51 protein-coding genes and 1 pseudogene (2 of these 52 only partly in view) are annotated in these 49,498 nt (G+C 67.3%); 27 read left to right on the forward strand and 25 right to left on the reverse strand.

Annotation, left to right across the window (positions count from 1 at the left end; all coding sequences use genetic code 11):
- The 11 genes from flgK to flgB all read right to left on the reverse strand — a co-directional run.
- Positions 1–1,444: the 5' portion of a flagellar hook-associated protein FlgK gene (flgK, locus tag BA022_RS17185; RefSeq protein ID WP_088888265.1), read on the reverse strand. The gene continues 551 nt to the left of window position 1, outside the view; 1,444 of the gene's 1,995 nt are visible here — the first part of the coding sequence; the start codon lies at positions 1,442–1,444; the stop codon falls past the left edge of the window.
- A gap of 26 nt (positions 1,445–1,470) precedes the next feature.
- Complete coding sequence (gene flgJ / locus BA022_RS17190) at positions 1,471–2,415, reverse strand: flagellar assembly peptidoglycan hydrolase FlgJ (RefSeq protein ID WP_088888657.1); 945 nt, start codon at positions 2,413–2,415, stop codon at positions 1,471–1,473.
- A gap of 82 nt (positions 2,416–2,497) precedes the next feature.
- Positions 2,498–3,622, reverse strand: a complete 1,125-nt coding sequence (locus BA022_RS17195) for a flagellar basal body P-ring protein FlgI (protein ID WP_011806922.1) — start codon at positions 3,620–3,622, stop codon at positions 2,498–2,500.
- 177 nt (positions 3,623–3,799) lie between these two features.
- Positions 3,800–4,780, reverse strand: coding sequence for a hypothetical protein (locus tag BA022_RS17200; RefSeq protein ID WP_088888266.1), 981 nt, complete (start codon positions 4,778–4,780; stop codon positions 3,800–3,802).
- Positions 4,781–5,497, reverse strand: coding sequence for a flagellar basal body L-ring protein FlgH (locus tag BA022_RS17205; protein WP_015914367.1), 717 nt, complete (start codon positions 5,495–5,497; stop codon positions 4,781–4,783). It abuts the gene before it with no gap.
- Positions 5,498–5,520: 23 nt separating this feature from the next.
- Positions 5,521–6,303, reverse strand: coding sequence for a flagellar basal-body rod protein FlgG (gene flgG, locus BA022_RS17210; RefSeq protein ID WP_011806919.1), 783 nt, complete (start codon positions 6,301–6,303; stop codon positions 5,521–5,523).
- A gap of 18 nt (positions 6,304–6,321) precedes the next feature.
- On the reverse strand, positions 6,322–7,062 hold the full coding sequence (gene flgF, locus BA022_RS17215) for a flagellar basal-body rod protein FlgF (RefSeq protein WP_088888267.1): 741 nt from the start codon (positions 7,060–7,062) through the stop codon (positions 6,322–6,324).
- A gap of 26 nt (positions 7,063–7,088) precedes the next feature.
- The gene (locus BA022_RS17220) at positions 7,089–8,684 is read right to left on the reverse strand and encodes a flagellar hook protein FlgE (protein ID WP_088888268.1); all 1,596 of its coding nucleotides are present in this window, start codon (positions 8,682–8,684) and stop codon (positions 7,089–7,091) included.
- A gap of 28 nt (positions 8,685–8,712) precedes the next feature.
- Positions 8,713–9,363 carry a flagellar hook assembly protein FlgD gene (locus BA022_RS17225; protein ID WP_015914365.1) on the reverse strand — a complete coding sequence of 217 codons (651 nt, stop codon included), beginning with the start codon at positions 9,361–9,363 and terminating at the stop codon, positions 8,713–8,715.
- Positions 9,364–9,384: 21 nt separating this feature from the next.
- A complete protein-coding gene (gene flgC / locus BA022_RS17230) occupies positions 9,385–9,789 on the reverse strand; it encodes a flagellar basal body rod protein FlgC (RefSeq protein ID WP_011806915.1) in 405 nt (134 codons plus the stop codon).
- A 21-nt stretch (positions 9,790–9,810) separates the two neighbouring features.
- Positions 9,811–10,227 carry a flagellar basal body rod protein FlgB gene (gene flgB / locus BA022_RS17235; RefSeq protein ID WP_088888269.1) on the reverse strand — a complete coding sequence of 139 codons (417 nt, stop codon included), beginning with the start codon at positions 10,225–10,227 and terminating at the stop codon, positions 9,811–9,813.
- Between the two features lie 225 nt (positions 10,228–10,452).
- On the opposite strand from flgB, the gene flgA reads away from it, so the two are divergent.
- The 3 genes from flgA to BA022_RS17250 all read left to right on the forward strand — a co-directional run bounded on the left by flgA (position 10,453) and on the right by BA022_RS17250 (position 12,026).
- Positions 10,453–11,205: a flagellar basal body P-ring formation chaperone FlgA gene (gene flgA, locus BA022_RS17240; RefSeq protein ID WP_088888270.1), complete on the forward strand. Its 753-nt coding sequence runs from the start codon at positions 10,453–10,455 to the stop codon at positions 11,203–11,205.
- A 93-nt stretch (positions 11,206–11,298) separates the two neighbouring features.
- On the forward strand, positions 11,299–11,622 hold the full coding sequence (gene flgM / locus BA022_RS17245; protein WP_011806912.1) for a flagellar biosynthesis anti-sigma factor FlgM: 324 nt from the start codon (positions 11,299–11,301) through the stop codon (positions 11,620–11,622).
- Between the two features lie 56 nt (positions 11,623–11,678).
- Positions 11,679–12,026, forward strand: coding sequence for a hypothetical protein (locus BA022_RS17250; protein WP_041836109.1), 348 nt, complete (start codon positions 11,679–11,681; stop codon positions 12,024–12,026).
- A 260-nt stretch (positions 12,027–12,286) separates the two neighbouring features.
- Here BA022_RS17250 and BA022_RS17255 read toward each other — a convergent pair whose 3' ends face one another.
- The 10 genes from BA022_RS17255 to BA022_RS17300 all read right to left on the reverse strand — a co-directional run bounded on the left by BA022_RS17255 (position 12,287) and on the right by BA022_RS17300 (position 23,447).
- On the reverse strand, positions 12,287–13,000 hold the full coding sequence (locus BA022_RS17255; RefSeq protein ID WP_011806910.1) for an RNA polymerase sigma factor FliA: 714 nt from the start codon (positions 12,998–13,000) through the stop codon (positions 12,287–12,289).
- A 4-nt stretch (positions 13,001–13,004) separates the two neighbouring features.
- Positions 13,005–13,802, reverse strand: a complete 798-nt coding sequence (locus BA022_RS17260; RefSeq protein ID WP_011806909.1) for a hypothetical protein — start codon at positions 13,800–13,802, stop codon at positions 13,005–13,007.
- Entirely contained in the window at positions 13,792–15,384 is a 1,593-nt protein-coding gene (gene flhF, locus BA022_RS17265; protein WP_088888271.1) for a flagellar biosynthesis protein FlhF, read from the reverse strand. Before flhF ends, BA022_RS17260 begins: the two co-directional genes overlap by 11 nt.
- On the reverse strand, positions 15,381–17,465 hold the full coding sequence (gene flhA, locus BA022_RS17270; RefSeq protein WP_088888272.1) for a flagellar biosynthesis protein FlhA: 2,085 nt from the start codon (positions 17,463–17,465) through the stop codon (positions 15,381–15,383). The genes flhF and flhA overlap by 4 nt, the downstream gene beginning before the upstream one ends.
- Entirely contained in the window at positions 17,462–18,634 is a 1,173-nt protein-coding gene (locus BA022_RS17275; protein WP_088888273.1) for an EscU/YscU/HrcU family type III secretion system export apparatus switch protein, read from the reverse strand. Before BA022_RS17275 ends, flhA begins: the two co-directional genes overlap by 4 nt.
- A gap of 222 nt (positions 18,635–18,856) precedes the next feature.
- Positions 18,857–19,486 (reverse strand): protein phosphatase CheZ, encoded by a 630-nt coding sequence (locus BA022_RS17280; RefSeq protein ID WP_088888274.1) that lies wholly within the window; start codon positions 19,484–19,486, stop codon positions 18,857–18,859.
- 2 nt (positions 19,487–19,488) lie between these two features.
- On the reverse strand, positions 19,489–19,875 hold the full coding sequence (cheY, locus tag BA022_RS17285) for a chemotaxis response regulator CheY (protein WP_011806904.1): 387 nt from the start codon (positions 19,873–19,875) through the stop codon (positions 19,489–19,491).
- Between the two features lie 61 nt (positions 19,876–19,936).
- Entirely contained in the window at positions 19,937–20,878 is a 942-nt protein-coding gene (gene motB / locus BA022_RS17290; RefSeq protein WP_088888275.1) for a flagellar motor protein MotB, read from the reverse strand.
- Between the two features lie 26 nt (positions 20,879–20,904).
- Positions 20,905–21,765, reverse strand: coding sequence for a flagellar motor stator protein MotA (motA, locus tag BA022_RS17295; protein ID WP_015914356.1), 861 nt, complete (start codon positions 21,763–21,765; stop codon positions 20,905–20,907).
- A gap of 206 nt (positions 21,766–21,971) precedes the next feature.
- On the reverse strand, positions 21,972–23,447 hold the full coding sequence (locus BA022_RS17300; RefSeq protein ID WP_088888276.1) for a flagellin N-terminal helical domain-containing protein: 1,476 nt from the start codon (positions 23,445–23,447) through the stop codon (positions 21,972–21,974).
- 333 nt (positions 23,448–23,780) lie between these two features.
- On the opposite strand from BA022_RS17300, the gene BA022_RS17305 reads away from it, so the two are divergent.
- The 4 genes from BA022_RS17305 to BA022_RS17320 all read left to right on the forward strand — a co-directional run bounded on the left by BA022_RS17305 (position 23,781) and on the right by BA022_RS17320 (position 27,705).
- The gene (locus tag BA022_RS17305; RefSeq protein ID WP_088888277.1) at positions 23,781–25,217 is read left to right on the forward strand and encodes a flagellin N-terminal helical domain-containing protein; all 1,437 of its coding nucleotides are present in this window, start codon (positions 23,781–23,783) and stop codon (positions 25,215–25,217) included.
- Positions 25,218–25,447: 230 nt separating this feature from the next.
- On the forward strand, positions 25,448–26,896 hold the full coding sequence (fliD, locus tag BA022_RS17310) for a flagellar filament capping protein FliD (RefSeq protein WP_088888658.1): 1,449 nt from the start codon (positions 25,448–25,450) through the stop codon (positions 26,894–26,896).
- Between the two features lie 65 nt (positions 26,897–26,961).
- Positions 26,962–27,402: a flagellar export chaperone FliS gene (fliS, locus tag BA022_RS17315; RefSeq protein ID WP_088888278.1), complete on the forward strand. Its 441-nt coding sequence runs from the start codon at positions 26,962–26,964 to the stop codon at positions 27,400–27,402.
- A 3-nt stretch (positions 27,403–27,405) separates the two neighbouring features.
- The gene (locus BA022_RS17320; RefSeq protein ID WP_015914351.1) at positions 27,406–27,705 is read left to right on the forward strand and encodes a flagellar protein FliT; all 300 of its coding nucleotides are present in this window, start codon (positions 27,406–27,408) and stop codon (positions 27,703–27,705) included.
- Positions 27,706–27,885: 180 nt separating this feature from the next.
- Here BA022_RS17320 and fliE read toward each other — a convergent pair whose 3' ends face one another.
- The gene (fliE, locus tag BA022_RS17325; RefSeq protein WP_015914350.1) at positions 27,886–28,197 is read right to left on the reverse strand and encodes a flagellar hook-basal body complex protein FliE; all 312 of its coding nucleotides are present in this window, start codon (positions 28,195–28,197) and stop codon (positions 27,886–27,888) included.
- Positions 28,198–28,370: 173 nt separating this feature from the next.
- On the opposite strand from fliE, the gene fliF reads away from it, so the two are divergent.
- From fliF to fliR, 13 genes are all read left to right on the forward strand, one after another.
- The gene (gene fliF / locus BA022_RS17330; protein ID WP_088888279.1) at positions 28,371–30,065 is read left to right on the forward strand and encodes a flagellar basal-body MS-ring/collar protein FliF; all 1,695 of its coding nucleotides are present in this window, start codon (positions 28,371–28,373) and stop codon (positions 30,063–30,065) included.
- 33 nt (positions 30,066–30,098) lie between these two features.
- A complete protein-coding gene (fliG, locus tag BA022_RS17335) occupies positions 30,099–31,094 on the forward strand; it encodes a flagellar motor switch protein FliG (RefSeq protein ID WP_011806893.1) in 996 nt (331 codons plus the stop codon).
- Between the two features lie 9 nt (positions 31,095–31,103).
- Positions 31,104–31,838: a FliH/SctL family protein gene (locus tag BA022_RS17340; RefSeq protein ID WP_011806892.1), complete on the forward strand. Its 735-nt coding sequence runs from the start codon at positions 31,104–31,106 to the stop codon at positions 31,836–31,838.
- A complete protein-coding gene (gene fliI, locus BA022_RS17345; RefSeq protein ID WP_088888280.1) occupies positions 31,828–33,231 on the forward strand; it encodes a flagellar protein export ATPase FliI in 1,404 nt (467 codons plus the stop codon). Before BA022_RS17340 ends, fliI begins: the two co-directional genes overlap by 11 nt.
- 27 nt (positions 33,232–33,258) lie before the next feature.
- Entirely contained in the window at positions 33,259–33,723 is a 465-nt protein-coding gene (gene fliJ / locus BA022_RS17350; protein WP_011806890.1) for a flagellar export protein FliJ, read from the forward strand.
- A 2-nt stretch (positions 33,724–33,725) separates the two neighbouring features.
- Positions 33,726–35,036 (forward strand): flagellar hook-length control protein FliK, encoded by a 1,311-nt coding sequence (locus BA022_RS17355; RefSeq protein WP_088888281.1) that lies wholly within the window; start codon positions 33,726–33,728, stop codon positions 35,034–35,036.
- A gap of 208 nt (positions 35,037–35,244) precedes the next feature.
- Positions 35,245–35,817, forward strand: coding sequence for a flagellar basal body-associated FliL family protein (locus BA022_RS17360; RefSeq protein WP_088888282.1), 573 nt, complete (start codon positions 35,245–35,247; stop codon positions 35,815–35,817).
- Between the two features lie 15 nt (positions 35,818–35,832).
- On the forward strand, positions 35,833–36,837 hold the full coding sequence (fliM, locus tag BA022_RS17365) for a flagellar motor switch protein FliM (RefSeq protein WP_011806887.1): 1,005 nt from the start codon (positions 35,833–35,835) through the stop codon (positions 36,835–36,837).
- Entirely contained in the window at positions 36,827–37,276 is a 450-nt protein-coding gene (fliN, locus tag BA022_RS17370) for a flagellar motor switch protein FliN (protein ID WP_011806886.1), read from the forward strand. The genes fliM and fliN overlap by 11 nt, the downstream gene beginning before the upstream one ends.
- A gap of 7 nt (positions 37,277–37,283) precedes the next feature.
- Positions 37,284–37,646, forward strand: coding sequence for a FliO/MopB family protein (locus tag BA022_RS17375; protein WP_088888283.1), 363 nt, complete (start codon positions 37,284–37,286; stop codon positions 37,644–37,646).
- Entirely contained in the window at positions 37,639–38,394 is a 756-nt protein-coding gene (gene fliP, locus BA022_RS17380) for a flagellar type III secretion system pore protein FliP (protein ID WP_011806884.1), read from the forward strand. Before BA022_RS17375 ends, fliP begins: the two co-directional genes overlap by 8 nt.
- Positions 38,395–38,404: 10 nt before the next feature.
- The gene (gene fliQ, locus BA022_RS17385; RefSeq protein WP_011806883.1) at positions 38,405–38,674 is read left to right on the forward strand and encodes a flagellar biosynthesis protein FliQ; all 270 of its coding nucleotides are present in this window, start codon (positions 38,405–38,407) and stop codon (positions 38,672–38,674) included.
- Between the two features lie 5 nt (positions 38,675–38,679).
- Positions 38,680–39,450, forward strand: coding sequence for a flagellar biosynthetic protein FliR (gene fliR, locus BA022_RS17390; RefSeq protein WP_011806882.1), 771 nt, complete (start codon positions 38,680–38,682; stop codon positions 39,448–39,450).
- Positions 39,451–39,547: 97 nt separating this feature from the next.
- Here the strand turns inward: fliR and BA022_RS17395 are convergent, their stop codons facing one another.
- Together BA022_RS17395 and BA022_RS17400 are read right to left on the reverse strand one after the other, a co-directional pair.
- Entirely contained in the window at positions 39,548–40,177 is a 630-nt protein-coding gene (locus tag BA022_RS17395; RefSeq protein ID WP_011806881.1) for a response regulator, read from the reverse strand.
- A complete protein-coding gene (locus tag BA022_RS17400) occupies positions 40,174–41,295 on the reverse strand; it encodes a hybrid sensor histidine kinase/response regulator (protein ID WP_088888284.1) in 1,122 nt (373 codons plus the stop codon). Before BA022_RS17400 ends, BA022_RS17395 begins: the two co-directional genes overlap by 4 nt.
- Before the next feature lie 149 nt (positions 41,296–41,444).
- Here BA022_RS17400 and BA022_RS17405 point away from each other — a divergent pair, with 149 nt between their 5' ends.
- From BA022_RS17405 to BA022_RS17435, 7 genes are all read left to right on the forward strand, one after another.
- On the forward strand, positions 41,445–41,891 hold the full coding sequence (locus BA022_RS17405) for a hypothetical protein (RefSeq protein WP_015914337.1): 447 nt from the start codon (positions 41,445–41,447) through the stop codon (positions 41,889–41,891).
- Between the two features lie 68 nt (positions 41,892–41,959).
- Positions 41,960–42,322: a response regulator gene (locus BA022_RS17410; RefSeq protein ID WP_011806878.1), complete on the forward strand. Its 363-nt coding sequence runs from the start codon at positions 41,960–41,962 to the stop codon at positions 42,320–42,322.
- 51 nt (positions 42,323–42,373) lie between these two features.
- Positions 42,374–44,506, forward strand: a complete 2,133-nt coding sequence (locus BA022_RS17415; protein ID WP_088888285.1) for a chemotaxis protein CheA — start codon at positions 42,374–42,376, stop codon at positions 44,504–44,506.
- 33 nt (positions 44,507–44,539) lie between these two features.
- A complete protein-coding gene (locus tag BA022_RS17420; RefSeq protein WP_011806876.1) occupies positions 44,540–45,028 on the forward strand; it encodes a chemotaxis protein CheW in 489 nt (162 codons plus the stop codon).
- A 48-nt stretch (positions 45,029–45,076) separates the two neighbouring features.
- Positions 45,077–45,970, forward strand: coding sequence for a CheR family methyltransferase (locus BA022_RS17425; protein ID WP_015914335.1), 894 nt, complete (start codon positions 45,077–45,079; stop codon positions 45,968–45,970).
- Positions 45,971–46,010: 40 nt separating this feature from the next.
- Complete coding sequence (gene cheD / locus BA022_RS17430; protein ID WP_041838896.1) at positions 46,011–46,748, forward strand: chemoreceptor glutamine deamidase CheD; 738 nt, start codon at positions 46,011–46,013, stop codon at positions 46,746–46,748.
- A gap of 37 nt (positions 46,749–46,785) precedes the next feature.
- Positions 46,786–47,898: a protein-glutamate methylesterase/protein-glutamine glutaminase gene (locus BA022_RS17435; protein ID WP_088888286.1), complete on the forward strand. Its 1,113-nt coding sequence runs from the start codon at positions 46,786–46,788 to the stop codon at positions 47,896–47,898.
- 9 nt (positions 47,899–47,907) lie between these two features.
- Here BA022_RS17435 and abc-f read toward each other — a convergent pair.
- Positions 47,908–49,498, reverse strand: a pseudogene (gene abc-f, locus BA022_RS17440) (ribosomal protection-like ABC-F family protein); it runs 295 nt beyond the window's last position.

Below are 49,498 nucleotides of genomic sequence, written 5' to 3' on the forward strand. Positions count from 1 at the left end.
GCGTGGCTGTGTCGCCGTTGGGCGGCAGCACCAGGCCTGGGGGATTGGGCTGGCCCGTGGCCTTGAGTTCCGCCAGTTGCAGCGTCCCCGCGTTGGAGGTTCCCATGGCCGCATTGATGGGGTTGGCGGCGGCCAGGTCGCGCGGGGAATACACCAGCGACTGGATGTTGGCCGCCGCGCTGGCGAAGGGCTTGAACAGCACGCGTTCGTTCACGGCGCCCGCGGTGGTGAACTTGAAGGTCAGTCCGTCCACCATCGTGCCCGCCGGGTCGGTCAGGTCGGCGACGGCCGTGGTCTTGCCGTCGGACAGGCGAATGATCTGGCCTGCGGGGGCCGGGCCCGTGAAGCGCACTTCGTAGTCCGACGCGGCGAACTCGGTGGGCGAGAACTGCGTGCTGTCGCTCAGGTCGATGCTGCCCACCGCGGTGCCGCTGGTGTGGCCCGCGACCGATGCGGGCGTGGAGAACAGCGGCTTGCCGGGCTGGCCCTCCAGCGTCAGGCCCAGCGTCTGCTGGTGGTTCAAGGTGGTGCCGATGGCCAGCGCCATGCGCCCCAGCAGGTTGCGGCCCTCGGCCAGGTCCTGGTTGGCAAAGCGCAGCAGGCCGGCCACTTCGCCGCCGCCCAGCATGCCCTCGTTCAACTCCACGGGCGCGCCGCCCGCGGGCTTGAAGAACAGCTGCGTGAGCTGGCTTCCCGGGAACTGCTGGGATTCCGCCACCAGCACCTCGCTGGCCTTGTCGCCCAGCACCAGCGCCTGGCTGCCGCCTACGAACACGCCCACCGTGCCATCGTCGGCCGGGATCTGCGTGGTCTGGATGAACTGGTTGAGTTCGCGGATCAGCTGGTCGCGCTTGTCCAGTAGATCGTTGGGGCTCTGGCCGTTGCCCTTGACGCGGGCGATCTGCTCGTTCACGTCGGCGATGCTCTTGGCCAGCGAGTTGATGCGCGTGGCGTCGTTCTGCAACTGTTCATTGACTGAATAGGCGATCTCGTGCAGCTGCTCCGCACTGCTGCGCATGCGCGCGGCCATCTCGTTCATGCGCGTGAGCGTGACGGTGCGCGCCGTGATGTCGGTCGGCGAGGACACCACGTCGGCCAGCGAGTTCAGCATGTCGGTGATGGCGGCGCCCAGGCCGCTGGTGCCCCCCTGGAATACGTCCTGCAGCTGCCCCAGGCGCTCGGCGCGCACCGTGTCGCCCGCCTGTACCGCCTGGGCGGCCGCGGCCTGGCGCGTCAGCAGCTCGCTGTGGTTGCGCAGGATGGTGGCCACCTGCACGCCGTTGCCGATGTAGCCTGAGCCGGTGAACTGGCCCTGCACGGTCTCCATCGCCACGTTCTGGCGCGAATATCCGGCCGTGCTGACGTTGGCGATGTTGTGCCCGGTGGTCTGCAAGGCGACCTGGTTGGCGAGGAGGGCGCGGGCGCCGACGTTCAGAAGACTCATGGTTCAGTGCGTTGGTTCTTATGGGTTTAGGCCTGCGTCCCGGATGCCTGGGCCAGCACGGGCGCGCTGGGGGTGCGCGCCACGCCCAGCGTGCTCTGGATGGCGCGGCTGAGCTTGGCGGCGTATTGCGGATCGGTGGCGTAGCCGGCCTTCTGCAGCTCCGTGGCGTAGGCGACGGCGGAATGGGTCTTCTCGCGCGCCTTTTCGTAGCGCGGGTTGTCGTTGATCAGGCGTGCGTAGTCGCGGAACGACTCCTCGAACGAGTCGTAGGCGCGGAACTTGGCGACCACCTTGCGCGGCGCGCCATTGATGTATTCGGTGGTGGTCACCTCGGCCACCTTCCCGGTCCAGCCCTTGCCGGCCTTGATGCCGAACAGGTTGAAGGAGTTGCTGCCGTCCTTGTGACGGATCTCGCCCTTGCCCCAGCCCGTCTCGTGCCCGGCCTGGCCCAGCATGAAGCTGGCGGGGATGCCGCTGCTGCGCGCCACGCGCTCGGCCGCGGCGCGGTGGTGCTGCACGAAGTCGTCACGGCCCTTGGGCGACGCGGCACGCGGATTGTCGGCAGGCGCAGCCTTGCGCAGCGCGACGTCCATGCTCAGCGTGGAGCCCGGCACCAGCGTGGTCTGGCCGTCGCCGCCCAACTGGCGCGAGAGCTGGCGCTGGATGGCCTCGGCCAGCCCGCCGGGCTGACCCGCCATCTGCACCGACAGCTGCTGGTCGAACAGGTCGCTGGCCAGGTTGCCCTCGGCGCCCTCCAGCAGGCCGGACTTCATCGTCGCCTCGCGCATGCTCTTGATGAGCTCGCGCATGAACAGGGATTCGAGCTGCTTGGCCGCCTCCAGCGTGGCGTCCTTGGTGGCCTGGGCGTCGCCCTGGCTGGCTTGCGCCTTGAGGCTGTTGAGTGCGCGGCCGTCCACGGCCAGCGCCTGGCGTGCGGACGTTGCGCCTGCATTGGGGAGCGAAAGGCTCATATCCACCTCCCGCCGCGCCGCACGCGGCATGGGCCTTGAATGGAAGCGGCGCCGCCGCGGGGAAGGACGCGCAGGAGCGGCATCAGATCACCTCCAGCTCGGCGTTGAGAGCGCCTGCGGCCTTGATGGCCTGCAGGATGGCCAGCAGGTCCTGCGGTGTGGCGCCCAGCGTGTTGAGCGCGCGCACCACGTCGGCCAGCTGCGGCGAGGCGGGCACCTGCATCACCTTGCCGCCGTCCTGCTGGATGGCGATGTCGCTCTTTTGCGCCACCACGGTCACGCCGCGCGACAGCGGGCTGGGCTGGCTGATGACTGGCGTGGTGCTGATGGTGATGGACAGGTTGCCGTGCGCGATGGCGCAGGGGCCCAACGTCACCGCCTGGTTGAGCACGATGGAGCCGGTGCGCGCGTTGATGACCACCTTGGCCGCGGGCGTGGAGTCGGGCAGTTGCAGCTCCTCCAGCTCGGCGATGAAATTCACCCGCGCGCCGGGGTCCTGCGGCGCGCGCACCTGCACGGTGCGCCCGTCCAGCGCCACGGCGGTATCCGGGCCCGAGCGGGCGTTGATGGCCAGCGCCACCTTGCGCGCGGCCTGGAAGTCCGAGGCATTCAGGCCCAGGGTGATGGTGTCGCTGTCGTGCAGCGGCGTGGGCACGGCGCGCTCGACCTGGGCGCCATCGGGGATGCGTCCAGCGCTCAGGTGGTTGATCTGCACCTTGCTGCCGCCGGCCGATGCGCCCGCCCCGCCCACCACCACGTTGCCCTGCGCCAGGGCGTAGATCTCGCCGTCCGCGCCGCGCAGCGGCGTGGCGATCAGCGTGCCGCCCTTGAGCGACTTGGCGTTGCCGATGGAGGACACCGCCACGTCGATCATCTGCCCCGGCTGGGCGAAGGCGGGCAACTGCGCCGTGATCACCACCGTGGCCACGTTCTTGAGCTGCGGCGCCGTGGTGCCCGGCGGCAGGCTGATGCCCGCCTGCTGCAGGTAGTTGGACATGGCCTGCGCGGTGAACGGCATCTGCGTGGACTGGTCGCCCGTGCCGTCCAGACCCACCACCAGGCCGTAGCCGGACAACTGGTTGCTGCGCACGCCCTGCACGGCCGCGATTTCCTTCAGGCGCACGGCCTGCGCGGGCGCGGCCAGGCCCAGGGCGGTGGCCAGGGCCACCAGGCAATGGACGATGCGGGAGTAGGGCAAGGCTTTCATGCCCCCGATTGTGGGCAGCCGGGCCTCTGGGCAATGCGCGGAAAAGCGGGGGCTTTTGGGGCGTTTATCGGCGCTGGGGCGGCGGGTGCGGCGTGGCTTGCCGGTGGCGCAGCGCTGATAGCAAAATTGGCCTCCAGCGCTTTACCATAAAGCGCTAGTAGCTATAAAAATAATAGTTTACTTGCGCGTGCGCGCGGCCCTGGCGGGCGCTGCGGCATGGCGGATGCAGTAGTAGTAGCCGTTGGGCACGCTGGCCAGGTGGTTGGGCCGCGCGCGGCCCGCGCCGTCGTGCGCAAGCGCCGTGTCGTACAGGCCCGCCTGCACGTGGTACACGCCAGCCGGCTGCAGGGCCACGCCGCCGCCGTAGAAGCCCGCGGCCTCGGCGGTTTCCAGTTCTGCCGCCGTGGGCAGGGCGGCGTTCTGCGACTGGCAGTAGCGCAAGGCCGCGTCGCGCGACACCAGCCGGTCGGCATGGCCCGGCGCGGCCGTGAGCCACTGCGCGCTGCCCAGCGGGTTCTGGTGGGCCGTGAAGCGTGTGCCCTGGAAGTAGTCGAACAGGTCGCGCGCCAGCGCCTCGGCCAATAGCGGCGCGGGCGCCGTGGCGGTGAAGCTCTGCGACGCACCGCTGCGCAGCTTGACCAGCGTGGCCGTGGCCTGCACCAGCGCGCCGTCCAGCCGCGTGTAGGTGATGTAGGCGGCCAGCGTGATGCGGCCCACGCGGCTGGGAAGGTCGTCCCGTGCGGAGGGGCGCTGCAGCTGCTCGGGGGTGATGTCGGCGAAGTCGAAGCGCAGTTTGGGGTTGCGCGTGTTGATGCGCCGCGCCTGCCGGTCCAGCTCGGCGATCAGCTGTACGTTGAGGCTGCGCCCCAGCTCGGCCAGGGCCGCGCGCTCGTGGTGGGCCTGCAGGCCGTCCACCGCTTGCAGCGCGGCGGCCACCTTGGCGGGGTCGGCCTTGTCGGCATGCAGGTCGGCAATGATCTGGCGATCCTGGCCGTAGTCGCCCAGGTCGGAGGCGCGGATCACCGGGATGTTGGGCCACACGGTGAAGGGCTGGTCCACCGGGTCGCGGAAGTCCTGCGCGCCTGCCGGAGCGCAGGCCAGTGCCGCCACCAGCGCGGCCGCGCGCAGGGCACCTGCCCACAAGCGTTGCAGCGTCATTTAGAACGGGCTGATGGTGTTGAACGCGCGCGCCAGCCAGCCCATGGCCTGGGCCTCGGCCTGCTCGCCCAGGCCGCGCGAGATCACGCGCACATTGGCCACGTAGCGCGAGTCGATCACGCTGCCCGGATGGCCGGGCTGGCCGCGGCGCAGGTGGCGGGGATCGACGATGCCCGAGAAGCGCAGCACATCCACGCTGCGGTTCACGCCCACCTGCTTCTCGCCGGTGATGACCAGGTGGCCGTTGGGCAGCACTTCGGTGACGAGGGTGGTGATGTTGCTCTTGAACTCGTTCTTGCTGGCGGTGTTGCCGCTGCCGTTGAAGGTGTTCTCGTAGCCCGCGCCCAGGCCCGATCGCGCGGCCAGCTTGCCCACCGTGGAGGGGGCCAGCAGCGGCAGCGCCGTGATGCTGCCCTTGGTGTCGCCGTTGCGGTTGACGTTGGACTTGGTGTCCTGCTTGGCGTCGATGCTCTCCAGGATCTCGATGGTGACCATGTCGCCCACCAGGCGCGCGCGTTGATCTTCGAAAGCAGGCCGGTAGCTGGCGGCATGGAACAGGCTTCCCGAGGCCGGGCCGGCGGGGCGCGGCAGGGCGGCGATCGGGGGCGGCGTGGTGGGCAGCACGTCCACCGGCGGGGGCGGGTTGATGCTGGCGCAGCCGGCGGCCAGCGCGGCAGCGGTGGCCGCTGCCAGAAGGCGCAGGAGGGAGGTGGTCATGGCAGGGTTCCTTGTCATGCGGCTCACAGCTGCGACAGCTTGGCCAGCATCTGGTCGGACGTCTGGATAGCCTTGGAATTCATCTCGTAGGCGCGCTGGGTCTGGATCATGGTGACCAGTTCCTCCACCACGTTGACGTTGGAGTTCTCCAGGAAGCCCTGCTTGATGATGCCCAGGCCGTTGGTGCCCGGCTCGGCCTGCTGCGGCGCGCCGGAGGCGGCGGACTCGCGGTACAGGTTCTGTCCCACGGGCTCCAGGCCCGCGGAGTTGATGAAGCTGGACATGCCCAGCTGGCCGATCTGCTGGGGGTTGGGGTTGCCCGCCACGGTCACGCTCACCATGCCGCGCTCGCTGATGCTGATGCTCTTGGCGTCCGCCGGCACGGTGATGCCGGGCGCCACGGGCAGACCGCTGGAGGTGACCACGCGGCCCTGCGAGTCGAGCTTGAACGCGCCGTCGCGCGTGTAGCCGGTGGTGCCGTCGGGCAGCTGGACCTCGAAGAAGCCGTTGCCGTCGATGGCCACGTCCAGGCTGTTGCCCGACTGCTGCAGGCTGCCCTGCGTGAAGTTGCGGCTGGTGGCGACCACGTTCACGCCCAGGCCCAGGTGCAGGCCCGTGGGCAACTGGTTCTCCTCGGTGGTCTGGCTGCCGACCTGGCGCAGGTTTTGGTAGATCAGGTCCTCGAACACCGCGTTGTTGCGCTTGAAGCCCGTGGTGGACACGTTGGCGAGGTTGTGCGAGATCACGTCCAGCTGGGTCTGCTGGGCGGTCATGCCGGTCTTGGCGATCCACAGCGAATTCATCATGGCGGTAGTCCTTCAGGGTTAGCCGTTGAGGCTCAGCAGCTGGCCTGCGCTCTTGTCGTCGCTCTCGGCGGTCTGCAGCAGGCGCATTTGTTGTTCGAACTGGCGGGCGGCGGCGATCATGCCGACCATGCATTCCACCGGGTTCACGTTGGATCCCTCCAGCACCCCCGAGCGCAGGCGCGCGTTGGGGTCGGCGGGCAGCGGGTCGCCGCCGGCCGTGCGGAACAGCCCGTCGTCGCCGCGCTTGAGCGGGTTGTCCGCCGCGGGCGTGGCCAGTTTCAGGCGGGCCACGGGCTGGGGTACTTCGCCCGCCAGGCGGGCGGTGATGGTGCCGTCGGCGCCCAGCGTCACTTCGGCATTAGGGGGCACGTCGATGGGTGCGCCGCCGTCCGAGAGCACGGCCATGCCGGTGCTGGTGACCAGCTGTCCGGTGGCAGTGACCTGAAAGGACCCGGCGCGCGTGTAGGTTTCCACGCCGTCCAGACCCTGCACGGCGAACCAGGCATTACCCACGGCCATGGCGTCCAGCGGACGGCCCGTGGTCTGCGCGGGCCCGGGGGTGTCCACATGGCCCGAGGTGGCCTCCAGCGCGAACACGCGCGTGGTGGAGCCGCCGCCTTGCAGCGGCACCGAGCGGAAGTTGGACATCTCGGCGCGAAAGCCGGTGGTGGAGGCGTTGGCCAGGTTGTTGGCCAGCACCGCCTGCCGGTGCGCGGCGGCATTCGCGCCGGTCATGGAGGTGTAGATGATGCGGTCCATGGCGTGGCCTCGGCGTCAGTGGGTTATCAGCGCAGGTTGACGAGGGTGGACATCACCTGGTCCTGCGTCTTGATGGTCTGGGCGTTGGCCTGGTAGGCGCGCTGGGCGGTCATCATGTTGACCAGCTCGGCCGTCAGGTCCACGTTGGAGTCTTCCAGGGCGCCGGCGCGCAGCGCGCCGAAGTTGCCGTCCGTGGGCGCACCCAGCACGGGCTGGCCCGATTCGTAGGTCTCCACCCAGTTGTTGCCGCCCACGGCCGCCAGGCCCTGCGTGTTGCGAAAGCTTGCCAGCGCGATCTGGCCCTCGGCACGCGTCACGCCGTTGGAGTAGCGGGTCATGATCATGCCGTTGTTCTCGACATTGATGCCCGTGAGCTCGCCCGAGGTGTAGCCGTCCTGCGAGAGCTCGGAGACGGCGAACTTGGTGCCGAACTGGGTGACATTGTTCAGGTCCAGCGTGACAGGGTAGGAGCCTGGCGCGGGGTTGCTGCCCGGCGCCGTGGGGCTGTTGGGGTTGGCCGGGCTGGGGTTGACCATGAGCGCCAGCTCGAACGACTGCTTGGCGGCCGCGGGCGCATCGGTCAGGTCGGCCACCCCGAAGGTGCCGCCGGCGGGCGACGTGCCGCCCGCGTAGTCCACCAGGTTGTCCTTCAGGCGGGCGGAGGCCACGAGGCTGTTGGTGGGCGCGTCCGAATAGGTGAAGTCCCAGGCGTCTTCGGGGTTGGTGAAGCTCAGCGTGGTCTCGCGGATGGCATACACGCCCTGGTCGTCCGGGCCGTAGAAACGGTAGGTGAAGGACGTGGGGAAATCGTCCTTTTGCGTCAACGCCGGGTCCGCGTTGGCGACCGAGGTGGCCACGGGCTCCAGCGTGGCGGCCACGGCACCGTTCTTGTCGGCGATCAGGCGGCCGGTGATGGCGGGGACCGTCGGCGGCGTGGTGGTCAGGTCGTCCAGTTGGTTGTAGATGTCCCAGGTGTTCGCGCCGTTCTTCTCGAAGTAGAAGGACAGCGGCGTGGCCACGCCCTGGCTGTCGTACACGTTGAGCGAGGTGCCGTAGGTCGTGCGCGGCGTAGCCGCCACGGGTGGGGTGGCGCCCGGGTCGCCCTTGGCGTTGGGCGTGCGGGCATCCAGGTTGAAGGCCGTCTTGATGGCCGTGGTCTGCCGGGCCGGGATGGGCGCCGTGGTGGGGAAGGTCAGCGGCACGGCCGTGCTGGAGGTGCGCAGGCCGGTCACGGGGTCGATGGGGTAGCCCATGACCTGGGCGCCGTCATTGGTGACCACGTTGCCCACGTTGTCCAGCTTGAAGTTGCCGGCGCGCGTGTAGGCACGCGAGCCATCCGGCATCTGCAGCGTGAAAAAGCCGTTGCCGTTGATGGCCACGTCCAGGCTGTTGCCCGTGACGGTGAGGTTGCCCTGGTTGAACTGCTGCGCAATGGCCGACACCTCCACGCCGATGCCGGAGTTGGTGCCGCTGGACGCGCCGATGGCCGAGGCGATCATGGCCGCGAATTCGGTGCGCGAGGCCTTGAAGCCTGTGGTGTTGGCGTTGGCGATGTTGTGGCCGATCACATCGAGGTTCTTGGCCGACGCGTTCAGGCCCGAGAGGCCTTGCTGGAAACCCATGGTGTTCTCCTGGAGGAAAGCGCGGCTCTCAGAGCACGCTGTGAATGCGGAAGTAGTTGACGATGTCGCCGTTGTCCAGCGTGAGCGTCAGCGCACCGGCGTTGGAGCCCGTGGCGACCACCTGCGCCTCGGACAGTCCCGTCGCGGTGACCGCGGTCTCGCCCGACGTGGCCCGCACGCGGAACCGCAGGTCGGCGGCGTTGCCGCTGTAGCCGGCGGCGTCCCACTCGAAAGAGCGGCGGCCCTTGTCCTGTGCGCCGAGGTCCACGGTGTCCACCACCACGCCGCCGGGCGTGACGATGTCCACCTGCACGTCGGTGGCGGTGTTGTCCAGGTTGAAGTAGCCCTTGCCCTTGCCGTCGCTGACGCTCAGGCGGTCGCCCTCGGTCAGCACCGAGCGGCCGATGAGCGAGATGCCCTGGATCTGCTGCATGGTCGAGAACTCCTCGGCCATGGTTTGCATGGTGAGGTTGAGCGTCTGGATGCCGGTGACGGTGTTGATCTGCGCCATCTGCGTGGTCATCTGCGCGTTGTCCAGGGGGTTCATCGGGTCCTGGTTGTTCAACTGCGCGACCAGCAGCTTGAGGAAGCGGTCTTGCATGGCCGCGGGGTCGTTGGTCGCGTTGGCCGAAGCGCCGGTGTTGGTCGTGGCGGTGGTGCCGATGGGGTTGAGAATCATGGCGTGCTTTCGGAGGGCGGTTTACTGGCCCATCTGCAGGGTCTTGAGCAGCAGCGTCTTGGCCGTGTTCATGACCTCCACGTTGTTCTGGTACGAGCGCGAGGCCGAGATCATGTTGACCATCTCCTCCACGGCGTTCACGTTGGAGTGGGTCACGTAGCCCTCGGCGTCGGCCATGGGGTTGGCCGGGTCGTGCACGCGGCGGCCGGGCTGGTCGCTCTCCTGGATGGACGACACGCGCACGCCCGCGGCGCTCTCAGGCCCCATGGGCGCGGTCTGGAAGACCACCTGGCGCGCCTTGTACGCCTGGCCGTCGGGGCCGGCCACGGCGTCCACGTTGGCCAGGTTGCTGGCCACGACGTTCAGCCGCTGCGACTGTGCGCTGATGGCGCTGCCCGAGACGTTGAAGATGGAGAACATGGACATGGCGGGTGCTCTCTTTCGGGATTACTGGCCCTGGATGGCGCTGAGCATGGTCTTGGACTGGCCGTTGATGAAGCGCAGCGTGGCCTCGTAGCGCACGGCGTTGTCCACGAACGCGGCGCGCTCGCGGTCCATGTCCACGGTGTTGTTGTCCAGGCTCGGCTGGGTCTGCAGGGCATAGCCCAGCGTGCTGTCCGAGCTGCCACTGGCGGCTGCCGGAAGCGGGATGTGGCGCGGGTCGCTCACGCTCTGGCTGCGCAGGGGGCTGGGGTTCTGAGCTTCGTTCACGGCACGCATGGCATCGGCAAACTTGAAGTCGCGCGCCACGTAGCCGGGCGTGTCCGCGTTGGCGATGTTGCTCGCGATGGCACGCTGGCGCTCCGAGCGCAGCAGCAAGGCGCTTCCGTGAAAGTCCAGGCGGTTGGTCATCTTGTCGAGCATGTGGGCCTCGGCGTGTAAAAAAGGGGTTCGGCCGCCATGGCCCAGGGGGCTTGTGGCGTGCGTCGATTATGGAAATCGCCCCGTTTTTCTAAAGCGCGAAGAGCGCTGGGATTGGCCCGTTGTTCCGCGCTTGGCGCATGCGGTGGCCAGCCTACAGTGGCAGGTGTGAAAAGGCGTCCGGGGCCCGTTGTGCCGGACCGCCGTCAGACCCGTTGGAGTCCCGTCATGCCGCTTCCTATCCTGCGCTCATCCCGCCTTGCCTGCCTTCGCTTCCTGATGGGCGGCGCGCTGGCGCTGGGCTCTGCCCTGGCGCTGTCCGCCCATGCCCAGCAGGGAGGCGATCAGACCGCCGAGCTGGGCTCGATCACCCAGCACTGGCTGGACGATGCGCTGGCCCAGGCGCAGGCTGGGGGGCTGCCGCTGCGCATGGAAGTCAGTGTGGGCACGCTGGATTCGCGCCTGCGCCTGGCGCCCTGCGCGCGCGTGGAACCCTATCTGCCCGCTGGTGCCCGCCTGTGGGGGCGCACCCGCCTGGGCCTGCGTTGCGTGGACGGCCCCACCCGCTGGAACGTGTTCCTGCCCATCACGGTCAAGGCCTTCGGCCCCGCTTGGGTGCTGGCCGGCAATGTGGGCACCGGCGCAGTGCTGAGCGAGCAAGATGCCATCGAGGCCGAGGTGGACTGGGCCGCAGAACCCGCGGCCATCGTGGCCAACCCCAAGGACTGGGTGGGGCAGACCGCCACCCGTCCGCTGTCCGCCGGCCAGGCGCTGCGCCAGAACATGGTGCGCGCCCCCGACCTGTTCAAGGCCGGCTCTGCGGTGCGCGTGGTGGTGCAGGGGCCGGGTTATGCGGTCACCTCCTCGGGCCAGGCCATGAGCGCGGGCGCTCAAGGACAGAGTGTGCGCGTTCGCATGGCCAATGGGCGCATTATTGGGGGTACTGTGCTTGAGGATGGGACAATAGAAGCCACTTTGTGAGCCGCGAGGCACCACAAAGCGCTAAAGTCTGCTCCCTGCCGGCCGAAAACATGGCTACTGGCCCCACATCTCACAGGGGTGGTGGAGAGTGCGATGAAGATTGGACACAACCCGGATACTGCGACTGCGCTGTCAAAGGCCGCTGCCAACAAGCAGCAGGCCAAGGCCGCCGCACCTGCGCCGGCCGCTGAAGAAGCGGCCCAGGGCGCGACGCGCGCCGCCGCAGGCGTGCCCGTCACGCTGTCGGCCGCCGCCCGCGGGGTGGACGCCACCAAGTCCACGGCCGACTTCGACACTGCCAAGGTCAAGGCGATCAAGGCCGCCATCGAAAAAGGCACCTTCCGCGTGGACGCCGAAGCCGTGGCCGACAAGCTGCTGGCCAACGCCTACGAAACCCTGTCCCACTCGCGGGGCTGACCCGCCCTCCTGGGCCGGCTGGCCCGCCGGGGTGACAGGCTCTAGACTTGCACCCCATGTCACTCGACGACACCCTCACCTCCATCGAAGCGCAGCTGCAGGACATGCAGGCTGCGCTTCTTGCTTCCAACCCCCAAACTTTTGAAGACACTGCGGTGCAGCTGCGCGGCGCTGCCATGGCGCTGGCCCAGGCCCTGGCGCCTGTGGCGGGCGCGCTGGAGCCCGCCGCTGCGCAAAGGGTGCAGGCCATCGGCCGGCAATTGACGCTGGTGCGCGACCAACTGGCGCGGGTGATGGCGCTGACTGAGCGGCAGGCGGCGTCGCTGCTGCCGCCCGTGGAGGGGGTGACTTACGGGCCTTCGTCCGGCGCCGCGGGGGCACGGATTTATCGGGCACCGGGGTGACTTTTAGCCCGAATTGCTGCCTGAGGCTTATGGGATAAGCGCTGGCAGCTATCTTTTTTGATGGGTTTCTGGGGTTTGATGTTGTTGACCGGGACCCGCCCCGGCGGGCGAGGCACTTTTCTTTGACAAAGCAAAGAAAGGTAGGTGCGCCGCCGGGCGCATATCCCGGCCAGCGCCATGAAAAGCCGCAGCACAAGCTCAAAAAAAATAGCTGCCCGCGCTTGTCCAGCGAGCGCAAAACAGCTATTTCATCCAAAAAATCAGTGCCCCCGCATCTTGGTCCGCAACCGCGCAATCGCCTGGCTGTGTAGCTGGCACACGCGCGATTCGGTCACGCCCAGGACGGCGGCGATTTCCTTCAGGTTCATGTCGTGCTCGTAGTACATGCCCATGATGTACTGCTCGCGCTCGGGCAGGGCCTTGATGGCCTCGACCAGCGAGGCGCGCAGGCGCTGGTCGCGCAGCACGGCCATGGGATCGGCGCCCTCGTCGGCCACGTGGCGGTCCAGGAAGCCCTCGTCCTCGTCATCGTGGTGAAAGTCTTCCAGGTACACCAGCTGCGTGCCGCGCACCTTGCTCAGCAGGGCTTGGTAGTCCTCCAGGCTCATGCCCAGTTCGGCGGCGATCTCGGACTCGATGGGGCTGCGGCCCAGGCGCTGCTCCACGCGGTGCAGGGCATGCTCGATGTCCTTTTGGCTCTTGCGCGAGCTGCGGCTCATCCAGTCGCCCTCGCGCAGCTCGTCGAGCATGGCGCCGCGGATGCGCTGGCTGGCAAAGGTCTCGAACTGCACGCCCTGCGCGACTTCGTAGCGCGAGAGCGCGTCGTTCAGACCGATCATGCCGACCTGGATCAGGTCGTCCAGCTCCACGTTGGGCGGGAGCTTGGCGATCATGTGGTGGGCGATGCGCCGCACCAGGGGCACGTGCTGGTGGAACAGCGCGTCCCGGTCGAGCTGGCCTTTCGCGGTGTACATCGGGTCAGTGGCTCCGGTCCAGGGGCGAGAGGGAGGCGCACAGGCTGTGGGGGGGCAGCAGGGGCATGGCAGCGTCAATGGTGCATGCGTTTTCCAGCAGTTGCAAGGCCAGCCGCTGGATGTCCTGCGCGCGCGCCGCGGCCACGGTGGTGGTGTGGACCTGCAGGCCCAGGTGGGTGCGCGCGCTGCGCTGCAGCGTGTCCAGCGCCTCGGCGGTCTGGCGGTGCTGCACAGGCTCCTGCGGCGCGAGGATGGACGCCACCGTGCAGCGCACGCCGGCGTGCAGCGCCATGTGCTTGAGCTGGCGGTAGCTGCGCACCATGCCTTGCGCGCCGGGGCCGGTCATGATCAGCGGTACGCTGGCGCTGCCGCGCAGCAGCGGCGCCAGTTGCTCGGGCGGCGCATGCAGCACCACCAGCGCGTAGGCGCGAAACAAGGGCTGCAGGCGCTGCAGCACGGCGGCGCCATGGTGTTCGGACTGCTGCGCCAGGCGGGCCAGCCCGCGGGCCGCGGGAACCACGGCCAGCGACGCGCCGGTAGCGGAGGCCAGCGTCTGCGCGCCGTTCCAGGGAGCCGGGTGCAGCAGCTGGTCCAGGCCGGGCATGTGCGGGCTCTCGAGCGCCGTGCCGTCCAGCACCACGACGGGGTAGCCCAGGCGCTGCAGGCTGGAGCACAGCTGCCACAGCATCTCCAGCCACGGGCCGCTGCCCGGCTGGCTCAGCACGGCCAGCAGGCGCAGGTCCTGCTGCGGCGTGTAGCTGTGCAGCCCGGCGGCCTGGTGCAAAGCGGTATCAAGCAACATCGGCCATCCCTCGCTCATCGGCCGTTTCCGTGGCGTGCGAGAAGAAGAAGTTCAACTCGGCGGCCTTGGGGTCGAAGGCCGACTTCACGCTCGTGCGCATGGAGGCGCTCACGAGCTTGCGGGCGTCGGCCGCTTCCCAGTCCTCGGGCACGCGCTGGCCGTTGGTCACGCCGCGCAGCACCATCTGGTGGCGGATCAGCGCATCAATGGCGGGGCCCAGCTTCACGGCCTCGTCCACCTTGGACAGGATGGCCTGCTGCGAGCCGGTGGTCTTGAAGCCGGTGAGCACGTCGTCCAGCGTATCGCCGTGGCTGCTGGCGTTGAGCACCAGCAGGCGCTTGACACCGGGCAGCGCCAGCACGTCCAGCAGGTCGCGCTTGCGCGGGTCGCGCGGGGCCACGCCCGTGGTGTCGATGAGCACCATCTTCTTGGACGACAGCAGGCCCAGCAGGTCCTGCAGCGCCGCGCGGTCGTGCGCCAGGTGCGCCACCACGCCCAGCATGCGGCCGTAGGAGCGCAACTGCTCGTGCGCGCCCACGCGGTAGGTGTCCAGCGTGATCAGGCCCACGCTGGCGGGGCCGTGGATGCGCGCGCACAAGGCGGCCAGCTTGGCGGTGGTGGTGGTCTTGCCCACGCCGGTGGCGCCCACCATGGCGAAGATGCCGCCTTCCTCGTACAGCGGCAGCGTCTGCGCGTCGGTGCGCAGGTTGCGCTCCAGCACTTCCATGAGCCAGCGCACGGCGTCCTGGGCGCCCAGATGCTCGGGCAGGTGTTCCAGCACCGCGCGCGAGAGGGCGGGCGAATAGCCCGCACGGATGAGCTTGAGCATCAGCGTGGACTGGATCGGGTTCTGGCGGGCCTGGCCCAGCCAGGCCAGGGTGTTGAAGCGGTCCTCGATCAGCTCCTTCATGGACTGCAGTTCCTTCATGAGGTTCTGCTGTCCCAGGCCGGCCGCCAGCGTGGGCGCGGCTGTGGCGGGCGCCTCGGCGCGGCGCGGCGTGAGCTGCTCGGCGCCCAGGGCGGCATGCATGGGCCGCAATGGGTTGTGGCGTGCCACCGGGGCATTCACGGGCTGTGGCGCGGGTGGCTCGGGCAGGCGCTCAGCGCGGGGTTCGAAGCGTGGCTCGGGCAGACCGCGCTCCAGCGCGGCGCGCTCGTTCAGGGGCGCGGGGGCGCTCGTGCCGTTCAGGGCCTCGTGGCGGCGGCGCAGCATGCGCTCGCGCACATAGTCCTGGAACGACAGCGTGCTCATGGCCAGTTGCTCGGTATCGTGCGCCACGGTGCTGCGTGCCGCGGGCGCCGGCTGGCGTGCGGGCTGCGGGACAGGGGCTGCATGGGGCTGCGTCTGGGACATGCGCACCGGCTGGCTCGCGGCCAGGTCGTCGGCGCGCTCCTGCAGACGGTTGGGTGCCGGCTCGGCACCGCCGTGCAGGGACGACAGCGCGTCCTCGGCCGTGGCCACCACCTCGACGCCGCCCGCCGTGGGGCGGTTGGACAGGATCAGCGTGCCTTCACCGAAGGCCATGCGCGCCTTGGCCAGGGCCTCCCGTGCGGTGGGAGCGGTAAAGCGTTTGATGTTCATGCGGATGCACCTTTGAGGATCGGGCCGATGCGGATGGTGTGGGTCTCAGGAATCTCGCTGTGGGCGAGCACCTGCAAGCGGGGAGCCACGCGCCGCACCAGGCGGGCGATGGCGTTGCGGATCTGGTCAGGCACCAGCAGACAGGCGGGCATGCCCAGCTCTTCCTGCTGCAGGGCGACTTCGGCGGCCTTGTGGGTGAGCAGGTCGGCCACGCCGGGGTCCAGCGCCGGGCCGCTGGCATTGCCCAGGGCCTGCATCAGCAGGCGCTCCAGCCCGGGCTCGATGGCGATGACGCTGAGCTCGCGCGTGGGGCCGTAGATCTGCTGCACGATGGCGGGGGACAGGGCGATGCGCACGCGGCGCGCCAGTTCCACGGGGTCTTGCGTGCTGCCGGCGTGTTCCGCCAGCGTCTCGATGATGGTGCGGATGTCGCGGATGTGCACGGACTCCTCCAGCAACAGCTGCAGCACTTTCTGGAATGTTGTGATGGACACCATCTTGGGCACGACTTCTTCGATGAGTTTGGGTGCCAGCCGGGTCACATGCTCCACGAGCTGCTGCGTCTCGGTGCGGCTCAGGAGCTTGGCGGCGTGCACTTGCATCAAGTGTGACAAATGGGTCGCCATCACGGTTTCCGAATCAACCACGGTAAAGCCTGCCATTTGTGCCGCTTCCTTCTGCGCGGCGTCGATCCAGTGCGCGGGCAGGCCGAAGGCGGGGTCGGTGGTGGGAGTGCCGATCAGCGGCGTGGAGATGCCGCCGGGGTTGATGGCCAGGTACATGCCGGGGAAGGCCTCGCCTTCGCCCACCACCACACCGCGCAGCGTGATGCGGTAGGCGCTGGGCTTGAGCTCCAGGTTGTCGCGCACATGCACGGCCGGCGGCAGGAAGCCCACCTCCTGCGCAAACTTGCGGCGCACGCCCTTGATGCGCGTGAGCAGGTCGCCCTGGCGGCTCTTGTCCACCAAGGCGATCAGGCGGTAGCCCAGCTCCAGGCCCAGCAGGTCCACGGGTTGCAGGTCGTCCCAGCTGGCCTCGCCGTCGCTCACGGGCGCGGGGGCTTCTTCCACCGGGGCGGGGCGGCGCTGGCGCTGCAGCAGCATCCAGGCGCCGTAGCCGAGGAGGCTGCCCATGACCAGGAACACGGTGTGCGGCATGCCGGGGATGAGGCCCAGCAGGATCAGCACGCCCGCGGTCACGCCCAGCACGCGCGGCGACATGAGCAACTGCTGCACGATCTGCTGACCCATGTCGGAGTCCTTGCCCACGCGCGAGATCACCATCGCGGCCGCGACGGAAATCAGCAGGCCGGGGATCTGGGCCACCAGCGCATCGCCCACGGCCAGCAGGATGTAGCTGTTGGCGGCATCGTTGGCCGACAGGCCATGCTGCAGCATGCCGATGGCGAAGCCGCCCACGATGTTGATGATCAGGATCAGGATGCCGGCGACGGCATCGCCGCGCACGAACTTGCTCGCGCCGTCCATGGAGCCGAAGAAGTTGGCCTCTTCCTGCACCTCGGCGCGGCGGCGCTTGGCTTCCTTCTCGTCGATCAGGCCGGCGTTCAGGTCGGCATCCACGGCCATCTGCTTGCCGGGCATGGCGTCCAGCGTGAAGCGGGCCGACACCTCGGCGATGCGCTCCGCGCCCTTGGTCACCACCACGAAGTTGATCACCACCAGGATCGCAAACACGATCAGGCCCACGGCGAAGTTGCCCCCGATCAGGAAGTGGCCGAAGGCCTCGATCACCGCGCCGGCCGCGCCCGGGCCGGTGTGGCCTTCCAGCAGCACCACGCGGGTGGACGCCACGTTCAGCGACAGGCGCATCAGCGTGGTGAGCAGCAGCACCGAAGGGAAGGCCGCGAAGTCCAGCGGCTTGATCATGTACGCGGCCACCATCATCACCATCAGCGCCACGGCGATGTTGAGGGTGAAGAAGGTGTCCAGCATCCAGGGCGGCACGGGCAGCACCATCAGCGCCAGGATGGCCACTACCAGCAGCGGAGCCGACAGCCCCTGCAGTGCCGGGCCGTGGTTGCCGGCCCATTGCCGGACGGAATGGATCGAGGGGGACGTCATCTTGCGTTACCTGTGGCGGGTGCGGGGCGCCGGGTGTGGTGGGCGCTGTGGGGGTCGAGCTCGGGCGGCACGTAGGGATCGGGCTGGGCCTCGGGCATGCGGCCATCGCCGCGCAGCGCGGCCTTCAGGCGGTACACGTAGGCCAGCACCTGGGCCACGGCGGTGTACAGCTGTGCGGGAATCGGTTGCTCCAGCTCGGCGTGCGCATACAGCGCGCGCGCCAGCATGGGGGACTGCAGCACGGGCACGCCATGCGCCTGGGCCACTTCGCGGATCTTGAAGGCCAGCAGGTCGGTGCCCTTGGAGACGACCTGGGGTGCGCCCATGGTGGCGTCGTCGTACTTCAGGGCCACGGCGTAGTGCGTGGGGTTCATGACCACGAAGTCGGCCTTGGGCACGGCGGTGATGCTGGCGCCGTCGGCGATCTCGCGCGCGCGCTGGCGCTGGCGGCCCTTGAGCTGCGGGTTGCCGTCGGATTCCTTGTGCTCCTGCTTGACTTCCTCGTGCGACATCTTCAGGCGCGACTTGAAGAAGAACGCCTGTAGCGGCACGTCCACCACGGCGAACAGGAACACCACCAGCAGCAGCAGGCTGGTGCCCGAGACGATCCAGTCGCCCACGTGGCGCAGCGACATGGGCGAAGGCTGCAGCACCAGCGCGGCCATCTTCTCGATGCTCTGGCCCATGAAGTTCCAGGCCACGAACGACAGGATGCCGGTCATGAGCACCATCTTGCTCACGTTGGCGAGCTGCTGCTTGGAAAACAGGTTGGTGAAGCCGGTCAGTGGGTTGAGCCGGTTGAACTGCGGCGTGATGGGCTTGAAGCTGAACACCCAGCCGCCCGCGCCCACGGCGCTCAGCAGCGCCGCGCCACCGGTGAGCGCTGCGAAGCTGGCGCTGGCCAGCAGGCCCACGCCCGCCATGGTCTGCAGGCGCTCCAGCATGTGGCCGGGCGCCTGCACGGTGGCCGCGTTGAATGCGAGCTGCTGGCGCATCGCGCGCTGCAGGTATTCCACGAACCAGGGCGCGAGCACCAGCAGCGCCAGCGCGCCCATGCCCAGGATGGCCAGGTGCGACAGGTCCCGCGAGCGCGCGGCCTGGCCGTCGCTGCGCGCTTTCTGGAGCTTGCGCTCGGTTGCTGGAAGGTTTTTGTCTTGGCTCGAGCTCATGGCGGCGTGACTGCTGGGTCACGCCATTGTCGGGAGCGGGGGCGAAAGCTAAAGCCCGAATAAAGGGGTTGCGCCGGCGTTATTCGCGGCGGTGGCGGCGGGTGCGCCGACGATTAGATTGCTATTAAAATAATAGCTGTTTGCGCTTGTACAGTGGGCGTTAGAGCCTGATTTGGCTGAGGTTTATGTCATGCGCCGGGCTCCTGCCTGGGCCCGGCCGCGTCAGAACCCCAGACTGGCCAGCAGGTCGTCCACCTGCGACTGGCTGGTCACCACGTCGGGTGCGGACTCGGGATTGACCACGGGCCCCTGCAGTTGGTCGCGCCGCGGCTCGGGCGCGATGGGTGTTTGCGCCTGCGGCGGCGCGGTCTGGATCAGCAACTGCACCAGCTGCTGCTCGATCGTCGCCGCCAGGTTCACCACGCGCGCTATCACCTGGCCGGTGAGATCGTGGAAGTCCTGCGCCATCATGATCTCGGTCAGGTGGCTGTCAGCCTCCTGCGTGGCGCGCTCCACATCGGTCAGGAAGTTGTAGATCTCGCCCTTGGCCACCGCGGCCACGGGGTCGGCCACCAGCGAGGTGACCACGCGGCGCGTTTCCGAGGCCACGTGGTCGTGCAGCGACTTGGCCTGCTCCACCCGGCCCAGCACCTTCTCGGCCGCCTCGCCCGTCAAGCGGGCGATGTAGGACAGGCGGCTTTGCGCATCGGGCAGCTCACCCATGGTGCCGCGCAACTGGTCCGCGTAGCCGAGCTCGTTCAGGGCGGAATGCAGCTGCCGCGTGAGCAGGCCTATCTTGTGGTGGACGTCGTCTGTCCCGTCGGCTGGCGCGCCGTTTTCTGCCGCCGTCATGCTCACAGCCCCATTTTCTTGAGGATCAGGTTGACCTTCTCTTCCAGCGTGGCCTTGGTGAAGGGCTTGACGATGTAGCCGGCGGCGCCGCCCTGGGCGGCGGCGACGATGTCTTCCTTGCGCGCCTCGGCCGTCACCATCAGCACGGGCAGGTGCTTGAGCTTGTCGTCCTTCTTGATCTCGCCCAGCAACTGGAAGCCGTTCATGTTCGGCATGTTGATGTCGGTGACCACGAAGTCGAACTTGCCGTTGCGCAGCTTGTTCAGTGCCGCCACGCCGTCTTCGGCCTCGTCGGCATCAGCGAAACCGCTTTCCTTGAGCAAGTTGCGGACGATGCGCCGCATGGTGGAAAAGTCGTCAACGATCAGAAAGCGAAGGGCGGAGGACACAAAGGACCCTTTCGGTGAATATGGGGCTATTGTCGTAAGTCATCAGCAACGTGACAAGTTGTTACTGATTCGGCGATGAGGAAGCTGGATTGTCCTGCTTTTCTGCCACGGGCGACGGTAACGGAAATACCATGTTCTTTTTACCCATGAGCCGCTCTTCGGCTTCATGGGTGAGTACGGTGATGGTGATACGCCGGTTCACGGCGGCGCGGGGGTTCTCGGGCTCCAGTAGATCGCTGGCGGCCATGCCCACCACGCGGCCCAGCTTGGCGTCGGGCATGCCCGCGGCCACCAGTTCGCGACGCGAGGCGTTGGCGCGGTCGGCCGACAGCTCCCAGTTGCTGTAGCCGCGGTCGCCGTTGCCATAAGGCACGGCATCCGTGTGGCCGGAAAGGCTGATGCGGTTTTCTACCCCGCCCAAAGCTGCACCAATCTGGTGCAGGATGTCGCGCATGTAGGGTTTGACCAGCGCGCTGCCACTGTCGAACATGGGGCGGTTCTGATCGTCCACGATCTGGATCTGCAGGCCGTCGGGCGTCAGGTCCAGCCGGATCTGCGAGCGGTATTCGTTCAGGCGAGGGCTCTCGGTAATCATTGCCTCGATCTTGGTCTGCAGCGCCTTGATGCGCTGGGCGTCCTGCCGGGCACGCTCGGCGCGCGAGGCCTCCACACTGGAGCGCATGTTGGTGGAGCTGTCGGAATTGGAGCGGCGCACCTGCCCGTGCACCTTGGACAGGTCGTTGCCGCCGCCCGGGATCACGCTGGAGCTGTTGCCCGCCCCGTCGCCGCCCTGCATCGCCACCTTGAGCGGCGACGAGAAGTAGGCCGCAATGCCCTGCAGCTCGCCCTTGGCGGTGGAGCCCAGCAGCCACATCAGCAGGAAGAAGGCCATCATGGCCGTCACGAAGTCGGCGTAGGCGATCTTCCATGCGCCGCCGTGCGGCGCATGGGGGCGCTTCTTGGCGCGCTTGATGATGATGGGCTGGAGCTTCTTTTCGGCCATGGCAAAGGCGGTTCAGGCGTGGCGCGTCACTTCTTGCCCTTGACGTGGGCTTCCAGCTCGACGAAGCCCGGGCGGTCCCCGGAGAACAGCACCTTGCGGCCGAACTCGATGGAGGTGGCGGGGTTGTAGCCCTGCATGCTGGCCAGCAGGGTGGACTTGATGCACTCGTATTCCTTGGCGGCGTCAGCGGCCTTTTGCTCCAGCAGCCCGGCCAGCGGCTCCACCGCGCCGTAGGCCAGCAGAATGCCCAGGAAGGTGCCCACCAGCGCCGACGCAATCATGCCCCCCAGCACGGCGGGCGGCTGGCCCACCGAGCCCATGGTGTTCACCACCCCGAGCACCGCGGCCACGATACCGAAGGCCGGCAGGGCGCCGGCCAGCCGCGTGAGCGCCGCCACGGGGGCGTGCGCCTCGGCGTGGTGGGTTTCGATCTCGCTATCCATCAGCGCCTCGATCTCGTGGGCGTTCAGGTTGCCCGAAACCATCATGCGCAGGTAGTCGGTGGTGAATTCGATCACGTGCGGGTCGCTGCCCACGGTAGGGAATTTCTTGAACAGCTCTGATTCCTTGGGCGACTCCACGTCCTGCTCGATCGACATCAGCCCTTCCTTGCGGGCCTTCTGCAGGATCTCGTAGAGCATGGCCATCAGCTCCATGTAGCGCGCCTTGGTGTATTTGTTGCCTTTGAACACCTGGGGCAGCGTGGCCATGGTGGCTTTGAGCACCTTGGGCTGGTTGGTCACGATGAATGAGCCCAGCGCGGCCCCGCCGATGGTGATCATTTCAAAGGGCAGGGCCGTCAGCAGCACCTGAACGTTGCCGCCATGGGCGACGAACACGCCGAAGACGCAGCCGAAGGTGATGATGTAGCCGAGGATGACGAGCATGCTGGGGTTCTAAACGGGCAAAGCGGGCATGGGAGCCCCGCAGCCTTGCATAAGGGAATGACTTTTGTATCGGATTGTCGCGAGAAAAATGAAGCCGGCTTGACCGGGTTCCCTTGTCAAGGGTCGGTGATTCCCATGAAAAAGAGCTGTAGTGCCCACGGTCAGGGCGCTGGCAGCTCTTATTTTGGAAGCAGTAACGGACCGCCTTATTTCAGCAAGGCCAGCACGCCCTGCGGGATCTGGTTGGCCTGGGCCACCATGGCGGTGCCGGCCTGCTGCAGGATCTGGGTGCGCGACAGGTTGGCCGTTTCGGCCGCGAAGTCGGCGTCCTGGATGCGGCCACGCGAGGCGGACATGTTCTCGGAAGAGGTGTTCAGGTTCGCGATCGTCGTCTCGAAGCGGGCCTGCAAGGCGCCGAAGCTGGCCCGCTGGCCGTTCACTGCCGCCAGGGCGGAATCGATGATCTTCAGCGCTTTGGTGGAGCCGTCCACGGTGGACACGTCAATGGTATTGACGGAGTTCAGCGTGGAAGGCGTTGCCGTGACGGGAGGCGTGCCGGTGAGATTTCCGATGGAAAAGCCCTTGTCGGAGTTCATTTCCAGGTAACCGCGGGCCGTCGCGTACCCTCCTGCCGGCGCGGCGGCCACGCCGGCCACGAAAGTCGGGGTTCCCGAGCTGGCAGACGTCACGGCATCGTAGGCGCCGACGGCGAGCGTGTTGCCGGCCGCGGAATTGTTCTGGATCTGGATGTCGGCCCCCGACTCGTTGATCAGGATGATGCCGTCCCCGTCCGCATTCAGCTTGGCGGTGATGCCCGTCTGGGACGACACGTCATTGAAGGCCTTGATGCCCTCGGCCAGGCCTGCCGCGGTGGCGCCTGCGGTGCTGACGCTGAAGGTGACGTTTGCCGCGGTGGCGTTGTCGCCCACCACCGCGAGGGAATAGGAACCACCGGCCACAAAGGTCGTCAGCTCGACCTGGTTGCGTGCGGAGGCCGTCACCCCGGTCGCTTCCGACGCAGCATTGATCTTGGCTGCAGCCGTCGCCAGGGTGTCCGTAGCGGTGAGGTTGATCGTCTTGGTCTGAAGCCCCGCCACGTCGAACGTGCCGGTCAGCGGCGTGGGGGTGTTGGTGGCGGTGACCACCACTGGCGCGGACTGCTTCAACTGCGCTCCGTAGGTGGCAGTACGGAAGTTGCCCGTGGTGGCGGTGATGGTCTGGTTGGCATTCGCGCCCACCTGGAAGGTGGCGGAGCCGAACGAGCCGTCCAGCAGCTTCTGGCCGTTGAACTCCGTGGTCACGGCCAGGCGGTCCAGCTCGGACAGCAGCTGGCCCACTTCGGCCTGCAGGGCCTTGCGGTCGGAGGCGCTGTTGGTGGCGTTGGCCGACTGCACGGACAGTTCACGCACGCGCTGCAGGATGTTGCCCGCTCCCGCCAGGGCGCTTTCGGCCACCTGCGCCAGCGAGATACCGTCGTTGGCATTGCGTGCCGCCTGGTTCAGGCCGCGGATCTGGCTGGTGAAGCGTTCGGAGATGGCCAGGCCGGCGGCGTCGTCCTTGGCGCTGTTGATGCGCAGGCCCGACGACAGGCGCTGGATGGAGGTATTGAGCGAACCCTGGCTGACCCCCAGATTGCGCTGGGCGGTCAACGAGGCGACGTTGGTATTGATGGTAGCTGCCATGGCGGAACTCCTGCGTGGCTGGAAACGATGATTTCTGCCGGCTTAAGCGTGGCCCCTCCGGCGGACTGTGCGGGAACGATGGGCAGATTGTGGAGAGCCGGCGTGGGGGCGTTGCCGCGATAAGCGGCGCAAAAACCGTCCAGTCCGTGCGTTTGTCCCTAAAGTTTTCCAGCCACAGCCCGAAAACACATTCAACGGGCCGTTTGAAACAAGAAGTGACGACCCGCCGTTCAACAAGGCGCCCATGGGGGCCCTGTGAACCCTGAGGCCAGACGGTTCTGGGCCCAGATGGCGGTAACGCCTTATTCAGTCAGTTCTTTCAGGAGATTTGCAATGGCATCGACCATCAATACCAACGTCGCCTCGTTGACCGCCCAGCGCAACCTGGGCATGAGCCAGGCCTCCCTCAACACCTCCATCCAGCGCCTGTCGTCGGGCCTGCGCATCAACAGCGCCAAGGATGACGCCGCCGGCCTGGCCATCTCCGAGCGCTTCACCAGCCAGATCCGCGGCCTGAACCAGGCCGTGCGCAACGCCAACGACGGCATCTCGCTGGCCCAGACGGCTGAAGGCGCACTGAAGGCGTCCGGCGACATCCTGCAGCGTGTGCGCGAACTGTCCGTGCAGTCTGCCAACGCCACCAACAGCGCCTCCGACCGCAAGGCCATCCAGGCTGAAGTGGGCCAGCTGCTGTCCGAACTGGACCGCATCTCCGTGACCACCGAGTTCAACGGCCAGAAGCTGCTGGACGGCTCGTTCGGCTCCGCCACCTTCCAGGTGGGCGCGAATGCCAACCAGACCATCACCGCCACGACGGGCAACTTCCGCACGACGACCTATGGCGCGCAACTCAAGGCTTCTGCGAGTGTGGCAGCCGGTACCGCTGTGCCTGCCAGCGCTGCGGCAACAGTGATTGTGAATGGTCTGCAGAGCAAGACCTTGAATGTGGACGCATCTGATACGGCTGCCAAGATCGCTGCTGCAGTCAATGGCGCGGCGGAAACCACTGGTGTTACAGCATCGGCGCGCAATGTGTCGGAATTCAAGGTGACGACTGCTGGCGCCGTGTCTCTGGCGATCAAAGGCGATAACACCACTACGGCTGCCAACATCACCTTCTCGGCCACTACGACGACAGACTTGGCTGAGGGTGTGAAGGCATTCAATGATGTGTCGTCCCAAACGGGTATCACCGCCAAGCTCAATAGCGCTGGAGATGGCATCATCCTTACGAACGATGCAGGCGCGGATATCGAGATCACCAACAACTCGACAGCCGCCGCTGTTTCCTTGGCTGCTCAGAACGCAACGGCCAGTACGTTGACTTTCAGCGGCGCACAGGCCACTGCAGCCGGCGCTACCGCGGTATCGCGGGGCACCGTGGAATTCAGCTCCGACAAGGGCTTCTCGCTGGGGGGAACTTCTGCCTATGTAGCCGCAGGCGCCTCCACGCTGAACTCGGTCAACCAGATCGACGTTTCCACGGTCGATGGGTCCACCAAGGCCCTGAAGATCATCGATTCCGCCCTGGCGGCCGTGAACGGCCAGCGCGCTAGCTTCGGTGCCCTGCAGTCCCGCTTCGAGACCGCCGTGAACAACCTGCAGACTTCTTCCGAAAATATGTCCGCCTCGCGCGGCCGCATCCAGGACGCTGACTTCGCGGCTGAAACGGCCAACCTGTCGCGCACGCAGATCCTGCAGCAGGCCGGCACCGCCATGGTGGCCCAGGCCAACCAGCTGCCCCAGGGCGTGCTGGCCCTGCTGCGCTGATACGGCAGCCTTCAGGTGAGACGCGGGATTCGTTCCCGCATCTCTCCCCGAGCGCGGCAGTGAGATTCTCACGGCCGCGCTTTCCCGCTTGTGGGGTGGCATGGCGAGCGTGACGTGCGGGATTGGCGGGATTCTTCCGTCCTATTCAACGAGACGCACAGGGCCCTTCGGCTTGATAATTTCTGGCGTTACCGGCACGCATGCCGGTTTGCATGCATACGGAGATGGTCATGGCAAGTTTTTCCTCGATCGGTATCGGCCTGGGCGGCAATGTGGACGTCAATGGGCTGATCAAGGCGTCGGTAGATGCCGTCAAGCTGCCCATCACGAAGACCAACGGCCTGCAACAGCAGGCGGCGCTCACCAGTGCCAAGGTGTCTACCTTCGGCCAATTCAAGTCGCTGGTGTCCACGCTGGCGGACGCGGCCAGCAAACTCACCAGCGTCACCGGGTGGAATGGCGTCAAGGCCACTTCCTCCAATGCCGACGCGGTATCCGTCAGCGCGGTGGGCGGCGCAGCGGTCACGTCCTTCAGCGTGCAGGTGCAGAACCTGGCGATGGCCCAGTCGTCCATGTCGGCCGCGTTGCAGCCCACCAAGCAGCCGGTGGGTGCGGGCACGCTGACGCTGGCCACGGGAACCTGGGCGGGCGATCCCAAGGCATTCACCGCGGGTAGCGGCGAGGCGGTCAACCTCGAGATCAGCGCCACCGACACGCTGGCCGACGTGGCCAGCAAGATCAACGGGTCCAAGGCCGGGGTGACCGCCACGGTGTTGAACGACGCGTCGGGCGAACGGCTGCTGCTGCGCAGCAAGACCACCGGCGAGGCGGCCGGGTTCCAACTGAGCGTGTCCGACGGGGACGGCAACCTGGCCGACGGCGCCGGCCTGTCGCGCCTGTCCACCGGAATGACCACGGAATACGCACGCAATGCCAACGCCACGGTGAACGGCATCGCCGTCAGTTCCGCGACCAATGCGTTCGCCGATACCGTGGCGGGCGTGACCTTCACGGCCAACAAGGTCACCACGGAGGCCGTGACGTTGACCGTGGAGAAGGACACTTCGGCGGTCAAGAAGAACATCGAGGCCTTCGTTGCCGCGTACAACGCTGTCAACAGCGCGCTCAACGAAAGCACCAAGTACGACAAGGAGACGCAGACCGCCGGCCTGCTGCAGGGGGACTCCACCGTGCTGGCCCTGCAGAACACGCTGCGCATGGCGTTGCAGTCCGTCAACAGCGCGGGTGCGTTGCGCAACCTGTCGGCCGTCGGCGTGGTGTCCGCGGGCGGGCTGGGGCTGGGCAACGTTTCGCCGGACGGCTCTCTGGAGCTCAACGCCACGAAATTCAACAAGGCGATGGAAGATCCCGATGCCGTGAAGGAATTCTTCCGCGGGCCCGAGGGCGGGCGCGTGGAAGACGGCTTTGCCGGCAAGTTCAAGGCCATGACGTCCCAGCTGCTCGACACGGACGGGTTCTTTGCTTCCAAGACCAAGCTGTACGAGAGCGCACTCAAGCTCAATGCCAAGGAGATCGAGCGCATCACCGACCGCGCCGACCGCCTGGAAAAGAGCCTGACGCAACGCTACACGGCGCTGGACACGAAGATGGCGTCGCTCAATGCGCTGAACGCCTACATCGCCCAGCAGGTCACCACCTGGAACAAGTCCTCGGGCTGAAAGCGCTTCAGTTTGACGGCGCGATGCCGATAAATTGAATAGCAGCCAGCTCAAGGATTACCGCCATGTTCAGTGCCCTCAACCCCCGCGCAGCGTCCGCCTACCAGCGGATCAATGTCGAAACCAGCATGCACACGATCGACCAGCACCAGTTGGTCAGCCTGCTGCTGGATGGCGTGCTGAGCGCCGTGGCCACCGCCCGTGGCGCGCTGGCGCGCAGCGACGTGCTGACCAAGTGCAACAGCATCTCCAAGGCCGTGCGCATCCTGGAAGAGGGCCTGATGACCGCGCTGGACCGCGAGTCCGGCGGCGAGGTGGCGGCGAACCTGGAGGCGGTGTACGACTACGCGCTGCGCCGGCTCATTGAGGCGAACGCCGGCAATGACGACGCCAAGCTGCAGGAGGTGGCCCGCCTGATCGAGCCGATCGCGCTGGCCTGGAAAGAGATGAAGAAGAGTACCGAGGCGGCCAACGACGTGGCGCAGCCCGCGCTGGCGGAGGCCTGAAGAATGCCCGACATGCTGATTGACTACTACAAGGCCATCGAGGACAGCAGCGCCAAGATGCTGGAGGCGGCCAAGCTCAAGGACTGGGACGGCGTGGTGCGCTACGAGGGCACCTGCGCGGTGCTCATCGAGCAGTTGCGCTACCAGTCGCAGCAGCAGGAACTGGCGCCTGAGCACCGCAAGGAAAAGGCCCGCATCATGCAGCGCATCCTGCGCAACGATGCCCAGATCCGCTGCCTGGCCGAGCCCTGGCTGGCGCAGTTCGAGCACCTGTTCGACGGGCAGCCGCAGATGATGCACTGACGTTGTGCTTTCCTTCCCTGGCTGCGGCGTGGTGGCGCCGCGCGGGGGCTGCAGGGGCAATGCAAAAAGCCGGCACCGCAAGGTGGCCGGCTTTCTTATATGCGAAATATGCCTCTAGCGCTTATCCAGTAAGCGCTAGCAGCTATCAAATCATGAGTCAAAGCCGCGTCGATGCGCGCCTTACACCTGCATGTTCATGATGTCGGTGTAGGCCTGCACCATGCGGTTGCGCACATGCAGAGTGGCCTGGAAGCCGATCTGTGCTTTCTGCATGGCGACCATGGTTTCCTCGATGCTGACGTTGGGGTTTTCCAGTTGCACTTCGCGCTGCAGGCCGCTGGCCTGGTCCTGCGCGGCGCTCACGGACTGCAGCGCGTTCTTGAACGCCGAGGAAAAGCCGGCCTCCTGCACGCCTTCCTGCGGCGCGGTGACGCGGCGCGCCACCTGGGTGCCGGTGAGGGGAAACTGGGTGCTGTTGATGCGCAGGTCCATGGTGGGATCGGGAAATGTCAGGAATGGCGCAATCGTAGGGCGCTGTGGGGCGCGCAGAGGCGGGAAATGATGGCCAAAGCCGCGCTTTATCGGCTGAACGGCGGACGGGGCGGATTCCATAATCGCCGCACGCCAGAGCCTCGCCTGGCGCCCGTCTTTTTGTGGAAAACCCGATGTCTGCAGTTGCCGAAGTACCCGTCGCTCCGCCTCCCGTCGCCAGCCCTGGCTGGCCGCAGCGGCTGGCCTCGCTCGACCGTCCCGCACGCCTGCGCCTGGGGGTGGTGGCAGCGCTGCTGGTCGCGGCGCTGCTGGCCGCGTTCTTCTACAGCCGCCAGCCCGACTACCGGGTGCTGTTCTCCGGCCTGAACGACAAGGACGGCGGCGCCATCGTGGCGCAGCTGTCGCAGATGAATGTGCCTTACAAGTACACCGAAGGGGGCGGTGCCATCCTCGTGCCGGCCGAGCGCGTGCACGACGTGCGCCTGCGCCTGGCCACGCAGGGCCTGCCCAAGGGGTCGGTGACCGGGTTCGAGCTGATGGAGACCAACCGCTTCGGTGTCACCCAGTTCCAGGAGCGCCTGAACTTCCAGCGCGGGCTGGAGGGGGAGCTCACGCGCTCGATCCAGGCGCTGGCCTCGGTGCAAAGCGCACGCGTGCACCTGGCGCTGCCACAGCAAAACGGTTTCTTCCGCGAGCAGCAAAAGCCCTCGGCCTCGGTGCTGCTCAGCCTGTACCCCGGGCGCTTCCTGGACCGCGCACAGCTCGCAGGCATCGTGCACCTGGTGGCCTCCAGCGTGCCGGAACTCGCTCCCTCAGCCGTGAGCGTGCTGGACGATACCGGCAAGCTGCTGTCGCAGACGCCCGACATGGCCGGCGCCGGCGTGGACGCGCAGCAATTGGCCTATGTGCAGCAGATCGAGCAGCAGTACGCACGCCGCATCCTGGACCTGCTGGAGCCCGTCGTGGGCAAGAACAACGTGAAGGCCCAGGTGACCGCCGAAGTGGACTTCAACCAGACCGAGTCCACCGTCGAGCAGCACAAGCCCAACCTGGCGCCCGATGCCAGCGCCGTGCGCAGCCAGCAGGTGGTGGAAAGCGGCGGCACGCCCGGCGCGCAGCCACCCACGGGCGTGCCTGGTGCGGTGACCAACCAGCCGCCGCAGGCCTCTGCGGCTCCCATCAACGGCGCCAACCCCGCGCCCACGGCGGCCGGTGGCGCGCCGGGCAGCGGCGCTGCGGGCCAGGCCAAGCGCGAGTCCATCACCAACTATGAGGTGGACAAGACCACCCAGGTGACGCGCGGCGGCGCCGGCGCCATCAAGCGTGTGAACGCGGCCGTGGTGGTGAATTACCAGCCCGTGAGCGAAGGACCGGGCAAGCCCGCGGTGAACAAGGCGCTGACGCCTGAACAGCTGGAGCAGATGACGGCGCTGGTGCGCGAGACGATCGGCTTCAACAAGGAGCGCGGCGATTCCGTCAACCTCATGAATGCCCCCTTCCTGGTGGATGAGGTCCCCCCGGGCGAACTGCCGCTGTGGAAGCAGCCCGAAACGATCGAGTTGGCCAAGACGCTGGGCTGGCCGCTGGGCATCTCGCTGGCCGCGGCCATCCTGCTGCTGGGGCTGCTGCGCCCGGCGCTCAAGGCCCGCGCCCGCGCCGTGCAGATGGCGGCGCAGCAGCCGGCGGGGGCGCAGCTGAGTGCCATCGCCTCCGAAGAATTGCAGCGCCCCGGCCTGCCGGCGCCTACGCAACCCGAAGAGCTGCAGCCCACGGCGGAGCAACTGCGCCTGGAAGAGGCGCGCCAACTGGCCCGCGACAACCCCGTCGCGGTGGCCAGCATCCTCAAAACCTGGGTCAATGGCGACTGACGCCGCCGGCCCGCACCGAATCACGAGACTGTCATGGACGAGCAAGGCCTGAACGACGCCGCCATCATGCTGATGTCCCTGGGCGAGGAAGAGGCCGCCGAGGTCTTCAAGCACCTGTCGCCCAAGGAAGTGCAGAAGCTGGGCGAGACCATCGCGCGCATGCGCACCGTCTCCCGCGAGAAGGTGGACGAGGTGCTCAACCGTTTCACCAGCGACGCGGCCGCGCAAAGCCTGCTGGTGTCCGACACCAGCAACTACGTGCGTGCCGTGCTCAAGCGCGCCCTGGGCGACGACAAGGCCGCGTTGCTGATCGACCGCATCCTGCAGGGCGGCGACGTGTCGGGCATCGAAAGCCTGAAGTGGATGGATCCGCTGTCGGTGGCCGAGCTGCTGCGCAACGAGCATCCGCAGATCGTCGCGGCCATCCTGGTGCACCTGGACGCGGAGCAGTCCTCGGCCATCCTGATGCACCTGACCGAGCGCCAGCGCAGCGAAGTGATGCTGCGCATCGCCACGCTGGAGGGCATACAGCCCACGGCCTTGAAGGACCTGAACGAGGTCCTGTTCAAGGTGCTGGCCGGCGGCGACAAGGTGCGCAAGAGCTCGCTGGGCGGCATCAAGGCGGCAGCCGAGATCATCAACCTGCTGGGCTCGGGCATGGATGCGGCGGTGCTGGAGTCCATTCGCGGCTATGACATGGACCTGGCCCAGAAGATCATGGACAAGATGTTCGTGTTCGACGACATCGTCAAGCTCGACAACCGCGCCATCCAGACCGTGCTGCGCGAAGTGGCTTCCGAGACCCTGGTGGTTGCGCTCAAGGGGGCGCAGCCCGAGGTGCGCGACAAGATTCTGTCCAACATGTCCTCGCGCGCCGCAGAGGCGCTGCGCGAAGACCTGGAGTCGCGCGGCCCGATGCGCCTGTCCGAGGTGGAGGCGCAGCAAAAGGAAATCCTCAAGACGGTGCGGCGCCTGGCCGACGAGGGCCAGATCGCGCTGGCCAGCGGCGGCGACGACGCCTTTGTGTAGGACTGATCAATGACCCGGTCCCTGCGTTATTACACCCGCTTCATCCCGCGCGAAGAGGTGGGCGACGTCACCCGTTGGGAGTTCGGTGACGTGGAGTTTCCCCCGGGCAGCCAGCCGCTGGCGCCCGAGCCGCCGGTGCTGGAGCCCGAGGCGGCGCCCGTGGAGCCTGGCATCGACGAGGCGCAGCACCAGGCCCTGGTGCAGCAGGCGCGCGAGGAGGGCTATGCCCAGGGCCTGGCCGAAGGCCAGGAGCAGACGCGGCTGCAGTGGCAGCAGCGCATGGACGACTACGTGGCCGGCCAGGGGCGCGAAGGCGCCGAGCGGCTGGCCCGGCTCGCCCAGGCGCTGGAAGAAAGCTTCACCGGCATGCAGCAGGGCATGGCGCAGGAGGTATTGCAACTGGCCTGCGACATCGCGCGCCAGGTGGTGCGCCAGGAGGTCGCGGGCAATTCCCAGGCGGTGCTGCCCGTGGTGCGCGAGGCGCTGGGCATGCTGGTCAGCGAGGCGCGGCCCGCCACCGTGCGCCTGAACCCGGGCGACTGGGCCGCGCTGGAGCAGCCGCTGCGGGAGGAGTTTCCCGCCGGCCGCATCCAGTGGCTGGCCGACACCGCCGTGGAGCCTGGCGACTGCCAGGTGGAGTCGGGCGGCATGGTGGTGGACGGGTCGCTGGACAAGCGCTGGCGCCGTGCCATTGCCGCGCTGGGTCTGACCGCGGCCTGGAAGGACGTGGACCATGGCGATTGAGCCGGCCCGCGCCTGGGATGATTTCATGGCACAGGCGCGCGCGCGCCTGGCGCCGGAGCAGCCGCTGGAGACGCGCGGCACGCTCACCCGCCTGACCGGCCTGGTACTCGAAGCCACCGGCATCCGCGTGCCCGTGGGGTCGCAGTGCCAGGTGCAGATGAACGGCCAGGAGCCAGTGCTGGCCGAGGTGGTGGGGTTCGCGGGCGACACGGCCTACCTGATGCCCGCGGGAGACATCCATGGCCTGTCCAGCGGCGCCAGCGTGATGCCGGCTCCCGCCTACGTGCCGGCGTTGCAGTTGGGCGCGGCGCCGGTGGAGGAAGCCGGCGCGGGCGTGGGCGCACTGCTTCTTCCCATGGGTGACGGCCTGCTGGGCCGTGTGGTGGATTCGCAGGGCAACCCCCTGGACCATGCGGGACCGCTGGCGCAGGTGACGGCCCAGCCCATGGACCGCAGCCCCATCAATGCCATGGAGCGCGACCCGGTGCGCGAGCCGCTGGACACCGGCGTGCGCGCCATCAATGCCCTGCTCACCGTGGGCCGTGGCCAGCGGCTGGGCCTGTTCGCCGGCTCGGGCGTGGGCAAGAGCGTCCTGCTGGGCATGATGGCCCGCTACACCCAGGCCGACGTGATCGTGGTCGGCCTGATCGGTGAGCGCGGGCGCGAGGTCAAGGAATTCGTCGAAGACATCCTGGGCGTGCAGGACCGCGGCCGCGCCGTGGTGGTGGCCGCACCGGCCGATGCACCGCCGCTCCTGCGCATGCAGGGCGCGGCCTATGCCACGGCGATTGCCGAGCACTTCCGCGACAAGGGCCAGCATGTGCTGCTGCTCATGGACTCGCTCACGCGCTACGCCATGGCGCAGCGCGAGATCGCCCTGGCGATCGGTGAGCCCCCGGCCACCAAGGGCTACCCGCCCAGCTGTTTCGCCAAGCTGCCGGCGTTGGTGGAGCGCAGCGGCAACGGACTGAACGGCGTGGGCTCCATTACCGCCTTCTACACCGTACTGTCCGAGGGCGACGACCAGCAGGACCCGATCGCCGACGCAGCCCGCGCGATCCTGGACGGGCACATCGTGCTGTCGCGCGCGCTGGCCGAAAGCGGGCACTACCCGGCCATCGACATCGAGCAATCTGCCTCGCGCGTGATGCACAACGTCGTGCCGCGCGCGCACTTCGAGCTGGCGCGAGGCTTCCGCGCGGTGTACTCGCGCTATCAGAAGAGCCGTGATTTGATCCAGGTCGGCGCATACATGAGCGGATCCGACCCGCAGCTGGACGAGGCGATCCGCCTGCAGCCGGGCATGACAGCCTTTTTGCAGCAGAGCATGTTCGAGGCCGCCCCCATGGACGACAGCATCGCCGCCATGGGCCAGGCGCTGGAAGGCGCGTGAGGCTAGGGCGATGGAAGGGCACGCCGCATGTCGTCGCTGAAGGCCTTCGAGGTGGCGGTGGAGCTGGCCGAACGCCGGCGCGACGCCGCGCGCCAGGCGCTCAAGAACGTGCAGGACGCGCGCCACGCCGCGCAGGCGCAGCTGGAGCAGCTCACGGGCTACGCCGCGGAAACGCAGGGCCGCTGGGGCATGAAGGCCGACAGTGCCATGCAACCCGAGGTGATGTACCACCACTACCAATTCATGGGCCGGCTGGACCATGCCATCGGCCTGCAGACGGGCGTGGTGAGCGGGCAGGACGTGCGTGTGGACAAGGCCCGGCAGGCGCTGCTGGAGGCCGAACTGCGCCTGGCCAGCCTGCGCAAGGTGCTGGAGCGGCGGCGCGCCGAGGTGGCCTTACAGCAGCAGCGCCGTGAGCAGAAACAAACCGATGAGCGCGCCGCGTTGCGCGCCGGGCGGGGGGCACGCTTCCCGCAGGATCAGGAGTATTGACCATGGAACAGACCCGTATTTCCTCCTCGCCTTCTACGGCTGCGCACGAGGCGCGCGGCGCCCGGGGCGCCTCCGCCAAGGCTGGCAGCGCCGCTGACGACCAGGCGGCAGCGCAGGGCGACGGCTTTGCCCTGCTGCTGGCGGCTCTGGGCGGCGGCGAGGGCGCGGCCACAGTGCTGGACACGCTGGCGGTGGCTGGCGAGGCATTGCAGGCGCCCGAGGCGCTGCCGGACGCGGGCGCGCTGGCAGCCTGGGCGGCGGGTCTTCAGCCGGGAGCCGCGCTCGCGCAGCGGACGGGGGAAGCGCTCGCTGCCGAGGCGGATGCCCTGGCCGGCCGCCTGGGCCTGGGCCTGGTGCGCGCGGGGCAGGATACGCTGGTGGGGCAGACCGCCCTGCTGGACGGCGCGGCGGAGCGGGCGGCTCTGCAGGGCGGGGCCTCCATGGCGGGGCCCGGCGCCGCCGCGGGCCGCGGCACAGCCTGGCGCGCGCAAGGCATGGCACTGCAGGCTGCGGCACAGGACGCCGCCGGGGCCGCAGGGGATGCCTTGCGCGCCGGTGTCCATGCGGCGCGTTCCGGTCTGCAACACGCAGCGGATGCGGTGTCGCACATTGCGGCGCAGGTGTCCCAGGCCGTGGATGCGACCGCGCAGCGGCGCGACGGCGTGCCGGTCGCTGGCACGCCGTTGCAGGCCCAGCCCGGCGAATGGATGGCTGCGCAGGCAGCCCCCGCGGGCATCTCGGGCGCCGCACCTGGCTCCGCAGCGGCGGGCGCGGGCGGGGCCGCCACCCCCGCGGGACTGCGGGGTGCGGACGCTGCCGCGGGCACTTCGGGCGCGGAACCTTTCAGGTCACCTGCCGAGGGGGCCGGGCTGGAGTCGGCCGACGCCACGCTGGCGGGCATGGCCGGGGCAGAGGACGCCCTGGCGGATCAGTTGGCCGAGCAGGTGGCCTACTGGGTGCACCAGAAAACCCAGAATGCCGAACTGACGCTGGACCAGGATGGCCGGCCCGTGGAGGTGAGGGTGGCGCTCACGGGCGACGAGGCGCATGTGACCTTCCGCAGCGACCAAGCCGATGCGCGCCAGTGGCTGGACGGCAGCACGGCCCAGCTGCGGGAGATGCTGCAGCGCGAGGGGCTGCAGCTCGCCGGCGTGACGGTGGACACGGCGGGTGGCGGCGCCGCCGATCGGCAGGGCCGGCGGGACGAGGGCCGCCCGGGCGCGCGCCAGGCCGCCGTGCAGGCCGCCGCGCCTGCGGGGCAGGCAGGCGGCGGACGGGGCGTGGCCGAGCGCTCGGTGGATATCTTCGTCTGACGCATCCCCGGGGTGGCCCCTGTGCCGCCCCGGCGGCAGCGGTGCGCATCGGGGCGCATGCGGCTGAAAACCCGGGTTTTGGGCGCTTATTCAGGCTTTCGCGGGGCGCCGGGGCGTTCAATAATCGGCCATCACTGCGGGAAAGGGCCTTTCGGCCCGCCGCCCGCGGCCCACTTCCCCTGCCCTTGTTGCGCAAGAAAGCCCCAACGTGTCCGACAACACTGCTGCCCCGGCCAAAAGCAAGAAACTGATCATCATCCTGGCCGTTCTCGCCCTGGTGCTGGTGGCGGGCGGCGCCGCAGCCTGGATGATGCTGTCCCAGCGCCATGCGGCCGAGGACGAGGAGGGCGGCGGCCGGGCGGTCGCCCAGGCGGGCACGCCCAAGACACCTCCCACCTTCCTGCCCATGGACAACATGGTGGTCAACCTGGCCGACCCCGGCGGCGACCGCTTTGCCCAGGTGGGCATCACGCTGGAGCTGGCCGACGGCAAGACGGCGGACCAGGTGAAGGCCTACATGCCCACCATCCGCAGCGGCGTATTGCTGCTGCTGTCGCAGCGCACGACCGACGAGTTGCTGACGCGCGAGGGCAAGGAGAAGCTGGCGGTGGACATCCGCCGCGAAGTGTCGCGCCCGCTGGGCTACAGCGTGCCCAAGCCGCGCAAGCGCTCGGCCAGCCGCGATCCCTTGGACGAGGATGTCGAAGAAGAAGAACCCCGTCCCCGCGCCGACACCAATCCGGTGCGGCAGGTGCTGTTCTCCAGCTTCATCATCCAGTGAGGAAAGGTTGCAGCTATGAGTGAGTCCTTTCTGTCCCAGGAAGAAGTCGATGCCCTGCTGGAGGGCGTGACGGGCGAAAGCCAGAAGACCGTCAAGGAGGAGATCGAGGCCGGCGCCGTCCGCAACTACGACATCTCCAGCCAGGAGCGCATCGTGCGCGGCCGCATGCCGACGATGGAAATCGTCAACGAGCGGTTTGCGCGCAACTTCCGCATCGGCCTGTTCAATTTCATCCGCCGCAGCCCTGAGATCTCCGTGGGCACCGTGTCGGTGCAGCGCTACAGCGCCTTCCTGCGCGAGCTAGTGGTGCCGACCAACTTCAACATCGTCGCCATTCGTCCGCTGCGCGGCAGCGGCCTGGTCGTGTGCGAACCGTCGCTCGTGTTCGGCATCATCGACACGCTGTACGGCGGCGTGGGCAAGTTCCAGACCCGCATCGAAGGGCGTGACTTCTCGGCCACCGAGCAGCGCGTGATCAACCGCCTGGTGGACGTGATCTGCGCGGAATACAAGAAGGCCTGGCAAGGCATCTACCCCCTGGAGCTGGCCTACCAGCGCTCGGAGATGCAGCCGCAGTTCGCCAACATCGCCACACCCAGCGAGATCGTGGTGTCCACCGCCTTCCAGCTGGAGATCGGCGACCTGGCCGGCGCGATCCACATCTGCATGCCGTATGCCACGCTGGAGCCTATCCGCGACGTGCTGTACTCGTCGGTGCAGGGTGACGCGATCGAGGTGGACCGGCGCTGGGTGCGCGTGCTCACGCGCGAGATCCAGGCCGCCGAGGTCACCCTGGTGGCCGAGTTGGCGCGCGCCGACGCCACGGTGGAGCAACTGCTGGCCATGAAGCCGGGCGACTTCATCGAACTGGAGCGCGAGCCGCGCATCCGCGCCTCCATTGAAGGGGTGCCCGTTTTCGAGTGCCAGTACGGCACGCACAACTCCAAGTACGCGATCCGCATCGAGGAATGCCTGCGCGGTGCCGAAGCGCACTGGATGGGAGAAAAGAATGTCAACTGAATCCGACCACAACGACAACTCTGGCGGGTCCGCTGCGGACGACCCGTTTGCCGGCTGGGCCGAGGCACTGGAAGAGCAAAAGCGCGTCGACGGGCAGACCATCGATGCCGAGCAGGGAGGCCCGTTGTCGGGCGAGCCCGCGCGCCCCTATGCCGCCGGCGGCGAGCCGCAGGTGCACGACATCAACATGGTGCTGGACATTCCGGTGCAGCTGTCGGTGGAACTGGGCCGCACCAAGGTGCCGATCAAATACATCCTGCAGCTAGCCCAGGGGTCGGTGGTCGAACTGGACGCGCTGGCCGGCGAGCCCATGGACGTGCTGGTCAACGGCTACCTCATCGCCCAGGGCGAAGTGGTGGTGGTGAACGACAAGTTCGGTATCCGCCTGACCGACGTGGTCACGCCTTCGGAGCGGCTGCGCCGCGTCAGCCGTGGATAGCGTGGGTATGACGCAGACGCTGCTGCTGGTGGTGCTGTTCGTCGGCGCGCTGGCGGCCCTGCCGTGGCTGATTCGCCGGCTGCAACAGCGCCAGGCGGGCTTGCAGGCCCATGCGGGCGGTGCCTCGCGTGTGCTCTCGGCGGTGGCCGTGGGGCCGCAGCAGCGCGTGGTGACCGTGGAGGTCGGCCCGCCGCAGCAGCGCACGCTGCTGGTGCTGGGCGTGACCGCGCAGCAGATCAACTGCCTGCATGTACTGCCGGCGGCTGCAGCGCCGGGGCCGGCATCCGCGCCCTCGTTCGCCACAGAGATGGCGGCCGCGCGCGCGCAGACCGTACAACCGGCGCATGCGGGCGGAGACGGCCATGCATAAGGCCGTGCGCGGCATCGCGGCCGGTGCGGCTGGCCTGCTGCTGGCGGGCGCCGCCTGGGCGCAGCAGCAGCCCGCGGGTGCGCTACCGCTGGTGATCGGCTCGGGGCCGGGCGGCACGAGCTACTCGGTGCCCATCCAGACGCTGCTGTTCTTCACGGCGCTGTCGTTCCTGCCGGCCGTGCTGCTCATGATGACGGGCTTCACGCGCATCGTGATCGTGCTGTCGCTGCTGCGCCAGGCCATCGGCACGCAGTCCGCGCCGCCCAACCAGGTCATCATCGGCCTGTCGCTGTTCCTCACGCTGTTCGTCATGGGGCCCACGCTGGACAAGGTGTACCAGGAGGCCTACGTGCCCTACACCACCAATGCCATCACCTTCGAGCAGGCCATCCAGAAGGCCGAGGCGCCCATGCGCGGCTTCATGCTCAAGCAGACGCGCCAGTCCGACTTCGCGCTGTTCGCACGCCTGGCCAAGCTGGACGAGGGCGTGACGGCCGAGACCGCGCCGCTGCGCGTGCTGGTGCCGGCCTTCGTGACCAGCGAGCTGAAGTCGGCCTTCCAGATCGGCTTCATGATCTTCATTCCGTTCCTGATCATCGACATGGTGGTCTCCAGCGTGCTCATGTCGCTGGGCATGATGATGCTGTCGCCGGTGCTGGTGGCGCTGCCGTTCAAGCTCATGCTGTTCGTGCTGGCCGATGGCTGGAACCTGCTCATCGGCTCGCTGGCCGCGAGCTTCGCGACGTGAAGGATTCCGCATGACCTCCCAGTTCGTGCTCACCATGGGCCGTGACGCGCTCACCCTGCTGCTGATGATCGCCATGCCGGTGCTGGGCGTGGTGATGGCCGTGGGCCTGCTGGTGAGCATCTTCCAGGCCGTGACGCAGATCCACGAGGCCACGCTGGCCTTCGTACCCAAGCTGATCGCGGCCGTGGTGGTGTTCGCGATCGCCGGGCCGTGGATGCTGACCACGCTGGTGGACTTCCTGCGCCGCACGATCGAGGCCATTCCGTCCGTCGTCGGGTAGGCATCTTGATCACCTTCACCGAGGCGCAGATCATGGCCTGGCTGTCGCCGGTGCTGTGGCCGTTCCTGCGCGTGCTGGCGCTGTTCACGTCGGCGCCGGTGTTCTCGATGCGCGTGATCCCGGTGCGCACGCGCATCGGGCTGGCCTTTTTGGTGGCGGTGTGCGCGCAGGCAGTGCTGCCCGAGCAGCCGGTCATCAGCCTGAACAGCCGCGAGGCCGCGGGCGCGGTGGTGCAGCAGGTTGGGATTGGCCTGGCGATGGGCTTTGCGGTGCGGCTGGTGTTCGCGGCCGTGGAGCTGGCCGGCGAAATCATCGGCCTGCAGATGGGCCTGAACTTCGCTTCATTCTTCGACCCCGCGAGCAATGCGCAGGTGAGCGCGGTGGCGCGCTTCTTCGGCAACATCTCCATGCTGCTGTTCGTGGTGATCAACGGCCACCTGATGGTGTTGATGGCCGTGGTCAAGAGTTTCGACAGCTTCCCTGTGGGCGGCAACTTTCTGCAGGCCATCGGGCAGATGCGGCTGCACGAGCTGGGCGCGTCGCTGTTCTCCAGCGCTTTGTGGATCGCGTTGCCCATGATTGCGCTGCTGCTGTTCGTGAACCTGACCCTGGGCATCATCTCGCGCGTGGCGCCGCAGATGAACATCTATGCCGTGGGCTTCCCGGTCACGCTCACGGTGGGCATGCTGGGCATCACGGCCACGCTGCCGATGCTGGAGCAACCCATGCTGGCGCTGCTGCAGCAGTCCATCGACCTGTTCGCCGCGCCGCGTTAGCCGGTCAAAAAGAGAGCTGCTAGCGCTTGCTGCAAGCCATTCCCAATATCAAAATATATTGAAATGCTTGTGTATCAAGCGGTAGTAGCTATTGTTTTCATACCAACCGATTGCGGATCGCGTACACCGTCAGCTCCGCGTTGTTGGCCAGCTTGAGCTTTTCCAGCACCCGCGCGCGGTACACGCTCACGGTCTTGGGGCTGAGCATCAGCTCCTCGGCGATGTCCGACAGGCGCTTGCCCGAGGCGATCTTCACCAGCGTCTGCAGCTCGCGCTCCGACAGCGATTCATGCGGCAGCTCGGGCGTGGGCTGCGCCAGGCTGTCGGCCAGCAACTGCGCCACCTCGGGCGTGAGGTACTTGCGCCCCTGCACGATGGTCTGCACCGCGGCGATGAGCTGCACCGGGTCGCCCGCCTTGTTGGCGTAGCCGTGCGCCCCGGCCTTCAGGCAGCGCAGCGCGTACTGGTCCTCGGGATACATCGAGACGATCAGCACCTTGATGTCCGGGTGCGTCTCCTTCACGCTGGCCATTACCTCCAGGCCGCTGCGCCCGGGCAGGTTCAGGTCCAGCAGCAGCACGTCGCAGGCGGCCGTGCGCAGCACCTCGCGCAACTCGGGATAACTGCCGGCCTCGCCGGTCACGTGGATATCGGGCGACTCGGTCAGCGTGTCGCGTATGCCGCGCCGCAGCACGGCATGGTCATCGCATAGCACCACCTGGATCACTGCACATCTCCTGCTTTGCCTGCGGGCGATGTTAGCGGCACGGTCATGATCACCGACGTGCCATGCCCCGGCCGGCTGCTGATGTCCATCCAGCCGCCCGCGCGCCGCGCGCGCTCCTGCAGGCCCTGTAGGCCGAAGGAGCGGGGTTTCTTGCGCATCTCGGGCGCCATGCCGCGGCCATCGTCGGTCACCTCCAGCGTCAGCACGTCCTCGTGGTCCGACAGGTCAATGCGCACCTGGCCGGCCTGCGCGTGCTTTTGCACGTTGGTCAGCGCCTCTTGCGCGGTGCGGTAGGCCACCAGTTGCAGCGCGGGCGGCACGTCCAGCGCCTCGCGGCTGGCGGTGACGCGCACGGGGATGCGCGTGCGGCGCTCGAAGGTCTCGGCCAGCCAGCGCACGGCGGCCACGAGGCCCTGGTCCAGCACGGGCGGTCGCAGGTTCATCATGAGGCGCTGGGCCGCGTCGATGGCGTGCTGCAGCATCTCGGTGGCGGTGCCGGCGTGTTCGCGCAGGCCGTCCTCACCGGCGTGGCGGCCGATCCAGGCCAGGTCGAATTTCACCGCGGCCAGCGCGCCGCCGATGTCGTCATGGATCTCGCGCGCGATGGCGGCGCGTTCTTCCTCGATGGAGGTCTGCAGGTGCTCGGCCAGGTCGGCCAACTGCTGCCGGGACTCGGCCAACTCGGCCGCGGCCTCCTCGCGCGCGCGGCGGGCCTGCGCGACCTCCATCGCTCGCGCCAGCACATGCGGCAGGCGCGCCATGTCGTCCTTGAGCAGGTAGTCGGCAAAGCCCAGCCGCATGGCGTCCACCGCGGCGGCCTCGCCGATCGCGCCGGACAACAGCACGAAGGGCGGGTGCCCCGGGCATTGGTCCACGATGCGCCAGGCATCCAGCGCCGTGAAGCCGGGCAGGCGGTAGTCCGCCAGGATCACGTCGAACGATTCCCGCTCCAGCCACCCGGTGAAGGCCTCCAGGGAGTCCACTTGGTGGATCTCATGGGACAGCCCGGCGCGCCGCAGCGTCAGCCGCACCAGCGCGTGGTCGGCGGTTGAGTCCTCGAGATGCAGCACTCGCACGGGTCTTTTCGGGGCCTCAAGATCGGTGGGAGTGGGTATCATAGGATACATATTGGAACAAATTGGGCCCGAAACGGTCATTTCAGCCTGTGGCGCGGTACAACGGATGCCGTAATGCTGCAGTACAGGCGACAGGAATGGGCCCCGGACGATGGTGCCGCCGGCTGTGCGCCAGCAGCAATGGAGAAACGATGCAATCTACGCTAAATACGCCAGATGGGCCTGCCGTGCAGGTGCCCGTCATGGTGGCGGCCGAGTTGCAGGATTCCCTGCTGATGGCCATGCACGACCTGCACCGGCTGGAAGGGCTGCTCAACCACGCCACCGAGAACCTGCTCGCCCGTTTCGGCGAGGCCAACGCCTCGCTGACGGATGAGCTCATCGGCGCGTCGGCAGAGCTGGCCGATCTGCGCACCGCCTTGCGCAGTGCAGTGACGGAGTTGCAGTTTCACGACATGGCGACCCAGCTCATCATCCACACTACCAAGGTGTTGCAGGGATGCGCCTTTCGCCTGGCGGCCGAGACCATGGGACAAGAAGAGGGGGAGGACGCCGCGCCGCTGGAGGGCGTGGTGCCCGATCGGCCCAACCCTGTCACGCAAAGCGAGATGGAGGCCGGCTCGATCGAGCTGTTCTGATCCAGGCGCGGTTCCCGTATCTCCCAACCCATTAACCTTATTCAAATCAAAAGTCGTTGGAGCTTTACATGCAGTCCATTCTTGCGGTCGATGATTCTCCGTCCATGCGGAAAATGGTTTCCTTCACGCTCACCGGAGCGGGGTACCACGTGGTGGAAGCGGTGGATGGCCAGGACGCGCTGGAAAAGGCCGAGACCCACGACATCCATCTGGTGCTGGCCGACCAGAACATGCCGCGCCTGGACGGCATCGGCCTCACGCGCAAGCTGCGCGAGCATCCGCGCTTCAAGAGCATTCCCATCCTCATCCTCACGACGGAATCCAGCGACCAGATGAAGCAGGCCGGCCGCAGCGCGGGCGCCACCGGCTGGCTGGTCAAGCCGTTCGACCCCACGCGCCTCATCGAAGTGATCCAAAAGGTCATCCGCTGATCGCGCCGGCCACACCAACACCTACGACGTAGCACACAGGAACTCGGGACCATGGCGGATACCTACCAAGAGGGCGCAGGCGCGGACTTTGACCTCAGCCAGTTCTATCAGATCTTCTTCGAAGAGGCCGGCGAGAACCTGGACCAGATGGAGCAGATGCTGCTGGACCTGGACGTGGATGCCGCCAACGACGAAGAGCTGAACGGCATCTTCCGCTGCGCGCATTCCATCAAGGGCGGCTCGGCCACCTTCGGTTTTTCGGATGTGGCGGAACTCACGCACCAAATGGAATCGCTGCTGGACCGGCTGCGTCGCCACGAACTGCAGCTGATCCCGCAGATGGTGGACGTGCTGCTGGAGTCGGCGGACGCCTCGCGCAGCCTGCTGGCACGCCATCAGGCGGGCGGGCAGGGTGAGGCGGTTTCCACGCATGACCTCGTGCGCCGCATCAGCGAACTGGCGGCCGGCGCCGTGCCGGCGGCAGCGCCCGCCGCAGCGGTACCCGCTCCAGCGCCCGTGGTTGCTGCGGCACCTGCGCCCACGCCCGCGGTTGCGCCGGTGGTGCCCGCTGCGGCGGTTCCCGGCGGCGCTCGCTCGCTGGAGATCCACATCGGTCCATTGGCCCAGGTGACATTGGCCGATGCGATCAAGGACCTGTTCCGCGACATCCCGGGCTTGGGCAGCATCAACGATCTGCCGGAAGACCGCCCCGGCATGCGCCGGTTCGCAGTGCAGACCACGTCCACGGACGAGGATCTGCTGGACCTGTTCGCATTCCATGTGGCGAAGGAGCAGGTGGCCATCCACGACGCGGCGACCTCCGCGGCGCCTGCCGCGCAAGAGGCCCATGAGCCGCTGGAGCCATCCGCTGCGGCCCTGGCCGAGCCGTACGGCTTCTTTGCCGGCGCGCCGGGCGTGCCTGTCGAGGCCGCTCCTGCCGCCGCACCGGCCAGTGCTGCTGAGCGGCCCGCCGCGCGTGCCGTCTCCGCCGAGGCCAAGGGCGGCGCGCAGGCCTCCATGGAATCGTCCACCATCCGCGTGGCGGTGAGCAAGGTGGATCAGCTCATCAACCTGGTGGGCGAACTGGTCATCACCCAGGCCATGCTGGCGCAGAACAGCCGTGGCCTAGACGCGGGCGTCTACCAGCAACTGCTGGCAGGTCTGGCCGACCTGGACCGCAACACGCGCGACCTGCAGGAATCCGTGATGTCGATCCGCATGATTCCCATGTCGATCGTGTTCAACCGATTCCCGCGCATGCTGCGTGACTTGGCGGGCAAGCTGGGCAAGAAGGTGGATTTCGTCACCCATGGCGAGGCGACCGAACTGGACAAGAGCCTGGTCGAGAAGATCACCGACCCGCTGACCCACCTGGTGCGCAACAGCTGCGACCACGGCATCGAGATGCCCGCCGACCGCCTGGCTGCGGGCAAACCAGAACACGGCACCATCACGCTGTCGGCATCGCACCAGGGGGGCTCCATCGTGATCGAGGTGCGCGACGACGGCAAGGGCATGTCGCGCGAGAAGATCCTCAAGAAGGCGCGCGAGCGTGGGCTGGATGTTTCCGACGCCATGCCCGACAGCGAGGTCTGGAACCTGATCTTCGCGCCCGGCTTCTCCACGGCGGATGTGGTGACCGATGTCTCGGGCCGCGGCGTGGGCATGGACGTCGTCAAGCGCAACATCACCGCGCTGGGCGGTTCGGTGGAGATTGATTCCGCTGAAGGCTACGGCATGCGTGTGTCCGTGCGCCTACCGCTGACGCTGGCCATCATGGACGGCATGTCGGTGGGCGTGAGCGACGAGGTGTACATCCTGCCGCTGTCGTCGGTGGTGGAGTCGTTCCAGGTCAACGGTGGCGAAGTGAACACCGTGGCCCAGGGCTCCCAACTGGTGAAGGTGCGCGACGAATACATGCCCGTGGTGGCGCTGGAGAAGATCTTCCAGGTGCCGCGCCCCGACACGAATTCCACCAGCAGCATCATGGTGGTGGTGGAGGCCGATGGCAGCCGCGTGGCCGTGCTGGTTGACGAACTGCTGGGGCAGCATCAGGTGGTGGTGAAGAACCTGGAGACCAACTACCGCAAGGTGCCCAACGTGTCGGGCGCCACCATTCTGGGGGATGGCACCGTGGCCTTGATTCTGGACACGGCTGCCCTGGTGCGCCGTGCGCGCCACTGAATTGCGAAACGCTGAACGACGAGGAGTGAGGGCATGAGTCTGGTGGACAAGGGCGCAGAGACCACGGCTGCGGGCGCGAGGGAATACCTGACGTTCCGCCTGGGCCAGGAGGAATACGGCATCGACATCCTCAAGGTGCAGGAAATCCGCGGCTATGAAAACCCCACGCGCATCGCCCATGCGCCGGCTTTCATCAAAGGGGTGACCAACCTGCGAGGCACCATCGTGCCGATCGTGGACATGCGGCTGCGCTTCAACTGTGCGCAAGCCGAGTACAACAGCTTCACGGTCGTCATCATCCTGAACCTGCGCGAGCGGGTGGTGGGCATCGTGGTGGATTCCGTGAGCGACGTGATGGAGCTGACGCCCGAGCAGGTACGCACGGCCCCGGACATCGAGAGCTCCATCGACGCGCAGTGCATCCGCGGGCTTGGCTCGGTGGGCGACCGCATGCTCATCCTGCTGGACATCGAAAAACTCATGGCCGGCATGGACATGGGCCTTGCCATGGCCGGGGATTGATGCGGCGAGCCGCAGCCTTCCCGCTATACACACGTTGACGAGCGCGCCATGAGCCTCACCGCCAGCCCCACCGCCGCGCCACGGCGCCCGGCCCGCCCCGCTGCGGGGGCTGCTGCTCCCGTGGCCGAGAGTGGCGAAGGGCGCGAGTTCGCCTGGACCCATCAGGACTTCGCGCGGGTGCAGTCCCTGATCTACCAGCGCGCCGGCATCAGCCTGCATGATGGCAAGCACGCCATGGTGTACAGCCGCCTGTCGCGCCGCCTGCGCGATACCGGGTACGACAGCTTTCATGAGTACCTGAGCTGGCTGGAAGGCCACGACGGGCCGGAGTGGCAGGAGTTCGTGAACGCCCTGACCACCAACCTCACGGCGTTCTTTCGCGAGCAACACCATTTCGAGATCCTGGCGTCGCTGCTGCGCATGCGCTCTGCCGGGCCATGGAACATCTGGTGCAATGCGGCATCAACCGGCGAAGAACCTTACTCGATCGCCATGACGGTCCTGGAAACCCTGGGCAACAACGCGTCTTTCAAGCTGATGGCCAGCGACATCGATTCGCGGGTGCTGGCCACGGCCGCCCGCGGGGTCTATCGCCTCGACGGTCTGAAGGGCTTGAGCCAAGAGCGTCTGCAGCGCTTCTTTCTGCGCGGCAAGGGCGGCAACGCCGGGCTGGCGCGTGTGCGCCCCGAGTTGCGCAAACCCATCGAGTTCCTGAGCGTGAACCTGATCCGCGACGACTGGCCGTTCCGCGAGCCCTTCGACGTGGTCTTTTGCCGCAACGTGATGATTTATTTTGACGGCCCCACCCAGCGACGGGTGCTGGAGCGCATCCACCGTGTGCTCAAGCCCGGCGGCATGCTGTTTGTGGGGCATGCCGAGAACTTCAGCGATTCGCGCGACCTTTTTGCCTTGCGAGGCAAGACGGTGTACGAACGCATCTGATGCGGGCATTTTTGACCTACCGCGAGGCGCTGGCGAATCCATGAGCATCACACCCGGAGCTGATCCACGGCCCTCTGCCTTGCCGGGCGGGGGGCTGGAGCGCCGGCGCACGCCCCGCATCACGCCTTTGCCTGCGAATGCCTCCGCAGGCACCGCGCCTGCCATGTCGCTCCAGGAGCTCAAGGCCTGTCCGCGCAGGCCGGGTGAGGCATCGTTCTTCTTTTTCGATCACCATTTCCAGCACAACGCGGTGAAGGTCTTGCCAGGCGAGTTTTTTGTCTCGCACGACAGCCTGGCCATCATGACGGTGCTGGGATCGTGCATTGCCGCCTGTCTGTGGGACAGCCGCATGCGCGTGGGAGGCATGAACCACTTCATGCTGCCCGAGGGGGACAGCGCCGATGCGTCGGGCCGGTATGGTTCCTACGCCATGGAACTGCTCATTAATGAGATGATGAAGCTGGGCGCTCGCCGCGAGACGCTGCAGGCCAAGATCTTCGGCGGTGCCCAGGTGATGCACAACTTCACCACGCTCAACGTGGGCGAGCGCAACACCCGCTTTGTGCAAGACTATCTGGCCACGGAGCGCATTCCGGTGGTGTCGGAGGACGTGCTCGACATCTATCCGCGCAAAGTGGTGTTCTTTCCGGTGACAGGCAAGGTGATGGTCAAGCGCCTGGCGCATGCCCATCCAGAAACGCTGGAGCAGGAAGTGGTGCGAGGCAACGCGGCTACCGTGGCGCGCGCCACCAGCGGAGGCTCCGTGGATCTGTTCTGATCGGCGGCACTAACAATACAGCAAGGATTTGAAAGGCATGAGCGGCAAGATCAGGGTGATCGTGGTGGACGATTCGGCATTGGTGCGCAGCCTGCTGTCGGAGATCATCAACCGCCAGAGCGACATGGAGTGCATCGGCACGGCCAACGACCCGCTGATCGCGCGCGAGATGATCCGCGAGAAAAATCCCGACGTGATCACGCTCGATGTGGAGATGCCGCGCATGGACGGCATCGACTTCCTGGGGCGCTTGATGCGCCTGCGGCCGATGCCTGTGGTGATGATCTCGACCCTGACCGAGCGCGGCGCCGAAGTGACCATGCGGGCGCTCGAACTGGGGGCCGTGGATTTCGTCGCCAAGCCGCGCGTGGGGCTGTCCAGCGGACTGAACGAATTGGCGGCTCAGATCGTGGACAAGATCCGCGTTGCGGCCGTGGCCCATGTGCGGCGCGCCCCCGCGCGCAGCGCCGCCGCCATTGTCCACCCCGATGCAGGTGCCGCTACCGCGCCGGCTCCCGCTCCCGCGGCGTCGGCGCTGCTGGGGCGCGTCTCTACCGAAAAGGTGATCTGCATTGGCGCGTCGACCGGCGGCACCGAGGCCATCCGCGAGGTCCTGATCCATATGCCGGCGGACTCTCCGGCCATCGTGATCACCCAGCACATGCCGCCAGGGTTCACCACCAGTTTTGCAGCGAGGCTCAACAGCCTGTGCCAGATCACGGTCAAAGAGGCGGTGAACGGCGAGCGGATTCTGCCCGGCCATGCCTATATTGCGCCGGGGGGGCGGCAGTTCTACCTGGCACGCAGCGGCGCCAACTATGTAGCGGTGGTGGATGACAGCCCGCCGGTCAACCGGCACAAGCCTTCGGTGGAGGTGCTGTTCAAGTCGGCAGCCGCCGTGGTGGGGCGCAATGCCTACGGCATCATGCTCACCGGCATGGGCGGCGATGGCGCTGCTGCCATGCGTGAGATGCGCGACGCAGGCAGCTACAACTACGTGCAGGACGAAGCCAGTTGCATCGTCTTCGGTATGCCGCGCGAGGCCATCGCCCATGGCGCTGCCGACGAGGTGCTGCCGCTGTCGCAGATTGCACAGGCGCTGATTGCGCGCCTGCGCGGTTCCACCGACCGGTTGCACCACCGAATCTGACCGGCCCCGTCAGGACGAGAGCGCGGACCAGCGCTCCAGCGCCTGCATCAACAGATCTTCGATCTCTCCGTCACGCGTATGCAGCGCCGTCGCCCGCGCGCCGTCTCGGCTGTACAGGCTGCCGTCCGCCAATTCATCGCGGATCGCCTTTTGCTCGGCCTCCAGTGCGTCGATCTGGGCGGGTAGCTGTTCCAGTTCACGCTGCTCCTTGTAGCTAAGCTTCTTTTTTTGTAGCTGCTCGCGCTTATCCGATGGGCATTTTGGCTCGGTTTTGCTTGTATTTTTCTCAGGAACCGCCGGTCCGCCCGCGAGGGAACGGCTGCGGTTCGACTGGGCCAGCCAGTCCTGCACGCCACCCTCGTACTCACGCCACAGGCCATTACCCTCGAACGCAAGGGTGCTGGTGACCACGTTGTCCAAGAAGGTGCGGTCGTGGCTCACCACGAACACCGTGCCGTCGTAATCCTGCAGCAGCTCCTCCAGCAGCTCGAGGGTGTCAATGTCCAGGTCGTTGGTGGGCTCGTCCAGCACCAGCACGCTGGCGGGCCGCGCAAACAGCCGTGCCAGCAGCAGGCGGTTGCGCTCGCCGCCGGACAGGGAGCGCACGGGGGAGTGCGCCCGGGCGGGGGAGAACAGGAAATCGCCGAGGTAGCTCTTCACATGCTTGCGCTGCGTGCCGATCTCGATCCACTCGCTGCCAGGACTGATGAAGTCCTCCAGCGTGGCATCCATGTCGATACTGTGGCGCATCTGGTCAAAATACGCGACCTGCAGGTTGGCGCCGCGGCGTACCGTACCGCTGTCAGGCTCCAGTTCACCCAGGATGAGCTTGAGCAGGGTGGTTTCCCCGCACCGTTGGGACCGATCAAACCCACCTTGTCGCCCCGCAGGATGGTGGCGCTGAAGTCCCGCACAATGGTTTTGTCGCCAAAGGTTTTGGTTACGTGCGCCAGCTCGGCGATGATCTTCCCCTGGTAGCTGTTCTGGCTGCCCGAGGCGATGTCCATCTTGACGCTGCCAACCGCGTCACGGCGCGCGGCGCGATTGGCGCGCAGGGTCTCCAGTCGACTGATGCGGCTCTGGCTGCGCGTGCGGCGCGCCTCCACGCCCTTACGGATCCAGACTTCCTCCTGCGCCAGCAGCTTGTCCGCCCGTGCATTGATGACGGCCTCTTGCGCCAACTGCTCTTCCTTTTGCGCCACGTACTGCGCAAAGTTGCCGGGATAGGAGCGCAACTGACCTCGGTCGAGCTCCACGATGCGCGTGGCGATCCGGTCGAGGAACGCACGGTCGTGGGTGATCGTGACGATGCCACCCTTGAAGTCGAGTAGCAGTTCTTCAAGCCACTCTATGGAATCGAGGTCTAGGTGGTTGGTGGGCTCGTCCAGCAGCAGCACGTCTGGGCGGGCCACCAGGGCTTGCGCCAGCGCGACTCGCTTGCGTGTCCCTCCCGAGAGGGTGCCCACGATGGCCTCCGGGGCAAGGTGCAGGCGGTGCAAAGTTTCCTCTACCCGTTGCTCCCAGTTCCAGGCGTCATAAGCCTCGATCTGAGACTGCAATGCATCCAAATCAAGGCCTGTGGCGCCCCCCAGGTATTGTT

It is taken from the genome of Diaphorobacter nitroreducens (assembly GCF_002214645.1).
GTDB classification, from domain to species: Bacteria; Pseudomonadota; Gammaproteobacteria; order Burkholderiales; family Burkholderiaceae_C; genus Diaphorobacter; species Diaphorobacter nitroreducens.

Excerpts from the sequence above, each read along its gene's own strand:
- flgJ (WP_088888657.1), bottom strand. The coding sequence starts at position 2,415 with ATGAGCCTTTCGCTCCCCAATGCAGGCGCAACGTCCGCACGCCAGGCG.
- BA022_RS17195 (WP_011806922.1), bottom strand. The coding sequence starts at position 3,622 with ATGAAAGCCTTGCCCTACTCCCGCATCGTCCATTGCCTGGTGGCCCTG.
- BA022_RS17200 (WP_088888266.1), bottom strand. The coding sequence starts at position 4,780 with ATGACGCTGCAACGCTTGTGGGCAGGTGCCCTGCGCGCGGCCGCGCTG.
- BA022_RS17205 (WP_015914367.1), bottom strand. The coding sequence starts at position 5,497 with ATGACCACCTCCCTCCTGCGCCTTCTGGCAGCGGCCACCGCTGCCGCG.
- flgG (WP_011806919.1), bottom strand. The coding sequence starts at position 6,303 with ATGATGAATTCGCTGTGGATCGCCAAGACCGGCATGACCGCCCAGCAG.
- flgF (WP_088888267.1), bottom strand. The coding sequence starts at position 7,062 with ATGGACCGCATCATCTACACCTCCATGACCGGCGCGAATGCCGCCGCG.
- BA022_RS17220 (WP_088888268.1), bottom strand. The coding sequence starts at position 8,684 with ATGGGTTTCCAGCAAGGCCTCTCGGGCCTGAACGCGTCGGCCAAGAAC.
- BA022_RS17225 (WP_015914365.1), bottom strand. The coding sequence starts at position 9,363 with ATGATTCTCAACCCCATCGGCACCACCGCCACGACCAACACCGGCGCT.
- flgC (WP_011806915.1), bottom strand. The coding sequence starts at position 9,789 with ATGTCCATGTTCTCCATCTTCAACGTCTCGGGCAGCGCCATCAGCGCA.
- flgB (WP_088888269.1), bottom strand. The coding sequence starts at position 10,227 with ATGCTCGACAAGATGACCAACCGCCTGGACTTTCACGGAAGCGCCTTG.
- flgA (WP_088888270.1), top strand. The coding sequence starts at position 10,453 with ATGCCGCTTCCTATCCTGCGCTCATCCCGCCTTGCCTGCCTTCGCTTC.
- flgM (WP_011806912.1), top strand. The coding sequence starts at position 11,299 with ATGAAGATTGGACACAACCCGGATACTGCGACTGCGCTGTCAAAGGCC.
- BA022_RS17250 (WP_041836109.1), top strand. The coding sequence starts at position 11,679 with ATGTCACTCGACGACACCCTCACCTCCATCGAAGCGCAGCTGCAGGAC.
- BA022_RS17255 (WP_011806910.1), bottom strand. The coding sequence starts at position 13,000 with ATGTACACCGCGAAAGGCCAGCTCGACCGGGACGCGCTGTTCCACCAG.
- BA022_RS17260 (WP_011806909.1), bottom strand. The coding sequence starts at position 13,802 with ATGTTGCTTGATACCGCTTTGCACCAGGCCGCCGGGCTGCACAGCTAC.
- flhF (WP_088888271.1), bottom strand. The coding sequence starts at position 15,384 with ATGAACATCAAACGCTTTACCGCTCCCACCGCACGGGAGGCCCTGGCC.
- flhA (WP_088888272.1), bottom strand. The coding sequence starts at position 17,465 with ATGACGTCCCCCTCGATCCATTCCGTCCGGCAATGGGCCGGCAACCAC.
- BA022_RS17275 (WP_088888273.1), bottom strand. The coding sequence starts at position 18,634 with ATGAGCTCGAGCCAAGACAAAAACCTTCCAGCAACCGAGCGCAAGCTC.
- BA022_RS17280 (WP_088888274.1), bottom strand. The coding sequence starts at position 19,486 with ATGACGGCGGCAGAAAACGGCGCGCCAGCCGACGGGACAGACGACGTC.
- motB (WP_088888275.1), bottom strand. The coding sequence starts at position 20,878 with ATGGCCGAAAAGAAGCTCCAGCCCATCATCATCAAGCGCGCCAAGAAG.
- motA (WP_015914356.1), bottom strand. The coding sequence starts at position 21,765 with ATGCTCGTCATCCTCGGCTACATCATCACCTTCGGCTGCGTCTTCGGC.
- BA022_RS17300 (WP_088888276.1), bottom strand. The coding sequence starts at position 23,447 with ATGGCAGCTACCATCAATACCAACGTCGCCTCGTTGACCGCCCAGCGC.
- BA022_RS17305 (WP_088888277.1), top strand. The coding sequence starts at position 23,781 with ATGGCATCGACCATCAATACCAACGTCGCCTCGTTGACCGCCCAGCGC.
- fliD (WP_088888658.1), top strand. The coding sequence starts at position 25,448 with ATGGCAAGTTTTTCCTCGATCGGTATCGGCCTGGGCGGCAATGTGGAC.
- fliS (WP_088888278.1), top strand. The coding sequence starts at position 26,962 with ATGTTCAGTGCCCTCAACCCCCGCGCAGCGTCCGCCTACCAGCGGATC.
- BA022_RS17320 (WP_015914351.1), top strand. The coding sequence starts at position 27,406 with ATGCCCGACATGCTGATTGACTACTACAAGGCCATCGAGGACAGCAGC.
- fliE (WP_015914350.1), bottom strand. The coding sequence starts at position 28,197 with ATGGACCTGCGCATCAACAGCACCCAGTTTCCCCTCACCGGCACCCAG.
- fliF (WP_088888279.1), top strand. The coding sequence starts at position 28,371 with ATGTCTGCAGTTGCCGAAGTACCCGTCGCTCCGCCTCCCGTCGCCAGC.
- fliG (WP_011806893.1), top strand. The coding sequence starts at position 30,099 with ATGGACGAGCAAGGCCTGAACGACGCCGCCATCATGCTGATGTCCCTG.
- BA022_RS17340 (WP_011806892.1), top strand. The coding sequence starts at position 31,104 with ATGACCCGGTCCCTGCGTTATTACACCCGCTTCATCCCGCGCGAAGAG.
- fliI (WP_088888280.1), top strand. The coding sequence starts at position 31,828 with ATGGCGATTGAGCCGGCCCGCGCCTGGGATGATTTCATGGCACAGGCG.
- fliJ (WP_011806890.1), top strand. The coding sequence starts at position 33,259 with ATGTCGTCGCTGAAGGCCTTCGAGGTGGCGGTGGAGCTGGCCGAACGC.
- BA022_RS17355 (WP_088888281.1), top strand. The coding sequence starts at position 33,726 with ATGGAACAGACCCGTATTTCCTCCTCGCCTTCTACGGCTGCGCACGAG.
- fliM (WP_011806887.1), top strand. The coding sequence starts at position 35,833 with ATGAGTGAGTCCTTTCTGTCCCAGGAAGAAGTCGATGCCCTGCTGGAG.
- fliN (WP_011806886.1), top strand. The coding sequence starts at position 36,827 with ATGTCAACTGAATCCGACCACAACGACAACTCTGGCGGGTCCGCTGCG.
- BA022_RS17375 (WP_088888283.1), top strand. The coding sequence starts at position 37,284 with ATGACGCAGACGCTGCTGCTGGTGGTGCTGTTCGTCGGCGCGCTGGCG.
- fliP (WP_011806884.1), top strand. The coding sequence starts at position 37,639 with ATGCATAAGGCCGTGCGCGGCATCGCGGCCGGTGCGGCTGGCCTGCTG.
- fliQ (WP_011806883.1), top strand. The coding sequence starts at position 38,405 with ATGACCTCCCAGTTCGTGCTCACCATGGGCCGTGACGCGCTCACCCTG.
- BA022_RS17400 (WP_088888284.1), bottom strand. The coding sequence starts at position 41,295 with ATGATACCCACTCCCACCGATCTTGAGGCCCCGAAAAGACCCGTGCGA.
- BA022_RS17405 (WP_015914337.1), top strand. The coding sequence starts at position 41,445 with ATGCAATCTACGCTAAATACGCCAGATGGGCCTGCCGTGCAGGTGCCC.
- BA022_RS17410 (WP_011806878.1), top strand. The coding sequence starts at position 41,960 with ATGCAGTCCATTCTTGCGGTCGATGATTCTCCGTCCATGCGGAAAATG.
- BA022_RS17415 (WP_088888285.1), top strand. The coding sequence starts at position 42,374 with ATGGCGGATACCTACCAAGAGGGCGCAGGCGCGGACTTTGACCTCAGC.
- BA022_RS17420 (WP_011806876.1), top strand. The coding sequence starts at position 44,540 with ATGAGTCTGGTGGACAAGGGCGCAGAGACCACGGCTGCGGGCGCGAGG.
- BA022_RS17425 (WP_015914335.1), top strand. The coding sequence starts at position 45,077 with ATGAGCCTCACCGCCAGCCCCACCGCCGCGCCACGGCGCCCGGCCCGC.
- cheD (WP_041838896.1), top strand. The coding sequence starts at position 46,011 with ATGAGCATCACACCCGGAGCTGATCCACGGCCCTCTGCCTTGCCGGGC.
- BA022_RS17435 (WP_088888286.1), top strand. The coding sequence starts at position 46,786 with ATGAGCGGCAAGATCAGGGTGATCGTGGTGGACGATTCGGCATTGGTG.